The 57,671-nt window shown below is 36.4% G+C and carries 53 protein-coding genes, 17 tRNA genes and 5 pseudogenes (2 of these 75 cut by a window edge); 62 read left to right on the forward strand and 13 right to left on the reverse strand.

Annotated elements, in window-relative coordinates; translation table 11 throughout:
* The 17 genes and pseudogenes from L8T27_RS24360 to L8T27_RS24440 all read left to right on the forward strand — a co-directional run.
* Positions 1-971, forward strand: partial view of a PTS transporter subunit IIBC gene (locus tag L8T27_RS24360; RefSeq protein WP_237943482.1) — the 3' portion only. 676 nt of this gene lie to the left of the window's left edge; only the last 971 of its 1,647 coding nucleotides appear in the window; its start codon lies off the left edge, out of view; its stop codon occupies positions 969-971.
* Positions 972-975: 4 nt separating this feature from the next.
* Entirely contained in the window at positions 976-1,782 is an 807-nt protein-coding gene (locus L8T27_RS24365; protein ID WP_237943484.1) for an endonuclease/exonuclease/phosphatase family protein, read from the forward strand.
* A gap of 337 nt (positions 1,783-2,119) precedes the next feature.
* Positions 2,120-2,601 (forward strand): annotated as a pseudogene (locus tag L8T27_RS24370) (HXXEE domain-containing protein).
* A gap of 548 nt (positions 2,602-3,149) precedes the next feature.
* Positions 3,150-4,715: a phytoene desaturase family protein gene (locus L8T27_RS24375; protein ID WP_237943486.1), complete on the forward strand. Its 1,566-nt coding sequence runs from the start codon at positions 3,150-3,152 to the stop codon at positions 4,713-4,715.
* Positions 4,702-5,580 carry a phytoene/squalene synthase family protein gene (locus L8T27_RS24380; protein ID WP_237943488.1) on the forward strand — a complete coding sequence of 293 codons (879 nt, stop codon included), beginning with the start codon at positions 4,702-4,704 and terminating at the stop codon, positions 5,578-5,580. Before L8T27_RS24375 ends, L8T27_RS24380 begins: the two co-directional genes overlap by 14 nt.
* 35 nt (positions 5,581-5,615) lie before the next feature.
* Entirely contained in the window at positions 5,616-6,677 is a 1,062-nt protein-coding gene (gene fni / locus L8T27_RS24385) for a type 2 isopentenyl-diphosphate Delta-isomerase (protein ID WP_237943491.1), read from the forward strand.
* A gap of 292 nt (positions 6,678-6,969) precedes the next feature.
* On the forward strand, positions 6,970-7,704 hold the full coding sequence (locus L8T27_RS24390; RefSeq protein WP_237943493.1) for a carotenoid biosynthesis protein: 735 nt from the start codon (positions 6,970-6,972) through the stop codon (positions 7,702-7,704).
* Complete coding sequence (locus tag L8T27_RS24395; protein ID WP_237943495.1) at positions 7,701-8,363, forward strand: lysophospholipid acyltransferase family protein; 663 nt, start codon at positions 7,701-7,703, stop codon at positions 8,361-8,363. Before L8T27_RS24390 ends, L8T27_RS24395 begins: the two co-directional genes overlap by 4 nt.
* Positions 8,364-8,377: 14 nt before the next feature.
* Entirely contained in the window at positions 8,378-9,484 is a 1,107-nt protein-coding gene (locus tag L8T27_RS24400; RefSeq protein WP_237943497.1) for a glycosyltransferase family 2 protein, read from the forward strand.
* Positions 9,481-10,953, forward strand: a complete 1,473-nt coding sequence (locus L8T27_RS24405; RefSeq protein WP_237943499.1) for a phytoene desaturase family protein — start codon at positions 9,481-9,483, stop codon at positions 10,951-10,953. Before L8T27_RS24400 ends, L8T27_RS24405 begins: the two co-directional genes overlap by 4 nt.
* Before the next feature lie 171 nt (positions 10,954-11,124).
* The gene (locus L8T27_RS24410) at positions 11,125-11,535 is read left to right on the forward strand and encodes a DUF1801 domain-containing protein (protein ID WP_237943501.1); all 411 of its coding nucleotides are present in this window, start codon (positions 11,125-11,127) and stop codon (positions 11,533-11,535) included.
* Positions 11,536-11,764: 229 nt separating this feature from the next.
* Positions 11,765-12,808: pseudogene (locus tag L8T27_RS24415) on the forward strand (helix-turn-helix domain-containing protein).
* A 1,024-nt stretch (positions 12,809-13,832) separates the two neighbouring features.
* Complete coding sequence (locus L8T27_RS24420) at positions 13,833-14,180, forward strand: PadR family transcriptional regulator (RefSeq protein ID WP_233318054.1); 348 nt, start codon at positions 13,833-13,835, stop codon at positions 14,178-14,180.
* Complete coding sequence (locus L8T27_RS24425) at positions 14,167-15,165, forward strand: HAAS signaling domain-containing protein (protein ID WP_237943503.1); 999 nt, start codon at positions 14,167-14,169, stop codon at positions 15,163-15,165. The genes L8T27_RS24420 and L8T27_RS24425 overlap by 14 nt, the downstream gene beginning before the upstream one ends.
* Positions 15,166-15,708: 543 nt before the next feature.
* Positions 15,709-15,915, forward strand: a complete 207-nt coding sequence (locus L8T27_RS24430; RefSeq protein WP_282581449.1) for a helix-turn-helix transcriptional regulator — start codon at positions 15,709-15,711, stop codon at positions 15,913-15,915.
* Complete coding sequence (locus L8T27_RS24435; RefSeq protein ID WP_237943507.1) at positions 15,912-16,301, forward strand: hypothetical protein; 390 nt, start codon at positions 15,912-15,914, stop codon at positions 16,299-16,301. Before L8T27_RS24430 ends, L8T27_RS24435 begins: the two co-directional genes overlap by 4 nt.
* 253 nt (positions 16,302-16,554) lie before the next feature.
* Positions 16,555-16,767: an ATPase gene (locus tag L8T27_RS24440; protein ID WP_233318044.1), complete on the forward strand. Its 213-nt coding sequence runs from the start codon at positions 16,555-16,557 to the stop codon at positions 16,765-16,767.
* Positions 16,768-17,081: 314 nt separating this feature from the next.
* On the opposite strand, the gene L8T27_RS24445 is transcribed toward L8T27_RS24440, so the two are convergent.
* Positions 17,082-18,320 carry an IS110 family RNA-guided transposase gene (locus tag L8T27_RS24445; RefSeq protein WP_237943046.1) on the reverse strand — a complete coding sequence of 413 codons (1,239 nt, stop codon included), beginning with the start codon at positions 18,318-18,320 and terminating at the stop codon, positions 17,082-17,084.
* Positions 18,321-19,196: 876 nt separating this feature from the next.
* Between L8T27_RS24445 and L8T27_RS24450 the strand changes: the two genes are divergently transcribed.
* Positions 19,197-19,829: a trimeric intracellular cation channel family protein gene (locus L8T27_RS24450; RefSeq protein ID WP_233318041.1), complete on the forward strand. Its 633-nt coding sequence runs from the start codon at positions 19,197-19,199 to the stop codon at positions 19,827-19,829.
* A 411-nt stretch (positions 19,830-20,240) separates the two neighbouring features.
* On the opposite strand, the gene pdxR is transcribed toward L8T27_RS24450, so the two are convergent.
* Positions 20,241-21,638, reverse strand: a complete 1,398-nt coding sequence (gene pdxR / locus L8T27_RS24455; RefSeq protein ID WP_237943508.1) for a MocR-like pyridoxine biosynthesis transcription factor PdxR — start codon at positions 21,636-21,638, stop codon at positions 20,241-20,243.
* A gap of 139 nt (positions 21,639-21,777) precedes the next feature.
* Here pdxR and L8T27_RS24460 point away from each other — a divergent pair, with 139 nt between their 5' ends.
* The 26 genes from L8T27_RS24460 (at position 21,778) to L8T27_RS24585 (ending at position 31,984) form a co-directional block, all read left to right on the forward strand.
* Positions 21,778-22,305 (forward strand): ECF transporter S component, encoded by a 528-nt coding sequence (locus L8T27_RS24460; protein WP_233318035.1) that lies wholly within the window; start codon positions 21,778-21,780, stop codon positions 22,303-22,305.
* Positions 22,306-22,572: 267 nt separating this feature from the next.
* Positions 22,573-22,647, forward strand: a tRNA-Glu gene (locus L8T27_RS24465).
* Between the two features lie 6 nt (positions 22,648-22,653).
* Positions 22,654-22,729, forward strand: a tRNA-Val gene (locus L8T27_RS24470).
* A 7-nt stretch (positions 22,730-22,736) separates the two neighbouring features.
* Positions 22,737-22,812, forward strand: a tRNA-Thr gene (locus L8T27_RS24475).
* A gap of 16 nt (positions 22,813-22,828) precedes the next feature.
* Positions 22,829-22,904, forward strand: a tRNA-Lys gene (locus tag L8T27_RS24480).
* Positions 22,905-22,909: 5 nt separating this feature from the next.
* Positions 22,910-22,994 (forward strand) — tRNA-Leu (locus tag L8T27_RS24485).
* A gap of 18 nt (positions 22,995-23,012) precedes the next feature.
* Positions 23,013-23,087, forward strand: a tRNA-Gly gene (locus L8T27_RS24490).
* 15 nt (positions 23,088-23,102) lie between these two features.
* Positions 23,103-23,191, forward strand: a tRNA-Leu gene (locus L8T27_RS24495).
* 18 nt (positions 23,192-23,209) lie between these two features.
* Positions 23,210-23,286, forward strand: a tRNA-Arg gene (locus tag L8T27_RS24500).
* A gap of 3 nt (positions 23,287-23,289) precedes the next feature.
* Positions 23,290-23,366 (forward strand) — tRNA-Pro (locus L8T27_RS24505).
* A 19-nt stretch (positions 23,367-23,385) separates the two neighbouring features.
* Positions 23,386-23,461, forward strand: a tRNA-Ala gene (locus tag L8T27_RS24510).
* 4 nt (positions 23,462-23,465) lie between these two features.
* Positions 23,466-23,558 (forward strand) — tRNA-Ser (locus L8T27_RS24515).
* Between the two features lie 22 nt (positions 23,559-23,580).
* Positions 23,581-23,654, forward strand: a tRNA-Met gene (locus L8T27_RS24520).
* 3 nt (positions 23,655-23,657) lie between these two features.
* Positions 23,658-23,734, forward strand: a tRNA-Asp gene (locus L8T27_RS24525).
* 3 nt (positions 23,735-23,737) lie between these two features.
* A tRNA-Trp gene (locus L8T27_RS24530) sits at positions 23,738-23,811 on the forward strand.
* Between the two features lie 80 nt (positions 23,812-23,891).
* Positions 23,892-23,965, forward strand: a tRNA-Gly gene (locus L8T27_RS24535).
* Between the two features lie 4 nt (positions 23,966-23,969).
* Positions 23,970-24,046: transfer RNA gene (locus tag L8T27_RS24540), tRNA-Ile, on the forward strand.
* A gap of 20 nt (positions 24,047-24,066) precedes the next feature.
* Positions 24,067-24,141, forward strand: a tRNA-Asn gene (locus tag L8T27_RS24545).
* A 539-nt stretch (positions 24,142-24,680) separates the two neighbouring features.
* Positions 24,681-26,423 carry a sensor histidine kinase gene (locus tag L8T27_RS24550; RefSeq protein WP_237943510.1) on the forward strand — a complete coding sequence of 581 codons (1,743 nt, stop codon included), beginning with the start codon at positions 24,681-24,683 and terminating at the stop codon, positions 26,421-26,423.
* Between the two features lie 77 nt (positions 26,424-26,500).
* Positions 26,501-27,172, forward strand: a complete 672-nt coding sequence (locus L8T27_RS24555) for a response regulator transcription factor (RefSeq protein ID WP_233318029.1) — start codon at positions 26,501-26,503, stop codon at positions 27,170-27,172.
* 17 nt (positions 27,173-27,189) lie between these two features.
* Entirely contained in the window at positions 27,190-27,336 is a 147-nt protein-coding gene (locus L8T27_RS24560; RefSeq protein WP_233318026.1) for a teichoic acid D-Ala incorporation-associated protein DltX, read from the forward strand.
* A gap of 17 nt (positions 27,337-27,353) precedes the next feature.
* Positions 27,354-28,856 (forward strand): D-alanine--poly(phosphoribitol) ligase subunit DltA, encoded by a 1,503-nt coding sequence (gene dltA, locus L8T27_RS24565; protein WP_237943512.1) that lies wholly within the window; start codon positions 27,354-27,356, stop codon positions 28,854-28,856.
* Entirely contained in the window at positions 28,853-30,010 is a 1,158-nt protein-coding gene (gene dltB / locus L8T27_RS24570) for a D-alanyl-lipoteichoic acid biosynthesis protein DltB (protein ID WP_237943514.1), read from the forward strand. Before dltA ends, dltB begins: the two co-directional genes overlap by 4 nt.
* Before the next feature lie 14 nt (positions 30,011-30,024).
* Positions 30,025-30,261 carry a D-alanine--poly(phosphoribitol) ligase subunit DltC gene (gene dltC / locus L8T27_RS24575; protein ID WP_237943517.1) on the forward strand — a complete coding sequence of 79 codons (237 nt, stop codon included), beginning with the start codon at positions 30,025-30,027 and terminating at the stop codon, positions 30,259-30,261.
* Complete coding sequence (gene dltD, locus L8T27_RS24580; RefSeq protein WP_237943519.1) at positions 30,261-31,421, forward strand: D-alanyl-lipoteichoic acid biosynthesis protein DltD; 1,161 nt, start codon at positions 30,261-30,263, stop codon at positions 31,419-31,421. Before dltC ends, dltD begins: the two co-directional genes overlap by 1 nt.
* 386 nt (positions 31,422-31,807) lie before the next feature.
* The gene (locus L8T27_RS24585; protein WP_237943520.1) at positions 31,808-31,984 is read left to right on the forward strand and encodes an IS110 family transposase; all 177 of its coding nucleotides are present in this window, start codon (positions 31,808-31,810) and stop codon (positions 31,982-31,984) included.
* Positions 31,985-32,046: 62 nt separating this feature from the next.
* Here the strand turns inward: L8T27_RS24585 and L8T27_RS24590 are convergent.
* Together L8T27_RS24590 and L8T27_RS24595 are read right to left on the reverse strand one after the other, a co-directional pair.
* A pseudogene (locus L8T27_RS24590) lies at positions 32,047-32,298 on the reverse strand (M24 family metallopeptidase); the annotation flags it as partial.
* A 268-nt stretch (positions 32,299-32,566) separates the two neighbouring features.
* The gene (locus L8T27_RS24595; RefSeq protein WP_237943522.1) at positions 32,567-32,950 is read right to left on the reverse strand and encodes a RidA family protein; all 384 of its coding nucleotides are present in this window, start codon (positions 32,948-32,950) and stop codon (positions 32,567-32,569) included.
* Positions 32,951-33,055: 105 nt separating this feature from the next.
* Here L8T27_RS24595 and L8T27_RS24600 point away from each other — a divergent pair, with 105 nt between their 5' ends.
* On the forward strand, positions 33,056-33,394 hold the full coding sequence (locus tag L8T27_RS24600; protein WP_237943524.1) for a winged helix-turn-helix transcriptional regulator: 339 nt from the start codon (positions 33,056-33,058) through the stop codon (positions 33,392-33,394).
* A 227-nt stretch (positions 33,395-33,621) separates the two neighbouring features.
* Here the strand turns inward: L8T27_RS24600 and L8T27_RS24605 are convergent, their stop codons facing one another.
* A complete protein-coding gene (locus L8T27_RS24605; protein WP_237943526.1) occupies positions 33,622-33,978 on the reverse strand; it encodes a winged helix-turn-helix transcriptional regulator in 357 nt (118 codons plus the stop codon).
* 164 nt (positions 33,979-34,142) lie between these two features.
* Between L8T27_RS24605 and L8T27_RS24610 the strand changes: the two genes are divergently transcribed.
* On the forward strand, positions 34,143-34,892 hold the full coding sequence (locus L8T27_RS24610) for an SDR family NAD(P)-dependent oxidoreductase (RefSeq protein ID WP_237943529.1): 750 nt from the start codon (positions 34,143-34,145) through the stop codon (positions 34,890-34,892).
* A 344-nt stretch (positions 34,893-35,236) separates the two neighbouring features.
* On the opposite strand, the gene L8T27_RS24615 is transcribed toward L8T27_RS24610, so the two are convergent.
* From L8T27_RS24615 to L8T27_RS24635, 5 genes and pseudogenes are all read right to left on the reverse strand, one after another.
* The gene (locus L8T27_RS24615) at positions 35,237-36,475 is read right to left on the reverse strand and encodes an IS110 family RNA-guided transposase (RefSeq protein WP_237943046.1); all 1,239 of its coding nucleotides are present in this window, start codon (positions 36,473-36,475) and stop codon (positions 35,237-35,239) included.
* A gap of 376 nt (positions 36,476-36,851) precedes the next feature.
* Positions 36,852-37,289 (reverse strand): EVE domain-containing protein, encoded by a 438-nt coding sequence (locus L8T27_RS24620; protein WP_233317998.1) that lies wholly within the window; start codon positions 37,287-37,289, stop codon positions 36,852-36,854.
* A gap of 5 nt (positions 37,290-37,294) precedes the next feature.
* On the reverse strand, positions 37,295-37,687 hold the full coding sequence (locus L8T27_RS24625) for a rhodanese-like domain-containing protein (protein WP_233317995.1): 393 nt from the start codon (positions 37,685-37,687) through the stop codon (positions 37,295-37,297).
* 18 nt (positions 37,688-37,705) lie between these two features.
* Positions 37,706-38,125 carry a MarR family winged helix-turn-helix transcriptional regulator gene (locus L8T27_RS24630; RefSeq protein ID WP_233317993.1) on the reverse strand — a complete coding sequence of 140 codons (420 nt, stop codon included), beginning with the start codon at positions 38,123-38,125 and terminating at the stop codon, positions 37,706-37,708.
* Positions 38,126-38,498: 373 nt separating this feature from the next.
* Positions 38,499-38,711 (reverse strand): annotated as a pseudogene (locus L8T27_RS24635) (IS110 family transposase); the annotation flags it as partial.
* 339 nt (positions 38,712-39,050) lie between these two features.
* Between L8T27_RS24635 and L8T27_RS24640 the strand changes: the two are divergent.
* Both L8T27_RS24640 and L8T27_RS29000 read left to right on the forward strand, forming a co-directional pair.
* Positions 39,051-39,410 carry an NTTRR-F1 domain gene (locus L8T27_RS24640; RefSeq protein ID WP_237943531.1) on the forward strand — a complete coding sequence of 120 codons (360 nt, stop codon included), beginning with the start codon at positions 39,051-39,053 and terminating at the stop codon, positions 39,408-39,410.
* A 353-nt stretch (positions 39,411-39,763) separates the two neighbouring features.
* On the forward strand, positions 39,764-39,904 hold the full coding sequence (locus L8T27_RS29000; protein WP_411411868.1) for a hypothetical protein: 141 nt from the start codon (positions 39,764-39,766) through the stop codon (positions 39,902-39,904).
* A gap of 27 nt (positions 39,905-39,931) precedes the next feature.
* Here the strand turns inward: L8T27_RS29000 and L8T27_RS24645 are convergent.
* Positions 39,932-40,594: pseudogene (locus L8T27_RS24645) on the reverse strand (sodium:solute symporter family transporter); the annotation flags it as partial.
* A gap of 372 nt (positions 40,595-40,966) precedes the next feature.
* Between L8T27_RS24645 and L8T27_RS24650 the strand changes: the two are divergent.
* The 7 genes from L8T27_RS24650 to L8T27_RS24680 all read left to right on the forward strand — a co-directional run bounded on the left by L8T27_RS24650 (position 40,967) and on the right by L8T27_RS24680 (position 47,136).
* The gene (locus L8T27_RS24650) at positions 40,967-41,821 is read left to right on the forward strand and encodes an ABC transporter ATP-binding protein (protein WP_349238814.1); all 855 of its coding nucleotides are present in this window, start codon (positions 40,967-40,969) and stop codon (positions 41,819-41,821) included.
* On the forward strand, positions 41,814-42,467 hold the full coding sequence (locus L8T27_RS24655; RefSeq protein WP_233317985.1) for an ABC-2 transporter permease: 654 nt from the start codon (positions 41,814-41,816) through the stop codon (positions 42,465-42,467). Before L8T27_RS24650 ends, L8T27_RS24655 begins: the two co-directional genes overlap by 8 nt.
* Positions 42,467-42,832, forward strand: a complete 366-nt coding sequence (locus tag L8T27_RS24660) for a GntR family transcriptional regulator (protein ID WP_233317983.1) — start codon at positions 42,467-42,469, stop codon at positions 42,830-42,832. The genes L8T27_RS24655 and L8T27_RS24660 overlap by 1 nt, the downstream gene beginning before the upstream one ends.
* 646 nt (positions 42,833-43,478) lie before the next feature.
* Positions 43,479-44,174 (forward strand): FAD-dependent monooxygenase, encoded by a 696-nt coding sequence (locus tag L8T27_RS24665; RefSeq protein WP_237943537.1) that lies wholly within the window; start codon positions 43,479-43,481, stop codon positions 44,172-44,174.
* Positions 44,175-44,183: 9 nt separating this feature from the next.
* Positions 44,184-44,642 (forward strand): FAD-dependent monooxygenase, encoded by a 459-nt coding sequence (locus L8T27_RS28840; protein WP_282581450.1) that lies wholly within the window; start codon positions 44,184-44,186, stop codon positions 44,640-44,642.
* A 551-nt stretch (positions 44,643-45,193) separates the two neighbouring features.
* Positions 45,194-45,739 carry a DUF3841 domain-containing protein gene (locus L8T27_RS24675; RefSeq protein WP_233317978.1) on the forward strand — a complete coding sequence of 182 codons (546 nt, stop codon included), beginning with the start codon at positions 45,194-45,196 and terminating at the stop codon, positions 45,737-45,739.
* A 923-nt stretch (positions 45,740-46,662) separates the two neighbouring features.
* Positions 46,663-47,136, forward strand: a complete 474-nt coding sequence (locus tag L8T27_RS24680; RefSeq protein WP_237943542.1) for a DinB family protein — start codon at positions 46,663-46,665, stop codon at positions 47,134-47,136.
* A gap of 229 nt (positions 47,137-47,365) precedes the next feature.
* Here the strand turns inward: L8T27_RS24680 and L8T27_RS24685 are convergent, their stop codons facing one another.
* Positions 47,366-48,364 (reverse strand): DUF3231 family protein, encoded by a 999-nt coding sequence (locus tag L8T27_RS24685; RefSeq protein WP_237943544.1) that lies wholly within the window; start codon positions 48,362-48,364, stop codon positions 47,366-47,368.
* Positions 48,365-48,720: 356 nt separating this feature from the next.
* Complete coding sequence (locus L8T27_RS24690; protein WP_233317971.1) at positions 48,721-49,695, reverse strand: NAD(P)H-dependent flavin oxidoreductase; 975 nt, start codon at positions 49,693-49,695, stop codon at positions 48,721-48,723.
* A gap of 255 nt (positions 49,696-49,950) precedes the next feature.
* Between L8T27_RS24690 and L8T27_RS24695 the strand changes: the two genes are divergently transcribed.
* The 7 genes from L8T27_RS24695 to L8T27_RS24725 form a co-directional block, all read left to right on the forward strand.
* Positions 49,951-50,793 carry a MerR family transcriptional regulator gene (locus tag L8T27_RS24695; RefSeq protein WP_233317968.1) on the forward strand — a complete coding sequence of 281 codons (843 nt, stop codon included), beginning with the start codon at positions 49,951-49,953 and terminating at the stop codon, positions 50,791-50,793.
* Positions 50,794-50,991: 198 nt separating this feature from the next.
* Positions 50,992-51,453 carry an ester cyclase gene (locus L8T27_RS24700; RefSeq protein WP_237943546.1) on the forward strand — a complete coding sequence of 154 codons (462 nt, stop codon included), beginning with the start codon at positions 50,992-50,994 and terminating at the stop codon, positions 51,451-51,453.
* Positions 51,454-51,738: 285 nt separating this feature from the next.
* Positions 51,739-52,593 (forward strand): MurR/RpiR family transcriptional regulator, encoded by an 855-nt coding sequence (locus L8T27_RS24705; RefSeq protein ID WP_237943548.1) that lies wholly within the window; start codon positions 51,739-51,741, stop codon positions 52,591-52,593.
* Positions 52,594-52,795: 202 nt separating this feature from the next.
* Entirely contained in the window at positions 52,796-54,661 is a 1,866-nt protein-coding gene (locus L8T27_RS24710) for a beta-glucoside-specific PTS transporter subunit IIABC (RefSeq protein ID WP_237943550.1), read from the forward strand.
* 65 nt (positions 54,662-54,726) lie between these two features.
* The gene (locus L8T27_RS24715; protein WP_237943552.1) at positions 54,727-56,181 is read left to right on the forward strand and encodes a glycoside hydrolase family 1 protein; all 1,455 of its coding nucleotides are present in this window, start codon (positions 54,727-54,729) and stop codon (positions 56,179-56,181) included.
* A complete protein-coding gene (locus tag L8T27_RS24720) occupies positions 56,178-57,044 on the forward strand; it encodes an arginase family protein (protein WP_237943554.1) in 867 nt (288 codons plus the stop codon). Before L8T27_RS24715 ends, L8T27_RS24720 begins: the two co-directional genes overlap by 4 nt.
* A 106-nt stretch (positions 57,045-57,150) precedes the next feature.
* On the forward strand, positions 57,151-57,671 hold the 5' portion of the coding sequence (locus tag L8T27_RS24725; RefSeq protein ID WP_481858878.1) for a YczE/YyaS/YitT family protein. It continues 88 nt past the right edge of the window; 521 of the gene's 609 nt are visible here — the first part of the coding sequence; it begins with the start codon at positions 57,151-57,153; its stop codon lies off the right edge, out of view.

Consider the following 57,671-nt stretch of genomic DNA (forward strand, 5'->3'; position numbering starts at 1 on the left):
TTTATGGTGCATTAGAACGTTTACTATTACCATTTGGTCTACATCATATGTTAACTGTTCCAATGAACTATACGGAACTTGGAGGAACATATCAAATCTTAACAGGTTCTAGTGTTGGACAAACAGTAGCCGGACAAGATCCTCTATGGCTAGCGTGGATTGCTGACTTAAATAATTTTCTTGCAGCTGGTGATGTAGAAAGTTATAAACAGTTATTAAATGAGATAACACCTGCACGTTTTAAAGTAGGACAGATGATACTATCATGTGCTGCTTTGATAGGTATTGCATTGGCGATGTATCGCAATGTAGATAAGGATAAGCAAAAAAAATATAAATCTATGTTCTTGTCAGCTGGATTGGCTGTATTTTTAACTGGTGTCACTGAACCAATCGAGTTTATGTTCATGTTTGCTGCTCCAATTTTGTATATAGCATATGCAATTATGACTGGTTTAGCTTTTGCAATTGTTGATATTATTGATATACGAGTTCACGCCTTTGGAGTAATTGAACTATTAACTCGGTCACCAATGATTATTAAAGCAGGCTTATGGTTAGATTTAGTTAATTTTGTAATCGCCTGTGCAGTGTTTTTCGGATTAAACTTCTTCGTAGCTTCGTTTTTGATTAAAAAATTCAATTTCCCAACTCCTGGACGTGCTGGCAATTATATCGAGGAGGAAAATGGAGAGTCGAACCAAGAAGGGAAAACTTCCAACACAAATGATAATTCACTTGCAACGACGATTATTGGGTTATTAGGCGGCAGAGATAATATTGAAGATGTTGATGCTTGTATGACGAGATTGCGTGTAACGGTAAAGGATACAAATGCCGTTTCTACAGAACAGCAATGGAAGCAAAATGGCGCGTTAGGCCTAATAGTAAAAGATAAAGGGGTACAAGCAATTTATGGTCCTAAAGCAGATGTCTTAAAATCAGACATTCAAGACCGCTTAGGAATGTAAGATTATGAAACTATTAACTTTAAACTGCCACTCTTGGTTAGAAGAAAATCAGCTGGATAAAATAAAATACCTTGCTAAAACAATTAAAGAAAAATCATATGATGTCATTGCTCTTCAAGAGGTGAGTCAATCAATTAGCGAAATACTTATAAAGGAAAATATTAAAAAAGATAATTATGGACTTGTTTTACTAGATGAACTTTATAAGCTTGGAGTAACAGATTATCAATTAGTTTGGGATTTTTCTCATATCGGATTTGATGTATATGAGGAAGGACTAGCTATTCTTACAAAGCATCCAATTATAGAAAAATACTCATTTTTTGTAACAAATAGTAGGGATACAAATTACTGGAAAACAAGAAAGATTGTCGGTGCAAAAATATCCTACGATAATCAACCTATCTCTTTTTATTCTTGTCATCTAGGCTGGTGGCATGATGAAGAAGAGCCATTTATAAATCAAGTTGATTCTCTTTTGAATTGTATTCCAAAGGAAGATAGGTTCTACTTAATGGGGGATTTTAATAATAATGCATCTATTAAAGATGGAGGCTATGATTATTTAATAAGCCAAGGTCTTTATGATACGTACCACCTTGCTGAAGAAAAAGATAATGGCATAACTGTTAAAGGTAATATAGATGGATGGGACAAAAATAGTCAAGATATTCGAATTGATTTAATACTAACAGGACAACTAGAGCCGATTAATTATTCAGGTGTTATTTTTAATGGAAAAACAAAAAGGATTATTTCGGACCATTTTGGAGTCGAAATAGAAGTGGATTACCATAAACAAAGCGGCTGATTGAAAGTCATTGGTTTAAAGTAGAAACACAGCTTCCATTATTTTGCTGGGTATTATAGTTGCTTTTTTGTTACCTTTAAGTAGCCTAATCAAATAAAGAAAGAAGAGGAAAATACAAATATTACAATAACATTAAATTAAACATAACTTCCAGCTGCAGACTTGCAGCTGTTTTTTTAGTCTATGGCATTCCTTACTATAGGGTTATTGTGTCTTATAGTTAAATCGCTTTGTTTAACAACCATGTAACATTGTAGTATCAGAAAATATATGCTTAGTGTAACTTATTTGAAAAATAGACGTATACAAATAAGTACTTTGGAAGGGGGAAAGGTAGGTGTCTTATTTAGTCATATTTTTTTGTATGGCAATCACACTACATAATATGGAGGAAGCAATTTGGTTACCTAGGTGGTCACAACATTCTTCGCAGTTTCAAAAGCCAGTTACTCCAGGTGAATTTCAATTTGCTGTTATTGTAGTTACAGTTTTGGCATACTTATCTGCATTTAGTTAACTATATAGACCAGAATCAAATTTAACAAAATGGATTTTCATAGGTTTTTTAGGTTCTATGATTTTCAATGCAATATTTCCACATTTAATTGCAACGGTTTTGATGAAAAAATATGCACCCGGTCTACTAACTGGCTTATTGCTTAACATTCCAATAAATTCATTTGTTATTTATCAAATGTTTGCCGAGAATTTATTGTTTGGAAAGAGTTAATAATTTCTACTATAGTTGTAGGAATTATTTTATTAGCACTTATTCCGGTATTATTTAAGATTGGTGGAAGAATATCTCCTAATTCATAGGTTCATTTGGAGTAAAGAGACTTTGAGGATGTGCTTCAGGATCTTTCGGATATTATAAATTTTAGTAGATAGGAGTCAGCAAACCAATCAAATGTAAGAAACGAAAAAAAATAAACAAAAAAGGTTTCAACCGATTGGGAGGAGGGTAGTAAGTAAAAATGCACCTATATAATGTATTAGACAGGTGCACTGAAGGATGGATAAATACTTATCCCAATTTTTTATGCTTTTTAAAAGTAAGGAAGTAATCTTATGTTTATTTATTAATCTTTACTTGAATCGTTGGTTGGTTTGGATAGCTGTATGTTGACAAGGAACACGTATCTATTGATAATAAAGTTGTTTGAATATCACCTTATCGCTTGATAAGGTGATATATTTAGCAGTCATTTATCAACTGATAAGTGGGTATTTGTACATCCTCCTTATCAGTTGATAAGCAGCTTGTTTAGTTATTCACCTCATCAATTGATAACCAAGGGTTCATCAAGTTTTTAATCTTTAAAAACAAATTTTAAAAAAGATACAATAGGGGGCAGTTTTCTACAATGAAGAAAAAAGTGGCTATTATTGGTGCAGGTGTTGCAGGATTAGCAAGTGCTATCCGTTTGCAGCATGCTGGCTATCAAGTGGAAATATATGAAAAAGAGACTATTGCGGGAGGGAAAATGCACCGCATCGAAAAGGATGGCTTTCAATTTGACCTAGGACCATCGATTGTGATGATGCCGGAGTTATACAGAGAAATCTTTGAACTGGTCGGACGTAATCCAGATGATTATATTCCGATGGAAAGATTAGATCCTATGTATTCTGTTTTCTTTGGAAGTGGAAAGAAAGGGTACCATGAGATTTCTTCTGACTTAGTGGAATTAATGAAAACATTTGAACATGTAAGTGAAAAAGATGCAGAAGGCTTTTTAAAATACTTGCAGTTGATTTATGAGCGTTTTATGGTTGCGAAAAATCATTTTCTGCAGCGTCCTTTCCGAAATAAAAGGGACTTCTATAATCCGGCAACTTTGTATCAAGCATTAAAGCTAAAGACCTTTGATAGTGCCGACAATTTTATCAGTAAATATGTTCAGAATGAACAGTTAAAGCAAATGATTAGTTTTCAAACTTTATATATCGGCGTTTCTCCATATAACGGCCCGTCTCTATATTCGATGATTCCAATGATTGAGTTTTTCTATGGAGTTTGGTTTATAAAAGGCGGCATGTATACAATGGCTAAGTCAATGGAGCGCTTATTTCTTGAGCTTGGTGGCAAGGTTTTTTATCAATCCTCTGTCGATGAAATTATGATTGAAGATCAAGAGGCAAAAGGCATTAAGGTGAATGGTAAAGAAATTCTGGCAGACAAAGTTATTTGTAATGCTGATTTTCCCTATGCTGTGAAACATTTCGTGAAAGATATCAAAGCAAAAGGAAAATATACAGATAAAAAGATTGATAGTATGGACTATTCTTGTTCTTGCTTCATCTTGTACTTAGGCATGAATAAGAAATATGAGCAATTAAAAACTGCACACAGCTTTTTCTTTGGAGACGACTTAAAGAAGAACTTAGACGATATTTTCTCTGGAGAAAAACTGGAGAATCCTTCTTTCTATGTATACAATGCTTCCAAACTAGATCCAACATTGGCTCCAGAAGGGAAGGATGGACTATATATTCTTGTCCCAGTATCTGATTTGTCTACAGCTAAATACGAATGGTCAGATGAAACAATATCGTATTATCGTTCTCAGGTCTTTCAAACGCTTAGTCAAGTCGAGGGGCTAGAAGGAATTGAAGAGGATATTGTCTCCGAAACCTATATGACGCCAATAGATTTTGCCGAAAAGTTTAACGCTTATAACGGAGCTTGCTTTGGATTACGGCCTACGTTAGCCCAAAGTAACCATTTAAGACCACAAAGCAAGGCAAAAAATTGCGAAAACCTATATTTTACAGGAAGCAGCACACATCCAGGAGCTGGGGTTCCAATTGTATTATTATCAGCAAAAATTGCTACAGAGGAATTAATGTTAGATGATTCTGTTTCCACGGAAGCAACGCAAACACAAGCATTTCAGTCAGCAGGAGGGGTTGCAAATGAGGGAAGCTAAAACCGTTGATTTGCTTCAAAACGACTATTTATACTGTGAGAATGTTATTAAACAGCATTCGGCAAGTTTTTACCAAGCATTTAAAAAATTACCAAAAGACAAGGCTAATGCTGTGTATGCCATCTATGCATTTTGCCGCAATGCAGATGACAGTGTTGATGAAACTAGAGACAAATCTACCCAGTTAAAGAATTGGCAGGACTTGTACCATCAACTTCAGCTTTTTGAAAAGGGAGAGGAAATTTCATCCCCTCTTTGGAGGGCATTACGAGATGTTTTTACCCGTTATGAGATGGATATTAAACCTTTCTACGAGCAATTAGAGGGACAGAGAATGGACATTAACTTTAAGCAGCCTTCTACGTTAGCCGAGTTAGAAAGGTATTGTTATTATGTAGCAGGAACGGTTGGTTTAATGCTCCTCCCTATTCTTGCAACGGAAAACCATCAGCATTTGCATGGCTATGCTGTTGAGCTAGGGGTAGCTATGCAATTGACTAATATTCTTCGAGATGTTGGGGAGGATTATCGGAATAACCGCATTTATTTACCAAAAGACCTGCTTCAGATGGAAAATTACAAGCAGCAGGATTTGGAATCTAGCAACATTAACTCCTCATTTATAAGCGTATGGGAGAAAATAGCGAACCGTTCGGAAGAGCTTTATGAGTTATTTCAAGTGGGGATTGATTATTTTGATAAAGACAGTCAATTACATGTTCTCCTTTCAGCACTTATTTATAAAGAAATATTAAAAGTAGTCAGGGAAAGCGGATATGACTGCTTTCAAAAACGAAACTATGTTTCACAAGAAAATATGTATCGATTGAAGCAAGTGGTGGAGGGATTAACAGTGAGTTTGTAACTCATTAATTAGAAGATTTGGGAGCTGTATAGTTTATGGACACAATTAGACAAAATCGAAAAGCAGATCATATTAACATAGCATTAACATCACCATTTACTTTAAGTTCCGATTTTGATGAACTGTCATTCATTCACCGCTCCTTGCCGGAAGTGGGAATGGATGATATTCAGCTCCAGACCAATATCGGTCCTTTAACGCTTGACTATCCAATCTTTATTAATGCGATGACAGGAGGCAGTGAGAAATCAGGAGTGATTAATGCTTCTCTTGCAGAAGCTGCCAGTGAAACAGGAATTGCGATGGCAGTTGGTTCCCAGCATGCTGCCATCCGAGAGGAAGAGCTTGCTCATACATTTAAAGTGGTGCGGAAAAAAAACCCGAACGGTCTTGTATTTGCAAATATTGGTGCAGATGCGCCGCTGGATTATGCATTAAAAGCCATTGAAATGCTAGAGGCTGATGCCCTGCAAGTTCATTTGAATGTACCGCAGGAACTGGTTATGCCAGAAGGAGAGCGTACTTTCACTAGTTTACTTGCTAAACTGGAAAAATTATCAGCTAAACTGCATGTCCCTGTTATCGTCAAGGAAACCGGATTCGGGATGAGCACAGAAACGCTCATGCAGCTACAGAATGCTGGTATTCAATATGTTGATCTAGGAGGAAAAGGCGGCACTAATTTCATTCATATTGAAAATGAGCGCAGAAGTAAACGGGATTTTGAGTATTTAAAAGATTGGGGCCAATCGACTGTCGTGTCGTTGTTAGAAGCACAGTCAGAATTAGATGAGCTGACGATTATCGCTTCAGGAGGAATACGTAACCCCCTTGACGCAGTAAAATCCTTCTCTTTAGGAGCTTCCGCCGCTGGGATTGCCGGACCATTTTTAAAGATTCTTCACGACCAAGGAGTTGCTGGACTAATAATGGAGCTCGAGGTGTGGAAGGAACATTTAAGAATGCTGCTTCTTCTCCAAGGAGCAAAATCTATTCCAAATCTCAAGCAATGTCCCATTATAGCTGGCGGCAAGGTTAGGGAATGGTGCGAAGCAAGAGGTATTGACTGGCAAAGACTTGCGAGAAGGAAGCCGTGAATAGCAATTTATTTTAGGTAATAGGCATTTCTATCGGGAACCTAAACTATAACCGTCTCTACTGAAAAACTAATGTCATCTTTAGGCTTTTAAGGTTGCTAGGAAAATCAAAACCTAACAATTAATGGCTAAATAGAATGCTGCGTTCAGGAGACAATGTAGCCGTTGGAAATGTGCAAGTGCTTATAAAAATGTAATTAGTCTTCAAGCAGGAATATTCATTTCTATATTTGTCTCGTCTTTGTATATAGATAATGTAAATATTCGCTTAAATAATGAGAAGGAGAGTTCTATGAGTTTTGGCAATGTTCTATTTCGTTTTTTTATATTTTGGTATATTTGCGGAGTGATTCTTCTCACTTTTGATCTGCTGCCTGCTTGGCTTGAATGGGCGAACGCTGTTTTTCTAATTTTAAGCGGCCTTTTGGCAATAGTTTATTTCTCTAAAAAGTTTGGAAAAAAAGCTGGATCTTTGATTAGTGTGGTTATTTTCCTGTTTTCCTATCTTGCAGAATTCATAGGATCATCTTATGGAATTTTATTTGGGGATTATTATTATACCAATCGGTTTGCTCCCAATCTATTTGACGTGCCAATAGCGATTGGTTTTGCATGGCTAATGGTAATGGGAACCTCTCATGCATTGGCTTGTGCTATCACAGAAAAGAAATGGCTTCAGCCGATTATCGGTGCCTGTGTTGCTGTAATTATCGATCTAATTATTGATCCTGTCGCATTTAAACTAAAACAATATTGGATATGGGAGGAGGATGGAGTGTACTATGACATTCCATTCAGCAACTTTTTAGGATGGTTTATTGTGGCACTTGTTCTTCATGTATTTATCTTATTTTTCTCACCAAACAAAAATATTTTCTGGGAAAAACGGATGTTTTTACTATTTGCCCTTACAATAACCATGTTTGTTTTGCTTGCAGCAACCGGTGAACTTCTTTTTGCAGGCATCCTGACAGCCTGCCTGGCAGGACTGACACTATATGCTGCTATAAGAAGGAAACGAACATGATTGAAGCTAAAAAAGACGTTGTTTTTAATAAACTGTTTTCTATTTTTCATAAGAGAATGCTTGCCTTCTCCTTTGATAAAATCTATTGGCAAGAATCTAGTAAACTGCCGGCCTTCCCTTGCATTTTTGTCTGCAACCACTCTTCCTGGTGGGATGGGCTCATCTACTATCAGCTGACGAAGACTGTTATTCAGCAGGATATGTATATTATGATGCATGAACAGGGACTGAAGCAGTTTCCATACTTTAAAAAACTTGGAGCCTTCTCAATTGACCGCTCCAGCCCAAAAGAAATTTTAAAAACAATGAGGTATGCTGAGGTGTTGCTGAAACAAGGAAAAAGTGTATGGCTTTTTCCTCAGGGTGATGAGTACCACCTGGAAAAACGCCCGCTGCAATTTCAGCCAGGAACTTTATATCTGCAGGAAAAGCTTCCCGAAATACCCATTATACCTGTCTGCTTCTACTATTCTTTTGCACACAAACGAAAGCCTGAAGCATGGATAAAAGCAGGAAATCCATTGTATAGCAATGACCTGCCGGGAGATTCGAGGTTTGAAAAAACCTTATTACTTGAAAAGAAATGCACTGACGCGTTGGATGGCTTGAAAAACGATGTGATCAGCGAAAAAACGAAGCATTTCGTAAACTTACTGTAAGGAGCAATGTCTAGATGGTTCTATTTTTAATCACCAGTCTCTTCCTATTTTTCCTATGGACATTGTGGAATATGAGCGGACTCCCAGGTCTTCCTGCTCCTAATATAAATAAAAACTTTCAGCCGCTTGTGTCAGTTTTAGTTCCGTTAAGAAACGAAGCACGGAACGTGGATGGACTAATCAGCAGCCTTAAGTCATTAACATACCCTCATCTGGAAATCCTTCTTCTGGATGACGGCTCAACAGATGAGACTTTGTCCTTGCTGCAGGAAAAAACGTTAGGTGACAGCCGTTTTAAGATTTTAAGAGGGAGAGAACTTCCAGCAGGGTGGGCTGGCAAGGTGCATGCCTGTCATCAGCTGCAGGAAAAAGCAAAAGGAGAGTATTTCCTTTTCATTGATGCAGATGTCCGTCTAAAATCGGGAGTGATTGAAAAAGCACTGACACTGGTAAAGAAAGAAAATGCCAAGCTGTTAACAGGGTTTCCCTCCTTTGAAGTTCCAGGAATTTTGAGCAAGCTTCTGATTCCGATGATGCATTTTGTTGTGCTATTCCACCTCCCGATTCATCTTGCGAATAAGGGCAAGATGCCTGCCGCAACGGCTGCCAATGGAGTATTCATGTTTTTTGAAAGAAGGGCCTATCTAGAAATAGGCGGCCACGCTTCAGTCCAGACTTCTATAGTGGAAGATGTTCATCTGGCAAGACAAATGAAGAGATCAGGAGGCAAAGTCTGCTTGGGCAATATAAGTAATGACGTTTCATGCCGGATGTACGAACGGAATAGTGAGGTATGGGAAGGTTTTATAAAGAATATTTTTTCAGGCCTTGGCCGTTCTGTTATGATGGTGATGCTCTTAAGCGTATTTTATGGCTTTTTTTATGTGCTGCCTGGGGTTTTATTGGTATACGGGCTATGGATGTTCCAGCCGCTCTATGTGTTTCCTTATCTCCTGATTGTCCTGCAGCGCATGTTAGTGGACTGGAAAGCAAATCAGCATTTACTTCTATCATTTTTCATGCCGTTGTCGGCAGCAGCACTGGTTATTATCATGAATGCTTCTATGTGGAGATGGATCAGGAAAAAGCCTTATAGCTGGAAAGGGAGACAGTATTCATGAAGAAAAAGGTGTTAATCATTGGCGGCGGACTGGCAGGATTGTCAGCAGCCATAACGCTAGCCAACAAAGGATTTGATGTAGAACTGTTCGAAAAGAATAAGCATTTCGGAGGTAAATTAATGCCTGTAGCATTAGGGGATTATACTTTTGATTTCGGACCAAATACCATCACCATGCCAGAGGTATTCCGGAAAGTGATTGAACAGACAGGTGACAAGGCTGAAGACTATTTCCATATGATTAAGCTTGAATATCATACGAGAAATGTGTTTTCTGATGGAACGTCCTTTGATCTTTCGAGCAGCAGGGAATATATGATGCAGCAGTTGAATCAGATGGATCCTGCACATAAATATGATGATTTTTTAAAAGAGGTTACAAGATTATTTAAGTTATCTGAGAAACACTTCCTGCCAAAAACATTTCAATCATGGCAGGATTATTTGTCGCCATCACTTGGGGCAGCTCTCTTGCAGGTGAGGCCGCTGCAAAGCCTCAACAGCTTTTTCCGGCAGTATTTTTCACATCCTCATGTGCTTCAGGCTTTTAATCGATATTCGACTTACATTGGCTCGTCTCCCTATAAGACTCCTGCCACATTTGCCATGATTGCCTATCTGGAAATGATTGGCGGAGTTTATTATGTCGAGGGAGGTAATGTGAAAATTGCCGAAGCCTATGTAAAAATAGCAAAAAAACTGGGTGCTAAGCTACACGCCGACTCACCTGTGAAAAAAGTCATTGTAAAAAACAAAAAAGCAATAGGCATAGAGCTGGAGGATGGGGAGAAAATACATGGGGATTATTTTATTATGAATGCAGATTTACTCAAAGCTTATCCCGAGCTGGTTAGCGAAAGCGACCGTCCCTCCTTTCCGAACTCAAAGGCAGCAGGGCTATCACCCTCCACATCAGCTTTTTTAGTCCTTGCAGGTGTTAACAAACGGTTTTCAGAGCTGAGGCATCACAATGTCTATTTTTCCGATAACTATGAACAGGAATTCATTGATCTATTCAAACACAAGCAGTACAGCAGTGAGCCTACCATTTACATCAGCAATTCTTCCTATACAGAGCCTGACCGTTCGCCAGGGGGAAGCAATCTGTTTATACTGGCAAATGCTCCAGCCCTTCCTGCTGATGGAAAACTGCAGGTGAATCCGGAAATGTATAAAGAGCTAATTTATCAAAAACTCTCAACCTTTGGACTTGCGCTGAAGGATAATATCGTAGAAGAGAAAGTTTATACACCTTCCGATATCGCTGCTCAATTCGGCTCATTCCGCGGGGCGCTTTATGGTCTATCTTCCAATCGAAAAAAAGATGCCTTTTTACGTCCCAAAAACGTGAGCAAGGATATCGCCAATCTCTTTTTCGCTGGAGGAAGCACACATCCTGGCGGCGGGTCGCCAATCGTGACATTGAGCGGTATGAATACGGCCAATTTAATTATTAAGGCAGAAAAATAGCTGGAAAAAAGCTAGAGAAGCACGTCATTGTTTCTCTAGCTTTTCTTCATCTTATAAAAAGTTTTTAGGGAAACATCTTTTTGCATGAAATGGGGCTTGTTTTCTAGAATGTAATAATGATGACAATAATGTAAGTAAGTATGTACACAGAGAAGAGGAGAGAACCCAGATATGTATGAACCGAAGATGAAAGAAACGGACAACAGTGTCATTGGATTTATAGAAGGTTTGGAAAATGAGAAAAAGAAGGCAGATGCCTATCAGTTATTAAAAATTTTTGAAGAGGTAACTGGCTATGATGCAAAAATGTGGGGTCCAAGTATTATAGGCTTTGGCAGCTATCATTATAAGTATGCATCAGGACATGAAGGAGATGCGCCTTTAGTCGGTTTTTCTCCAAGGAAGGTAAAAATTAGTCTTTATTTGGCCTATGAAAGTGATGAAAGGGAAAAATTATTAGAAAGCTTTGGTAAACACACGAAGAGTAAGGCTTGTATTTATGTGAATAAATTAGCTGATATTGATACAAATGTGTTAAAGGAACTAATTAAATATACATTAGAAACATATCAGAACGACTAAAGTTATTGCCATAGTTCCAGGCTTTATGCCCTATTAACTTTTTATAATAGAAGGAATGTATAAATTAAGCGATTTATATAAAAGAAGGTATAATACAAGCTTTTTTACGTAAAAAGGATAGGAGATAAGATGAACACAAGAAATATCAAAAAATAGAAATTAATACCTCTTATTATGTATATAGGAGTGAGACAATATGAATGAACAGGTACAGCTTATGATTGATTAGATTGAAGCTAATTTAAAAAATCAATTTTCCTTAGATGAACTTTCAAATTATATAGGATAATCCCCTTACTTTTGTTCATTTAAATTTCACCAGATAACTGGAATAAGTATAAGACGTTATATTCTTCTTAGAAGATTGTATTTATCTACGCAAGACCTGGCGAAAAATTAAAAAATTATCAATGTTACAATGGATTATGATTACTCTTCACAAGAAGTGTATAGCAGAGCATTTAAAACTATTCTTGGTATCAATCCTAGAGAATACCAGATTAACAAGTTTCCTGTTCAATCAGTTGTTAAACTCACTCTTGATAAGAATGGGGAGTGGTTTAATATGAATATTTCTAAAAAAATGGAGGTTGAAAAGCTACTGCATGAGCAGAGTGATCTCTTTGATAAAGATGTAATACATATATTGAATGGGCAAGTTATGTATGAGGAGTTTAAAGATAACAAACTAATGGGAAATGCTGATTATGCTCCATTTAATGAAGCAATGTGTATGAACGAAACTACTGAACGTATTTTTGAGAAAGAGTTTATATATACTCGCGCTACTGGCCATCATGAACTAGTAGAAGGATATATGGAAAAAGTTATAGTTCCTTTAGATAATCTTTTTAATAAAGATTATAAATGTATCGTATTGTGGTTTGGAGAAGACATGTTTTGCCAAATGAATCTGCTAACTATACTTTCGTATCTGGACCAGTCAGGCTACAAGGGAAAAGTGTTCTTAAATAGTTTCAGAGAGGATGAGTTTAAAGTTAATCAAACGGAAATTAAATTAGGCTGTTATGATTCGGTATATAAAGAAGTGTTGGTTAATCATACTAAACCATCTCATGAACTAGTCCCGGTTATGTATCAAGCAATAAACATGTATTTAGAAATGCTAAGAGAAGATAATGAGGTGGTGAAATTTATCAAAAAAAATAAAGATATATCAACAAATGAACTAATCCAGAAGTTGTTTAATCTTTTCCCAACAATAGGTTACGGAGATACACAATATAAAGAGATAATTAGTAAAATTAGATGAGGCTCAGTAGCAATAACACAATCCCAATAGTGTGAACTAATTCTATATTTTTAAGGGGCTTTCTCTATTAAAAGGAAAGTCCCTTTATTTGTTTCGTTTTCTTTTAGACAAAATGACTAACCTTTAATTGTAATAGACAATAATATATAGTTTTCTACATTAATTGTATTCTTTACCATTTGTACAACTAATACGACTTTTGTCCATCTTAATAGGTTGACCTTTTTACATAAAATATTTTTTTGAAATTTTTTTCAATTATACAGTTTCTGATTACTTCAAAACATTAATTAAAAACTTAGAAAGAGCTTAAAGTGTTTTAATATAGAGTTGGATTTGGAGAACAATTGAATGAAATAATATCATTTAATGCAACGGAATAATTATTCCATCTGCCGCCAAAAAACCTGTAGCCATAAGCTCTTGTTTCTGCGACAGTCGTTAAAAAAAACCAGAAATTATCTCCGTTTCTAAGATACATATACGTGAAACGATACAAACAATGTTGAAGACCCCAGGGATTTTGAGTATTGGGAAGAATTTGTTGCATATATCCCATAATTTAAGGTTCACTCCTTATTGAAATTAGACATATAACCAGTTTATGCTCCATGATAAATCTGGGTTGGGTATATACCCTGTGAGTTTAAGAAAAAGGTTGATATGAGGTATGAATTAAAACATATATTAATTAATTGTTGCTTTCTAATGTGTTAATTTGAAATGATTATGCCTTTTTAGTATGTTTGTTCTGGAACTACATGACAGCGTTAATGAAAGAATAATAATTTAATTATCTTTGAAAGGCTAAACACTCAGCTTTAGCCTTTTTATTATTTTTTTAGCTATATACAACTTCGTATTCCTTATTCCATCGTTTGCGTACCATACTTGCCATTCTCTATTTTTTACTAAATTTTTTAAACTTATCCACTCTGCTTTTGTGTCTAAAATAGTGTATGACGCATAGTATAAGATAATTACTGTATAACATCTAGCAAAGAAAGAAAAATGAGGTGGGTGAATGAGTAATTTATTGAATTCATTAACGACAGAGCTAAGGAGAGGTACGTTGACATTAGCTGTTTTAAGTCAATTAAGAACCCCCCAGTACGGATATTCACTTGTTCAGATATTGGAGGGGTCAGGTATTTCCATTGATCAAAGTACCTTATATCCATTGCTTCGCCGATTAGAAAAACAGGAGTTGGTGTCGAGTAGTTGGGATACAGCGGAGAGTAGACCCCGTAAATACTATGTTTTAAGTGAATATGGGTTAGAGATATTTTTGCAGTTAGAAAAGGAATGGATTAAGGATTCAAAGGAGCTTTATAGGTTATTAAGGGGAGAGGAAGATAATGAATTTAATTGAGGTTTATATTCAGGAGGTTACTCGAAGGCTGCCGGAAAAGAATCGTGAGGATATTGCCCTTGAGTTACGGTCAACGATAGAGGATATGCTTTCTGATGATTACTGTGAGGAAGATGTAAAGAAGGTTCTTGAAAAACTAGGGAGTCCGGTCACATTGGCCAGCCGTTATCGGGATCGGCCAATGTACCTGATTGGACCGCGTTATTTTGATGTATATGTGACCTTATTAAAAATGATTTTGCCGATTGCCATTGTTATTTCATTAATCTCGGTTATTGCAGAATATTTTGTTGATTACAATGGACAGGGAGCAGTCATTAATGTGGCTCTGGATATTACGGGGTTTGGCATATGGAGAATGATTGAAGTAGGAATCCAAACATTTTTTTGGTTAACTCTTGTTTTTGCTGTTATCGAAAGAACAGATAAAGGAAAAGATGAACAGCCACTAACTGCAAGCCTAAAAAAATGGACACCTGATGATTTAAAAAACATCGCTTATATTCCTAAGAAAAAATCCATTTCAATGTTTGAGGTATTTGGTAGTTTAATGTGGACGGCCATTTGGGCAACTATTTATTTTTACGCAGACCATCTTGTTGGTATCTATAGAGGAGGAGGAAACCGTCTTGAATTCATCACACCAGCGTTTAATCAAGAGGTCTTGCTCCAGTATTGGCCAATTGTTCTTATCGTAATTTGTTTGGAAATCATATTGGCTATTTATAAATTAATCAAGAGTCTATGGACCAAAGGAATGGCCATCTCTAATGCGATACTCCAGTTGATTTCAACCATTGTTTTCATCGTGATTTTCATTAATCCCGATTTAATCGCACAGAATTTTATTACTGATATGACTGATTTATTGGAGATAACATCTAACCAATTGATATCATGGATTATTAGCGGCAGCATTTTCTTCTTTATAGTATCTGCGGCAATCAGTGTATTTGATGGATTCCGCAAGGCAAGAATTCATTAATTCGTATTGCCTTAATTAGAGTAAACAGGGAGTTAAATTGAATAGCCATCAGGCTGCAGAAGCAGCTTTTTTTTTGTTTCTGAAGAAAAAATGGAAGTGAATAATGGGGATTAATTAGAGTGAATGTCAGATCTTCTGCTGATTAAGCTATCGGATGCGTTAGTTAAAGAACAGGGATAAGTACTTAGGTTTTTATTTATTATGCGCGTCTCTTGAGATATTACTTTAAAATGGTATCCAGCTAGCAGAGGAAAGTCGAATGAAATCTTAATTCAGTAATGAGACTGTCAAAACCCTTGATATATATGGGGTTAGACGGTTTTTTCTTTATCATGTAATAAATCTAAGAAGAATTAATGCTTATTTTACTGTGTGCAACTGCGTATTTAAGTAAACAGTGTTTGTTTATTGAGAAAGGTTTGTTGAATTAGCAATTGAAAATTAATAATATATGTAAAAGATGTTTGACACTGTGAGTGTCTTTTTTTATAATTTATGTGTCAAATACTTTTGACACATATTGAGCTAAAAGGTGAAGTATCATTGGAAAATCAAATAAAAAAATATCGTGAACAAAAAAATCTTTCGCAGGGAAAATTAGCAGAATTATGTAATGTTAGTAGACAGACAATCAATGCAATTGAAAATAACAAATATGATCCGAGTTTACAATTAGCATTTGATATCGCAAAAAGTCTAGGGGTATTAGTTGATACATTATTTTTGAATGAAGGGGGAAAAGGAGAATGAAAACAAGAACAATCGGTACAATAATATTTGGGTTAGCTTCAATAGTCGTAGTAGGATTCACAATTTATAAGATATCGATAGGAAAAGAGACTGGTTTAAATGAAGTTATTACAATTGGAGCTTTGTTGATAGGTTTCTTTTCAACTATGACTTGGGGGACGAAGGAAGAGAAAGACGGTATATTGCAAGATGAAGAGCTTGGGCAAAGAATTACAGAGAAAAGCTCCAAGATAAGTTATTTTTTGCTCACGTTATTTATATTTGCTGCTGTGTTTATAGACAACATACTAAATGAAACCTTGAATATTCTGCTATTATTATTATTAGGATTATCAATGATAACTCTTCCTTTTATAGAATATCTATATTCTAGGAAATACCAATAAAAAGGATAACCAAAAGTTTTAAAAAAAGACAGTTAGCAACTTGCGATTATCTTTTAAAGGGAGAAACTTGGCAGTATTTCTGTAAAAGCAGTACTTTCTTGTGGTACAAACAGGGCAGGATATTCCTATAAGGTAGCTATAATTTATGAAACTAAATTAGCCGATAAACGTATAATGATAGTATTAAATCAAAATGTAATTGAAAAAATGAATATATAATTTGAATTAATTATTATAGTTGGAGGTGGAGTTTGTGAGTAAATACTTTTGGGTTCCCTTTACTGCAGGATTTGCAACAGTGGTACTTCTATATATTGTTGGAACTATTACTGAAATAGATATTCTTATGTTTAGAGTTTCACTCTCATATACTGAAATCTCTTTCTTCCCAATTATTGTTGGAATTTTGGTTGGGTTAATAAGTAAACAAATTATAAGATATAAATCTAAAGTAAACACTTTATAACCACTTAGGTTCCTATCAGGTTTTTTATTATCCCCATTCATACAATTGATAAAGTAATAAGACACTATTAACAAAACTGCAGCTCATACTTGCAGGTCTTTTTATTTTCTCTAAAACCTTTCTTTAAAACTTGAAACTAAGTAGAATTGACGAGTTTATGAATAAATTTAGTTAAGCTAAACCAGCTAATAGTTTGTCAACATTTTTCAATAAAAAGATAAATAATCTCGTGGTATACTAAAAATGCACATGCCAAATAACCTACCGCTATATTTTAATTGGAAGGTTTTGTTGTATTTAGTTAGATATAGTTATTAATCTATATCTTGGAAAGTTGTTCGTTTTTTTAATAAGGCAAAGATCCAGTGTAAGAGCTTGTTTACACATGCAATAACGGCTACCCTAAAGGGTTTTCCTTCTTCTCGTTTCTTATCATAAAACTCTCTTAGTTTTCGATTGCGTGGAATAATCTCGTCGGTTGTCTTCTTTTTACGACTATCCCTTATACCACTTTGAACAGCCATATATAAGGCGTGGCGAAGTCTACATGAGCCACGTTTCGTTATTCGATTCACCGATGCGGTAAACCTCCCAGATGAGTACACACTAGGATCTATCCCAGCGAATGCAACAAGTTTCTTGGCATCATTAAATCGATCTATTTCTCCAATTTCGGATATAATCGTGGCAGCGATTTTTTCTCCGATTCCAGGGATAGATTGAAGAATATAATACTCTTCAATTTCTTTAGCGAGAGCATTTATTTCATCTGCAATCTTGGATAGATGCTCTTGGTATTGAAGAACTATCTTAATTAAAATTTCTAGATTGAAAATATGACTCTCATAGAGATTGTTTTGAAATGGATTACGTAGGGCAGCCTCTATTAACATTTGTGCCTTTTCCTCTGCCCAGGACACCGAACGATTCTTACATAATGAAGCTATTTTATCAGTTAATTCTTTTTCACTGACACTTAATACCGCCTTAGAAGTAGGGAATTCTAGTAAAGTAAGCAAAGATACTTTTGAGTATAAACTTCCGAAAACTCCTCGATACTCAGGGAATACCTGATCAATTAAGGAATGTAACTGTATTTTTGTTTTCGCTGAAATTTCTGCAATACTCTCTTGTTGCCTTGTTAGATTTCGAAGGTTTAAGAGTTGAATTCCTCGCTTCTTGTAAGGCTGTAGTTCTTCCTTATAATACAGTTCACAAAGATGATAAGCATCGATTGCATCTGTTTTAACTTTGCGTAGGCTTGAACTCTTGGCTCTATGTGAAATAAGAGGATTGACGAGAATATATACATATTTTTGTTCCTCTAAAAACTGAATAACTGGGGTGTGATAATGCCCAGTTGACTCTAATACAACCGAAGGTTGAGTACCCAAAGCTGCTTTTTCAACATCTTGAAGAAAATCTAATAACCTACCTAAACCCTCTAGATTATGTGTAATACTAAAACTCTTCCGATATGGTTTACCTTTATCTAAAAATGCTTGAACATGGCTTTCTCCTTTTGAAACATCCAGACCAATCACTGGATTCATACTAATTTCTCCTCCTTAAAAAGCATATTAGTCGGTAACCCCTAAACTCCTTGTAATATCATAGGTTCGCTTGTTAAACGGGTTCATTGTCCCAACCAGCCTGAAACATGTTTATACAAGTAGGGGGTGAACAGTTTAGCTGACGGGATTTATTCCCACGGGGGCGCCGTTCTACCCCGACTACCGTAATCATAAAACTAAAAAAAAAATGGTCAACCAGAAAAATCTGGCTAACCATATATTACGAACAGGAGCGATAGTTTAAGAACAGGGATAATTATATATAGTCTAATTTATATGCAGATTCTTTGAGTTTTACCATGTTATCTAGATGCCACGAGGGAAATGTCCAATAGAGCTCAAGATTCTTAATTGCTGCCATTAGGAACGCTCCCTAAAAATCAATGGACATGTTACCAAGAAGGGGTACCTATACAGCCAATAAGAAAGTGTTTAAATTTGGTGGTGAATACGTCTAACCCTTCGATATATAAGGGATCAGGCGTATTTTTATTATATTCAATTTTCATTCAAATAAGGATTAACGAGTTAACGCTCATTTACTGCGTGTTCAAAAGGTATAATAGTTTGATTATTTCCCTGTCTTTTCGCCACGGGCAAGTATTCTAGGAACACGATTGTACTGAAAAGATAACCTTTTTTGTTGAAGGAAATGTAATGCGAAAAGACAATCTAGGATGGTTGCTTCAAAGCGAAATAATAATTAAAGATAAATGTTTGATTGGCTTAGGTAGAGAGTTTAAGAGATTTATAATGGCCCAATGAACAAAAAATAAATTTAGGTTGTATAAATGCATAGTCAGAATTTATAATTATATGGGTTATTAAAGAAATAAAGATAGGAGCAAAAGAGTTATGTCCTGGGACATTTGGAATTATCTCGGCACTATCGCATTTGCGATTAGTGGGGCGCTTATTGCCTCGGAAGAAGATTATGACCTGATCGGATACTATGCATTAGGCTTTATAACTGCTTTTGGAGGCGGAGCTATACGGAATTTATTGATAGGGGTGCCAGTTTCGGCATTATGGGAACAAAACACATTATTTCTACTAACATTCCTATTGATTACGGTCATATATTTTATACCTATTCAAAAAATTGTTAGTTGGAAGCATTGGTATTATTCATTTGGTCTAACAGATGCGGTTGGATTAGTGGCTTTCGCCATTCAAGGTGCTCTTTACGCGAAAAATTCAGGATTACCTGCAAGTGCTAGTATTGCTTCTGCTTTATTAACCGGTGTAGGTGGAGGTATCATTCGAGATGCCTTAGCGAAAAGACAGCCATTTGTTTTTAAATATGAACTATATGCTTTTTGGACTATCATTACGGGGGCTTTAATAGGTCTTAATTTTATTAATGGGACTATCGAAACTTACGTATTATTTATAGTAATTGTTGTCTTAAGGATGTTGTCTTTAAAATATAAATGGCATATTCCAAGGCCAAAAAGACAAGCATCTAATACTGAAAAAGCAATTTAATCATAGTGAAATTTTCTTCGAGCAGGGCACACCAGATAAAAAAGAAGTCTGGGATAAGCATTGTTGCAGGAACTTTTTATTGAAATAACTCCTAGTGAGTGGCTGTTTTATTTAAACAGGAATAACAGTGAAGATTTGTGAAATGAATGATTTAGTTTTATAAGGTTTAAATCATGCTGCCGCAACGGTAGCTTTTTTTTATGTGAAAAAAGGGTTATTAAAAAGATCAAAATTGATAAAATCGCTCCGTCAAAAATTAAAGCCTCGAAAAAGACTTTTGAACACCCAAAAGGGGGATTTGTTATCTCAGAACTACAGTTAGGAAGAGGGTAACTAAATAAAAAAACTGTCAAAACCACATAGTCATAAAAATACCGGAAAGCTCTTCCGGCATTTTATGACTGCCTTTAATTATTTTGCTATTCCCCAACACTGCATTAATTGGTGAATACTGTCCTCGATTTTTTCTAGTGGAATACCGCCAAATCCTAACAAAAATGTTGGATACTTATATTCTATTGGTTTTAACAGATAATCAGTTACCGGGTAAATGGCGATGGAGCTTTCTGCCGCAATTGTTTTTAACTCCTTTTCACTTTTCTGCAGGGGAAGGGAAATTAAAATATGCATCCCAGCCTGATCTCCGGTGATAATGACTTCAGGATAATCTGTTTTAAAGATATGGGTCAGTTTATCAAGCTTTTTATGGTAAATTTTCCGCATACGGTTTAGGTGTTTTGAAAAATAACCGTCTTTCATGAAGCTGGCTACTATATGCTGGTCAAATCTCGGAACTGTTGCTGAATAATAACTGAAAGTTTCTTTATATTTTTTTAGCAATGTTGAAGGCAAAACAAAATAAGCCACTCGTAATGAAGGCATTAATGACTTGGTAAACGTACTCAGATAAATCACCTTATCGTTTTTGTCCATTCCTTGCAATGCGGGAATCGGTTTTCCAGTGTAACGAAATTCACTGTCGTAATCATCTTCAATGATGTAGCGATTTTCAACTTTTGCTGCCCAATGCAATAACTGTGTTCTTCTCGTGGCGGAAAGAACTGCACCTGTCGGAAATTGGTGCGAAGGTGTGATGTAAACCACATTTGCGTTTGTTTTTTTTAGTTCATCTACAATTAATCCATCTTCATCAACTGGAATCGGAATTGCTTTGTTTTGCAGATGAATTCTTGGGATTGCTGAATAGCCAGGATTTTCGAGGGCGAAGTTTGAATCATTTTCAAGCAGCCTTAAAATCATAGGAAGAAGTTGTTCCGTCCCAGAACCAATCACTATTTGCTCCGGTTTACACACAATCCCCCTTGATTGATAAAGATATTTTGCTATTTCAGTCCGTAACGCGTATTCTCCTTGGGGTTCTCCAATCTGCAGCAGCTCCTTGGAAGGAAGATCATATAGATTTTTTGCATATTTTCTCCACTGTGAAAAAGGAAAGGAATCTGTATCAATTTTTCCTGGGTGAAAGTCAAACTGGATAATTTTTTCCTCAGTATCCTCCACTGGCAGCTCGACCTGCTCTGTTCCGATATAAGGTAATTCATTAATATCCTCTACAAAAAAACCAACCCGCGGTTTTGAGACAATAAAGCCCTCTGCAATCAGCTGAGCATATGCAACTTCTACGGTTGTTTGACTGATATTTAAAAATTCGGCCAACTTTTTTTTAGATGGCAGCTTCGTTCCAACTTCAATTTGTTGGCTCAAAATGGCGGTTTTAATTCCAATATAAAGCTGTTCATACAAGGGTTTTGTTGCATGTTTATTCAATTCAAACATAAGCATATCCATTCAAGAATCCTCCTCTCTGACCATGTTATATTTTAAAAAAGTGGCACTTTTTATATTGTCAGATTTCATTATACTAGTAATCATTAAAGAAGTGGAGATTCTTTTGAACACACACTCCGAAATAACGAGGGGGATTTACATGTTTACGACAGAACATAATAAAACGAGAACTCTGGTTCTTAATGCACTTTTTATTACCTTAACTTTCCTAGCTACTATGTTTATCAACATTAGGCTGCCACTGATGGGTAACGGGGGCCTCATTCATTTAGGTAACGTGCCGCTTTTGATTGCTGCCTTTGTATTTGGTAAAAAATCAGGCGCAATAGTGGGAGCCTTCGGAATGGCTCTGTTCGATATTGTTTCAGGCTGGACATTATGGGCTCCGTTTACATTTGTTATCGTTGGTGCAATGGGATATGTAGCTGGCCTTATTGCTGAAAAGATGCCTGGCAAAAAGGTATACGTACACGTACTGGCAGTGGCTGTTGCCCTTATTATCAAAGTTGTCGGCTACTATTTTACAGAAGTTATCCTTTATAGCAACTGGATTCAGCCGTTCGGCTCTATCCCAGGTAACATCATGCAGCTCGTTATTGCCGGCATCATCGTCGTGCCTCTAGCAAATGGGTTTAAGCAAAGAATTGGGCGTTCTAAATCAATCTAGTTTTGATGACCGGCTCTGTCCGGTCTTTTTGTTCGAATACTTTTGTAGCGTGAAGTTTTTAATGAAGCGGGAGTTACCTTAATATCAGTAAAAGTGGTGGCTAAGACCCAATTTAAAATGTCTAATCCACATGGAGGGTTAGCCACTTATATAAATTTATTTAAAAAAACTATAAAAAATATGTTGACGAATATAATATAGTTTTTATATAATAACTTTTGTCGCCAAATAAGAAGTTTACTTGGCTACTAGAATTAATGGTAAACTGGCCCATTGGTCAAGCGGTTAAGACACCGCCCTTTCACGGCGGTAACACGGGTTCGAATCCCGTATGGGTCACCAATATTTGGAGGATTAGCTCAGCTGGGAGAGCATCTGCCTTACAAGCAGAGGGTCGGCGGTTCGATCCCGTCATCCTCCACCATATAAATGCCGATGTAGCTCAATTGGTAGAGCAACTGACTTGTAATCAGTAGGTTGGGGGTTCAAGTCCTCTCGTCGGCACCATCTTTTAAAATGAGATGAGTCATTAGCTCAGTTGGTAGAGCATCTGACTTTTAATCAGAGGGTCGCAGGTTCGAATCCTGCATGACTCACCATTTACGCGGGTGTGGCGGAATTGGCAGACGCACTAGACTTAGGATCTAGCGCCGCAAGGCGTGGGGGTTCGACTCCCTTCACCCGCACCATTTAATTTCATACTCTAAGCGGAAGTAGTTCAGTGGTAGAACACCACCTTGCCAAGGTGGGGGTCGCGAGTTCGAACCTCGTCTTCCGCTCCAATTTTTAAAAACAATGCCGGGGTGGCGGAACTGGCAGACGCACAGGACTTAAAATCCTGCGGTAGGTGACTACCGTACCGGTTCGATTCCGGTCCTCGGCACCATTGTTTTTCGAAAATTTAGCGCCCGTAGCTCAATTGGATAGAGCGTCTGACTACGGATCAGAAGGTTATGGGTTCGACTCCTTTCGGGCGCGCCATATCGGGAAGTAGCTCAGCTTGGTAGAGCACTTGGTTTGGGACCAAGGGGTCGCAGGTTCGAATCCTGTCTTCCCGACCATTAATATCCCAAAAATAACGGGGCCTTAGCTCAGCTGGGAGAGCGCCTGCCTTGCACGCAGGAGGTCAGCGGTTCGATCCCGCTAGGCTCCACCAATACGGAGGAATACCCAAGTCCGGCTGAAGGGATCGGTCTTGAAAACCGACAGGCGGGTCAAACCGCGCAGGGGTTCGAATCCCCTTTCCTCCTCCATTAGTTAAATAAATAATATTATCGCGGGGTGGAGCAGTCTGGTAGCTCGTCGGGCTCATAACCCGAAGGTCGCAGGTTCAAATCCTGTCCCCGCAATCTGGTCCGGTAGTTCAGTTGGTTAGAATGCCTGCCTGTCACGCAGGAGGTCGCGGGTTCGAGTCCCGTCCGGACCGCCATTTAGGAGTATAGTTTAAAGGTAGAACAGAGGTCTCCAAAACCTCCGGTGTGGGTTCAATTCCTACTACTCCTGCCAATAATAATATTATGGCAGGTGCTTAACAGTTCGAATGAACCAGTTTAGCCATATTTTAAATCTTTTTTAAAACCTATTATGCGGGTGTAGTTTAATGGTAAAACCTCAGCCTTCCAAGCTGATGTCGTGAGTTCGATTCTCATCACCCGCTCCAATATGGGCCTATAGCTCAGCTGGTTAGAGCGCACGCCTGATAAGCGTGAGGTCGATGGTTCGAGTCCATTTAGGCCCACCATATAATACATACGTTTTTGTTCCGCAGTAGCTCAGTGGTAGAGCAATCGGCTGTTAACCGATCGGTCGTAGGTTCGAGTCCTACCTGCGGAGCCATTTTTTTACCTTAAAATACTGAATATTCAAACATATTAATGTGTACCTATAGTTGTTTTGATAGAACTACGGATTTTTAAGTCAATATAAGTGTTTAAATCCATTAATCGTTATTTGTTAGGCTTATGTCTAGTTAGCTAAACCGAAAATATTCCTTTAATAATATAATAGAGAAGTTTAGTGAGCATTAATCGATGAAAAGATTAATGCTCCTTTTATTGTGGAATTAACTGAAGCATCTAGTAGAAAAAATGTGAAAAAGGTTAACTTTGTGTAAGGACATTAATCAGTGCAGGCAGGCATCTAATTACTAGATGTTTTTTTAGTTTAAGTAAGTAGTTGATGTTAACAAGGCTGTCTAGAACATACATCTATTTTGCCAATGATACCTTCATTTCTGATGGAAATGCTCAAGTAAAAAAAGGTTCCACAACTTCAAAAAGATGGTTACTATATGAAGTGGTGTTTGTGGACACACAAAAAACATACGAATAGCTTAAGTTATTAATAAACAGTCGTATGAAATAAAGGAGTAGAACATGAGAAAACGCGGTATTACCGTTAAATTATTTGCTGTAACAGCTTTATTCTTTTTGGTGTTTTACGCCATGATTATGATATTTCAATTGTCATTATTTGATCGTTTCTATCAGCATCATAAAACGAAAGAAGCAGCAAATCGCATACATCAATTAGCAGAAGGTTATGAGGAAAACTCCTGGAGCGAAGCGGAACTGACAAAACAGACTTTATCTTACATGAGGAAGTCCAAAAGTCCGTTGACGATTGTGGACGAAGAAGGTTTTCAGTTAGTTCAGGATCCGTTTAATATTATGCTGGAAACAGGAGATGGAAATGTAGTAGAAGTATCGCTGTCCTTACTAGTCTCGTCTTACGGACAACAGTTACAAGCATTGAATATCAAAGAGGGAGATACATTGATTGTTCGAGGAGAACCAGATGCTAAGGTTCCTACGGTCATTTATCCATCTGTTATTACAAAGAATTCGTCAAGTGCAGGGGAAGATCCAATCGAGAATGAAGTGGCTATTGAAGGAAAGGTAAAAAGCATTTCGCTGCCTAAGGGTGTAATGATTAATAGAGGACTAGGAATACTCTATGATGCGTTGTTGGAATGGTTCCCGCTTGAGGAGGAACAGTTAAAGCAGCTTACTGAAGGGGAAAGTCTGCAGTTGGATTGGGTGGAATCATGGAGTGGAAAACATAATTTAGTACTAATTGAGCCAATTAAGAAAGATGGAGAAATGCAATTTATGTTCTCTGTCACATCTATTCAGGAAATTAAAGATACCAATGAAGCACTTCGAATATTTTATATATATATCGGCATTATTGGCTTTATTCTCATCATTTTGTTGTCGCTATTCTATTCCCGTCTTGTCAGCAGACCATTGATTAAATTGAATGAAATGGCAAAAAAAATGGTGCATCTAGACTTCTCATCGGCGAAGCCGATTAAGCAGAAGGATGAGCTTGGGAGCCTTTCGAACAATATGCTTGTTATGGCACAGAATTTAGATGTTGCATTAAATGACTTGAAACAAGCTAATGGAAAGCTAAAACGTGATATGGAAAGACGTGTGCAGATGGAAAAGGAGCAGCGCGAGTTCTTCGAGCATGCGTCCCATGAACTGAAGACGCCGCTCAGCATTGTCAAAAGCTTCGCTGAGGGGCTGCAGGATGGTGTTAGTCCGGATAAGCATGACCACTATGTAGAAGTGATCATTGAGGAGTCAGAAAAGATGGAAGTGCTTATTAAAGATATGCTCGATTTGGCTAAGTTGGAGAACGGTGCGATTAAACTAAGAAAAACATCTTTTTTGCTTAGTGAAATGATTGAGGTATTGGCCTCTAAATTATTCTGTATTGCACAAGAGAAAAATGTTGTCATTGAAATCATGCCGAAGAATGAACAGCATATTTTGGCGGATTATGAGTGGATGGAACGAGTAATGCAAAATCTTCTTATTAATGCGGTTCGGCACAGTGAGCCTAATTCTGTTATTGTGATTCGAATTGAATTGGATCAGGAAAATGGCGGTTGTGTGTTCAAAATTGAGAATAAAGGCCAGCAAATACCAAGTGAGCATCTGGATAATATTTGGAAAAGGTTCTATAGGACTGAATCTTCGCGAAGCCGAATGACAGGTGGTACAGGCTTAGGGTTGGCGATTGTCCAGCAAATACTTAACTTGCATGGATTTCATTATGGTGCGGAAAACATGCCAGACGGTGTACGTTTCTATGTTCATTTCAAATAATGGTAATAATTTCTTATTAGGACACATGAAAGACATATAACCTTGTTAATATCTATAAATTGGAAGGAAGATTCACGATGGGGAAGAAAGTATTGCTTGTCGAGGATGAAGTGAGAATTCGAGAAGTTGTAGCTGATTACTTCAAAAAGGACGGTTGGGAAGTGTATGAAACGGATAATGGCAGCAGTGCGATAGATTGGTTTGATGCCATTTATCCGGATTTAGTCATTCTCGATATCATGATGCCGCAAATGGATGGATTTGCTGTCACCAAGCAGGTACGAATGAGTTCTGGTGTACCGATTATTCTGCTGACAGCGAAATCCAGTGACGATGATAAAATTCATGGCTTTGAACTTGGGGCCGATGATTATGTTACGAAGCCATTCAGCCCAAAAGTATTAGTAGCACGTGCTAATTCTTTAATGAAACGGGCAAACGAACATTACTTGCCGACTGGTCATATGCTAAGCTTCGGTGAAGCAATCGTTAATACGAAGTCCCATCAGCTTCAGCTCGGGGGCCAACAGGTCGAATTGACGCCAAAAGAATATGAATTATTGGTGTTCTTGCTTCAGCATAAAAATAATGTCCTTTCACGGGAAACAATTTTGAATCACGTATGGGGATTTGACTTCGATGGTGATAGTCGAGTTGTGGATACACATATAAAAAAGCTAAGAGCTAAATTAAGCTTTGAATCACATCATATCCGGACTGTTATTGGAACCGGCTATAAATTTGAATAAAAGAAAGGAGAGAGAAGATGAATAAGCTTAAACAGCTGTATATGCACACTGGCGTCCGGTTTGCTTTACATACTTGTTTTTATTTGGCTATCCTCGTTACCTTGTTTTTGATGTACGGCTTCCATACGGCCAATACTGGCAACTATATTTATAATGATTTCTAAATGGAGAAGATAATAAAATGAAACTTTTAACTCGTATTGCACAGCATGCGGAAAGAAAACCGGAGCATATTGCATATCGTACAGAGGATCAGGTGCTGACCTATGGGATGCTTTGGGACAAATCGAGGAGACTAGCAAGCTTATTACATGCCATTCAGCTCGAGCGGCAGACGCCAATTGTTGTGTATGGCCATATGGCAACTGATATGCCGGTAGCGTTCCTTTCCTGTGTGCAGGCTGGATACCCTTATATACCGGTAGATACATCCATTCCAATGGAACGGGTGCGTCTTATCGTCGAAAAATCTGGTGCTGGATTAGTAATTAATACAACAGATAGCAAGCTGGATTTTGATAGTGTTGCAGTTTTACATATGCTAAACCTGGAATTGGAACAAGAAGAGCTTATTGGCGATGAGTACTGGGTCCATCTTGAAGAAGTTTTTTACACCATTTATACTTCCGGCAGTACAGGAAATCCGAAAGGTGTTCAAATAACTGCAGCAAATCTGCAATCTTTTACCGATTGGATGACAGGTGACTTTCCATTAGATGAAGGAAAAGTATTCTTGAATCAGGCGCCTTTTTCATTCGATTTGTCTGTGATGGACTTTTATCCAGCGTTACAGAGCGGAGGCTCCATTCATGCGCTAGAGAAAGATGTAAGCAATAAGCCGAAGCTTTTGTTTGAGAACTTGAGCCGCTCTGCCTTGCAAGTGTGGACATCGACACCATCCTTCGTGCAAATGTGTTTTCCAAATCCAGATTTTAATGACAAGATGCTTCCAGAGCTTGAAGTATTTCTTTTCTGTGGAGAAGTACTGCCGCTAGCTGTGGCCAAGGAGCTGAAAGCACGTTTCCCAAAAGCAAGGATTTTTAATACCTATGGGCCAACAGAAGCAACAGTGGCTGTGACGTCTATCGAGATTACAGAAGAATTGCTTGCGAAAGAGAAGGCTCTGCCAGTTGGCTACCCAAAATCTGATATGCGTATTTTCGTTGTGGATGAATTGGATAATCCGTTGCCAGAAGGGGAAAAAGGGGAGCTTATTCTTGCTGGGCCAAGTGTGTCAAAAGGCTATCTAGGTGAGCCGCTACTGACAGAAAATGCATTCGGCATGATTAACGGAATGAATGCCTATCGTACCGGAGATGCCGGCATTATTCAAGACGGGTTGGTGTACTGCCAAGGCAGAATGGATTTTCAGATCAAGCTTCATGGCTACCGGATGGAGCTGGAAGAGATTGAGTTCCACCTTAATCAGTCTGATTTTATTAAGGCTGCGATTATTATTCCTTATGCACCAAACGAAGAAATTGAATACTTGATTGCGGCAGTTGTGCCGGCGTACCATGATTTTGATAAGGAATACAAACTGACAGCTGCAATCCGCAAAGATATTGCTCTGCGCTTGCCAGCATATATGATTCCGCGTAAGTTCTCGTATCATACTTCTATTCCAATGACGATAAATGGAAAAGCAGACCGCAAGAAAATGAAGGAAGAGGTATTCGCATGACCCCGTATAGCTCGTTCCTTTTCTTTATTATTCTAGGTATCTTGCTTCTGCCGACAATGATACTCGGCATAATGGGCAAGCGCCTGCGTTATTATAATGTTTTTGTCTCAATTGTTGTATTGGCTATTATATTTTCAGGAGGGAACGCGGGCTTTTTCTCATTAGTAGTCTTCACCATCCTTCAAGTTATATTGGTCAAAGGCTATATTTCGTATCGACAGACAAAGAATAGCAGCCTCGTATTCTATGTAATAAGTTTTTTATCCATCCTGCCATTAATTTTAACCAAGATTTTACCGATTTTGGCAGTGGATAATTGGGCTAGTTTTCTAGGTATCTCTTATCTGACATTCCGAGCTGTCCAAATTATTATTGAAACAAGAGATGGTTTGATTAAGCAGCAGCTCTCGATTTTTAAGCTTGTTAATTTTATGCTGTTTTACCCGACAATTTCCTCGGGTCCTATTGACCGCTTCCGCAGATTCCAGAAGGATGAAGAAAAGCACTGGAAACCGGAGGAGTACAATGAGCTGCTATATAAAGGGATCAACAAAATCTTCCTTGGGTTTTTGTATAAATTTATAATCGGCTATTGCATTAATACGTACTTCATTATGAATCTAGATTATATAGCAGATGGTAAGTTTTCATATCACCTGTTGTACATGTACAGCTATAGCTTGTACCTATTCTTCGACTTTGCCGGCTATACGGCATTTGCAGTCGGAGTCAGTTATATAATGGGTATCCGGTCACCGGAGAACTTTAATAAACCATTTATCAGCCGCAACATCAAGGATTTCTGGAACCGATGGCATATGTCACTGTCGTTCTGGTTCCGTGATTATGTGTTCATGCGCTTTGTCTTCCTCATAAGGAAGAAAAAATGGATACAAAACAAAATGCTCGTTTCTAATTTAGGTTATATCCTGCTGTTCCTGCTGATGGGAGCATGGCATGGATTAGAAATTCAGTACATCATTTATGGAGCATATCATGCCATGATGATGACCGGATTTAATTTCTTCGAGACTTGGAATAAAAAACATAAACGCTGGCCAACAGGAAAAGCAATGACAATGGTGTCTATCATCATCACTTTCCATGTCGTTTGCTTCGGTTTTTATCTGTTTTCCGGCAAACCATTTCAATAAAAGGGGATATATAAATGAATTTTAAAGAAGAAGTACTACAAGTTATTGCAGAAGTTTGTCAAGATGATGTTGTGAAAGAAGAGCTTGATTTAGATTTATTCGATTCAGGACTAATTGATTCTTTTGGAACAGTAGAATTACTAGTTAAATTCCAGGATCAGCTTGATATTAATGTACCAATTACGGAGTTCGACCGAGATACATGGAATACACCAAATGCTATCGTTGACCGTCTGAATGAGTTGAAATAATGAAGAAAAAGTATTTGTTTGGACCAATCATTCTTGCATTGGTCCTGTTTGCCGGGGTGGTATTCGTACCCGTATCATGGCTGGCTAAGTTAGTTCCTGCTGATCGCTTGGAGGAATCGGCTATCAGTCTGGAGCCAAATATGTTTCAAGGAACCTATTTACAAAGTGAAATGCTCAAACATTCAAAGTATGTTCCGATTTATGGTTCTTCAGAATTATCGCGCTGGGATCCATTCCATCCATCAAATTATTTCGAAACGAACGCAGCTCCCTTCACACCTTATTTAGTAGGAAAAGGCGGAATGACCTCTATTATTCATGACTTAAACTTTGCAACACATGCCGCTCAATTGAAGAACAAGCAAATGGTCATCATCGTATCACCGCAATGGTTTGTAAAGCATGGTACAGACGAGCAGCATTTTGCACCAAACTATTCCTCCCTGCAAGCATACCAGCTTCCTTACAATAAGGAAGTGGACGAGCAGGTGAAACGAAAATTGATGCAACGCCTGATGACGTATAATGCAGTCAAGAATGATACCATTCTTTATCAGCTTTATGACGCTTATTTGAATGATAAAAAGACTAAGTTTAATATTTTATCCGTTCCTGCAAAGACCTATCTATCCGTACTGAAGAAAAAGGATTTGTACTTCACACTTCTGAATGATTCAACCACTAATAGGCATCAATCAGATGAAGTCAAGGACAAGACATGGGAAGAGTTGCAAACACAAGCTGATTCTTATGGAGAAGAACGAACACAGCAGTCCGAATTTTATATTGATGACAAAGTATATAATCATAAGAAGCACTCCATCAAGGAAATGAAAGGAAAGAATAAAGGCCGTTCCTATGCAGAATCACCAGAATACGATGATTTCCAGCTGATGCTTGATATACTCAAGCAATCTGGCGCCGAACCGCTTTTTGTCATTATCCCGGTTAATGGCACTTACTATGATTACACAGGCTTTCCCGAAAAAGGCCGGCAAGACTATTACACTCGTATAAAGACACAAATAAATGGTAGCGGGTTTACTTACGCCGATTACTCTGACTATGAATACGAACCTTATTTTATGCGTGACACAATTCATATCGGCTGGAAAGGCTGGGTATATTTAGATGAGGATATGCAGAAATTCCTTGAATAGCAGGAAGGGACGATTCACCTAATGGTGGGTCGTTTTTTTGCTATGAACAGTCTCGATTTTGCTAATAAGTAAAATTTACTACCAATAAATATTAAAAAATATCATAAGAAAATTATCCATAGAATTATCACTTTACTCACAAAAACATCCCATTATTGATATTCCATTATATTCTTAAAGCTGCCAAGTGGTAGATTTTTTATTTATTGTTAATAAAATGGCGGCATATCTTATTAAATGAAGATAAACTTTCTTGTGTCGCAAACGTGGCAGCATTCCTGTAATAAGTGAAAATGCGATTTGAATGAAAAAAGACCTCTTGATAAGATAAATATGTCCAAAGCTGGCGCGCTAAAAGAACAAAACATCTACTCGGAGGTCTCACTATGAATTATAACCAAAATCATAAAATAGCTCAAATTACACCTAAGACTTTAGTAATTGGAATTGATATCGCGAAACATCATCATGTAGCTAGAGCACAGGATGATCGTGGAATGGAGCTAGGTTCCACTTGCTTTTTTGATAATACACAAGAAGGATTTAAGACATTTATTAATTAGATAGTCAAATAAAAGAGTCATGCGGAATATAGTCTGTCATTACTGGGATGGAGCCTACAGGCCATTATTGTTTTCCCTGGTATACCATGTGCTACTTCATCGTTAACAGAAATACATGTATACCCAGGAAAATCATACATATATTGGGCCCTGAAATGGCCCTGTGCCCTTGGAGTAATTTTCCTGCCATGTCATCAAGCTCTTTTGTCGTAATACCAGGAACGGTACTTTTAATTAATTCCTCTCTAATTAGACTAACAATTTTTCCAATTTATTTTAAACCCTTTAATATCTTGTTCATTTTTAACAATCATCTAATGTCTCCTAGTTTGGTTATCTCGAATATTTATTGTGCTTATATGATAATAAGCGGTAAATAGATACCACCTTACTCTTGTGTCGCTATGAGGATATGGCGTAATTGAGGCAGGTTTATGACATAAGCAAGTATCATTACAGATAACAATATTATCTGTAATGATACTTGCTTTTAATTAATTCAAAATCATTACAGATTTAATTGTTATAATATGACCTAAATAGGGTTGACATAATTTACTTTGTGTTTAAAATGTAACTTGCTTATTCAGTGTGTGCGACAGCCTTGACTTCAATCAATTGCTCTGGGAATGCCAGGTAAGTCACGCCGATGAGGCTGCCAGCTGGTCTGTGTTGTTCTAGATATTCCTTGAACAGACTGATGACAGGCTCGGAGTGCTCTTGCGGATTTGTTAGAAAGATTTCCACATAAGCGAGGTTGGACTTCGTGACACCAAATTCCTCCAATACTCGATCGAGGTTCTCAAATGTTTGTCGCGTCTGAGCTTCAATATTCTCCTTGCCAATGAACATACCATCCTTATCGTGGGAAAATTGACCAGAAATATAGATAGTACTGTTGACGCTGTATCCTTGTGTAATGCCGTGATCCCATAGGTCGTGATTGTAGGTTTTAATATTAGTCATTTTTTCTCTCCTTTATTTCAAAGTAAGGTAAGTATAAAATGAAAACAAAGAAAAAAATAGTACGCACTATTTAGATAGCTACTACCAGAAAGGATAGTGTCAAATATGAGTATGGCTGATTTTAAAGAAAAGGTAAATATCCAAGAGACACCTTTCGGATATACATTGTCTGTTGTTGGAGGGAAATGGAAAATGTTAATTCTGTATCTCCTTTCGGAAAATCAACCCGTTCGCTTTAATGAGATGAAAAGAAGATTAGGTACTATCACCTTTAAAACATTGAGTTCACAACTGAAAGATTTGGAAGCAGATGGGATGGTTAGACGAAAAGAATATCCTCAAATCCCTCCTAAAGTGGAATACAGTCTTACACATAAAGGAGAAACGCTATTACCTGTTTTAGAACAGTTATGTGAATGGGGAGAAAAAAACCGTGATAATTAACTTCTTTTGTATAGTTAATGGGAACCCATTTGGAAACAGAGTGAGACTAATTGAGTATCTTACATTTTAGAACAGAAAACAGTTACCTAATTGGGTAGCTGTTTTCTGTTCTAAAAGTCGTACCAGCAACCCTGTAGTCGAGACAATCTTCTTCGAATTATTATGCCCTCATCCCAGTGCAACATAAAACACCCTAACATATAAGGTGTTAAAAGTTGTATTCCTTATTATGAAGCCTCTTCTGGTGGTACGATTTCGAATTCACCTTCTGCATACTCTTGCTCTGCATAATGGCCTCCCCATTGACAGAGCTCCTGCAAGATAGGTTTAAGAGATTCTCCAAGTTCAGTGGATGAATATTCAACCTTCGGCGGTACTTGATTATACATCTTTCTGCTCACGAGTCCACTGGCTTCAAGCTCTCTAAGTGTTTGAATCAGCATTTTCTGAGTTATATTTGGGACAATGCGCTTTAATTCACTTGTTCTCTTTGGTCCATTCATTAAAAAGTATAATACAAGACCTTTCCACTTTCCGCCAATAACTTCCTTTGTCACTTCAAAACCACAACTGAATTTTTTCATGTCTAAACCTCTCCATTCCACATTAATTACTTTTTAGTTACTATATCACAAAAAAGTGGGTACTTCCGATAATGTGCTTACTGAAGGATACTATATCTTGTAAGTTGTTCTTCAAGTACTTAAAGGTATTAGACTTAAAATAAAATTCTTAAGGAGTGTTAAGTATGGGTAAATTTGAGGGTAAAATAGCGCTTGTAACGGGCGGAACAAGTGGGATTGGTCTTGCTACTGCACAAAAGTTTGTAGACGAAGGTGCATATGTTTATATAACAGGACGCAGACAAAACGAACTTGATAAAGCTGTTAACCAAATTGGCAAGAACGTAACCGGTGTTCAAGGGGATATTTCTAAGCTTGAAGACTTAGACAAACTATATGACATTATAAAGCAGGAAAAAGGTAAGTTGGACATTCTGTTTGCTAATGCAGGCACCGGCAACTTCCTTCCATTAGGCGAAATTACGGAAGAGCAGGTTGATAGAACGTTCGACATTAACGTTAAAGGAACCATCTTTACTGTTCAAAAAGCATTATCGCTTTTCCCGAACAAAAAAGGTTCTATTATTGTAACGGGCTCTACTGCTGGATCAATTGGAAACCCAGCGTTTAGTGTATATGGAGCATCTAAAGCAGCATTAAGAGCATTAGTTCGCAACTGGATTCTTGACCTAAAAGGTACTGAAATCCGTGTAAATGTGGTTAGTCCAGGAGGTATTCTTACACCTGCATACGATGAGCTTTTTGGTGATGCACTTGAAGAAGTAATGGAAAATAGTAGAAATACTGTTCCAGCTGGAAAAGTTGGGACACCTGAAGAAGTAGCAAACGCTGTATCTTTCCTTGCTTCAGAAGACGAAAGCAGTTACTTGACGGGTGTTGAATTGTTCGTAGATGGTGGGCTAGCACAGGTTTAATTTAACGTCGCAGAAATTACAAATAGTCCCGGAAAAAGGTTAATGGGGCTTTACTTGAAGAAGTCAAATAAAAAAGTCGTTTTCCTCTAAGGACTGGGAATTCGACTTTTTTACGTTTGAATTTGCTTAACGTTGTAAATCCGCATTTTTCTGACGATCCCCTAAATGGTGTAAAAAGGATAAGTTTTTTAAGAAATGTACTTAAGCTAAACCAGCTAATAGTTTGTCAACATTTTTCAATAAAAAGATAAATAATCTCGTGGTATACTAAAAATGCACATGCCAAATAACCTACCGCTATATTTTAATTGGAAGGTTTTGTTGTATTTAGTTAGATATAGTTATTAATCTATATCTTGGAAAGTTGTTCGTTTTTTTAATAAGGCAAAGATCCAGTGTAAGAGCTTGTTTACACATGCAATAACGGCTACCCTAAAGGGTTTTCCTTCTTCTCGTTTCTTATCATAAAACTCTCTTAGTTTTCGATTGCGTGGAATAATCTCGTCGGTTGTCTTCTTTTTACGACTATCCCTTATACCACTTTGAACAGCCATATATAAGGCGTGGCGAAGTCTACATGAGCCACGTTTCGTTATTCGATTCACCGATGCGGTAAACCTCCCAGATGAGTACACACTAGGATCTATCCCAGCGAATGCAACAAGTTTCTTGGCATCATTAAATCGATCTATTTCTCCAATTTCGGATATAATCGTGGCAGCGATTTTTTCTCCGATTCCAGGGATAGATTGAAGAATATAATACTCTTCAATTTCTTTAGCGAGAGCATTTATTTCATCTGCAATCTTGGATAGATGCTCTTGGTATTGAAGAACTATCTTAATTAAAATTTCTAGATTGAAAATATGACTCTCATAGAGATTGTTTTGAAATGGATTACGTAGGGCAGCCTCTATTAACATTTGTGCCTTTTCCTCTGCCCAGGACACCGAACGATTCTTACATAATGAAGCTATTTTATCAGTTAATTCTTTTTCACTGACACTTAATACCGCCTTAGAAGTAGGGAATTCTAGTAAAGTAAGCAAAGATACTTTTGAGTATAAACTTCCGAAAACTCCTCGATACTCAGGGAATACCTGATCAATTAAGGAATGTAACTGTATTTTTGTTTTCGCTGAAATTTCTGCAATACTCTCTTGTTGCCTTGTTAGATTTCGAAGGTTTAAGAGTTGAATTCCTCGCTTCTTGTAAGGCTGTAGTTCTTCCTTATAATACAGTTCACAAAGATGATAAGCATCGATTGCATCTGTTTTAACTTTGCGTAGGCTTGAACTCTTGGCTCTATGTGAAATAAGAGGATTGACGAGAATATATACATATTTTTGTTCCTCTAAAAACTGAATAACTGGGGTGTGATAATGCCCAGTTGACTCTAATACAACCGAAGGTTGAGTACCCAAAGCTGCTTTTTCAACATCTTGAAGAAAATCTAATAACCTACCTAAACCCTCTAGATTATGTGTAATACTAAAACTCTTCCGATATGGTTTACCTTTATCTAAAAATGCTTGAACATGGCTTTCTCCTTTTGAAACATCCAGACCAATCACTGGATTCATACTAATTTCTCCTCCTTAAAAAGCATATTAGTCGGTAACCCCTAAACTCCTTGTAATATCATAGGTTCGCTTGTTAAACGGGTTCATTGTCCCAACCAGCCTGAAACATGTTTATACAAGTAGGGGGTGAACAGTTTAGCTGACGGGATTTATTCCCACGGGGGCGCCGTTCTACCCCGACTACCGTAATCATAAAACTAAAAAAAAAATGGTCAACCAGAAAAATCTGGCTAACCATATATTACGATCGGGGGTATTAATGCTCTATTAACTATAGCGCTAACGGGGCAGCATTCCTGTAATAAATGAAAACTTGTCTATGGAAAAACATGGAAGGGTAGCTAAATAATCAATGTAAAAAGGAGGTTAGAATGTTCTAATCTCCTTTTCTATTAACCATTTTTTCTGCTATTAGTTTAAAATCTTTTTCGCTTATTTCTATATGACCATATCGAAAGGAATAACCCCAGTATTTTGTATTTTTAATAAATGACAGTTTTGAAATTAGTGGTTTAATGGGTGTTTCAATGCTAGGAATAAAATCAATATTTCTTCGGAAAGGTACAAAATCATTTCCCATATTCACCTGAAAAACATCTTCATCAATAATTTTTCCTATAGCAGTAAATTTTTGATGAGGAGCACTTTCTTTATAATTAACCTTGGGAGAGTAATAAATTATCCAATCACCAGTGCTCATCTTTCTTAAAGGCGCTTGTTTGCCATGACAAAGCTGAGCGAATCCACCTTGGACTGCATTTAAAACATGATCACGAGAAGCAACACCAATCCAGTACCTTTTTTCATGATGCATTAGAGTTAGCATCCACAATTATCAGATGGATTAACATTTAGAGGAGCATCTGAGACAGGAAAATTCATTTCTTTCCACGCAGCTATCCCACCAGACAACTCTTTTACTTTGTAACCACGCTCTAACAAAAATACTGCTACTTTAGCTGCTGTATTACACCAGACATCCCAACAGTATACAATAATTTCTTTATTTTTAGGAATTTCATGTATTCGCTCTTGCAACTCTTGTTGAGGAATAATATTAGCATTTTTTATTGTTAGACTTCTTACATGTTCAGGACCGTTTCTTACATCAATTAAGAAGTATCTTTCTGGATCGACTTGTGCCGATCTTAAATAATCCATAGGACTAACAGTTGCTTCCAGACGTGCTTTAAAATAATCGAGTGCATTCATAAATAAATTCCTCCAGTTTTATAGTTGGTTCCAAATTTTCACAAGAAATTCCTTAAGCAATTGTTTTTCTTGATTGTTTAAAGGGGTGAGTACTTCTAATTCCGTTTCCATTAGAAATTCCCAACGTGAATCTAAAACTTGAGTCCCTTTTGATGTGATTAAAAGACTATAGGATCTTCTATCATTAGGATTTCTAGTTCTCTCTACAAATCCTAAAGTTTCTAGGTGATCGATATGGCTAACCATTGTCGTCCGATCAATTTGTAGATTTTCGGAAATATCCTTTTGTGAAGAATAAGGGTTTCCGCTAATAAATAAAAGGACTCCATATTGTCTAGCATTAATTTTATAAGGGGTCAGTCCTTCAGCAAATTTAGTTTCCATTTGTTGAAGAACTTTTCCTAGTAAAAAGCCATAAGATTGATTCCATTTTTCCAAGTGTAATATTCACCTCCTGGATTAATCAGTTTTACTAATAATCAGCATAACTGATTAATTGTTAAAATTCAAGTACTTACGTTCGTATATAAAATAAATAGTCAGTTAAAGTTTTCCTTTTATCAAATAAAGTTTTTAAGATAAGGTATTTTAACTAGGGGGGACGACTTCTGATTCTCTTTTTTATGTCAATAAATGACGAAAAAATATAAATTTGTTAACGATTTCACTAAGACAAAACCAGCCAATAGTTTGTCAACATCTTTTAATAAAAACTTAAAATCTATAATGGTATACTAAAAATATGCATGCCAAATAACCTTCCTGTATCCTTAGTTTGGAAGGTTTTTCATAGTCTTGATTGGTTTGGTTACTATGCAATATCTTGGAAAGTGGTTCTGTTCTTTAATAGGGCAAATATCCAGTGTAAAAGTTTATTTGCACACGCAATTACAGCTACTTTAAAAAGTTTACCTTCACTACGTTTCTTATCGTAAAATTCTCTTAATCTCTTGTTTCTAGGGATTATTTCATCAGTAGTTTTCTTTTTACGTGAGTCTCGTATTCCAGATCTCACGGCCATGTACTAACTTATGGGAACAATAATGAGATCTTTTTTCACGTATTATATTCTATATATTTAGTATTTAAACCAAAAAGGTGTACATTTTAGTACATCTTTTTGGAGAGAAAATAGATGAGTTTACAGGATATAATATGTACATTTAAGTATGTTGAACTGATTATTTCATCCATTTTAATAACTTTAAAAACCACTGATATTTACAGTGGTTTTTTATTTATGTCTTAACTGACTTCAAAAATGTGCTATTAACTAGAACATTATATAGAGTAGTGCTCAGACAATTTAATTAAAAACTCATATTATATTCGTATACAAAATACTTCCGAAAGGAGTAGATAGATGAGTTTATTAAATTTAATCACTAATAGTGGATTTGAAACAGGAAATTTAAATGGTTGGGTTTTCCCTGAAAATTCCACTGTTACAAATCAGTATTCTCATTCGGGAACATATTCTGCTTTGCTTGAACAGGGAATTGAACCGGCCTATATTGGAAAATTTGTCCCTGCCGGAACGGGGGAGAATTTAGAACTTATTGTATCTTTAGCTAAGGATAGTAATTTACAGTCTCCTGCAGTGTTAATTCAAGTTTTCTTTTTTGGACAAAATTTTGAGCTTATAGGAACTGGTTTATCGACCTATCTTCCAGCAAACAGGCTACCAAATGCACAAACAGCGATTGGCAAGAAGTATATTTAACAACTAGTACAGCACCTGCGGGTACTACTCAAGCATATTTGCTTATAAACTAAATACCGTTAGCAGCTGCTTCTAATATTTTAATTGATGATGTAGCGCTGCTAACTGCCACTGGAATAATAGGACCAACGGGTCCAGCGGGACCAACAGGAGCAACAGCACTTAATGATACTTTAAAAGAATTGCAGAATTCTAACCTAACAATTGCAAAATCAATTAATAACGAAAATAAAGAAAACAAACAATAAATACTTATTTTTGTTACTGGTATTGTTGTATTGGCACTAATAACTCTAAGTATCATCATCAGCCGAATGATTGTTCGTCCTATTAAAGAGGTTAAAGGCTTACTTATGGAAGCTGAAAATGGTGATTTTAGTGTTAAAGGTAATTATGCATCTAAGGATGAAATTGGCGATCTCAAAAGGAACTGCATCCTCGCTTGTTCCTATTGCGTTCAGCTTTTCTGGACTGCTTGTGGAGATTGTCTTTAATCCTCCGAGTATGTCCCCGTTTCCAAGAACAAAAAGTCCTATGATAGGAATTAACGTACATATGGCAATGAGACCAATGCCGATTAGACTGTCAGATACAGCGATTGCCTTCATTCCTCCAAATACTGCAAACAATGCTCCAATGATTCCTATAACCCAAACCATAGTCCATACTGACTGAGTGTAGGATAAACCAGTTAAGTTAGGAAGATCAAACAGTTTTAACACTCCGAGTGCTCCAGAATAAAGGGTTGAGGGAATTGTTACCAAAACATAGCCAAGCATAAACAGTACTACCACCATTTTGCGCACATCTTCATCAAAACGGTCTCTCAAAAACTGTGATAATGTAGTAAAAGCAACTCCTAAATAACGCGGCAACAGGATGAGTGCCATGATAATGATGGCCATAACAGAGGTGACTTCCCAAGCCATACTGGTCATGTTTCCTCCGTATGCTTGTCCGTTAAGTCCTACCATTTGTTCGGCTGACAAGTTATTTAAGATGAGAGCGCTTGCAATAAATCCACCAGACATTCCTCTGCCTGCAAGAAAGTAACCCTCAGTTGTGTCATTAATACCTCTTGATTTCCGATAATGTATAAACTCCGATAATTGCAATAAAAAAACACTCGATAATAAAGTGAACCAAATGCTGCTGTTTCCTTCCATTCCATCAATTCCTTTCATCCAAATCCTAAGTAGGTTAACTACTCGCTTAGTTCTGCAAGCAAAGAGAAGATACTCAACATAGTAAGGTGAAAGGCGAAAGATGTTACCAGATCTATATTCAACGTTAGCGATAGCCCTTTATATATACTTGTATTAATAAAGGCTATTCTTTATTTGATATTAAAGTTTAAAGACAAAGGTTTCTTTGCATTTATGTAATAGCACTGTATTTTGGTTCCTTAGTTAAATAAACTGTTTTAATGACCACCTGTAGGGTGGTTATTTCTTTTTAGAAGTGAGCAATCTCATGGTAGGTATTGACAGAATCATTTATATTAGATATATTGTGTATACACGATAATCACAATTTAATGAGGAGGGATGTATAGAGTGCTTGCATTGGACATTCGAAACGTAAATAAGAGTTACCAAAACTTTCAACTTAAAAACGTATCATTCCAACTGGAGAAAGGCTATATTATGGGTTTTATCGGTGCTAACGGCGCAGGGAAGACCACGACGATACAATCAATTTTGAATATGACCCACATGGATAGCGGGGAAATTCACATATTGGGGAAAAATATGGTTGAGTACGAACTTGAGTTGAAGCAGGAAATTGGATATGCCATGGGCGGCGTAGACTTTTATACCCGAAGCAAAGTAAAGGCCTTGACTGATGTAATTAAGAGGTTCTATGCCAATTGGGATAATGAAACGTACAGCAATTACCTTCGGAAATTCAAGTTGGATGAAAACAAAAGGATTGCCGAACTATCGATGGGAATGAAGGTGAAATACAGTATTGCCATTGCCTTATCCCATGGGGCAAAACTTCTTATTCTTGACGAACCGACCAGCGGGCTTGACCCGGTTGCAAGGGACGAATTGTTGGATATCTTCCAAGGACTCGTCGCTGACGGAGAAATTAGTATTTTGTTCTCGACCCATATTACTACAGATTTAGAGAAATGCGCTGATTTTATAACCTTCATTGAAAATGGGCAAATCGTCCGCAGTGGTGAGAAGGAAGAGTTTAAAGAGTCTTATCTTATTCTAAATGGTGCCACAACTCAACTGCACCAAGTGAAGGACAGATTGATCTCCTATAAGATAAATTCATTTGGATTTACGGGTTTGATTCTTGCAAAAGACTACGATTTCTCATGGAACATGAAGGCAGTAACACCGAGCCTTGAGGAGATTATGGTTTATTTTGCGAAGAAGGAGGTTGTGTATGTATAATCTGGTGATGAAAGATGTTAGATTGGCTGTCCCACCCTTTTTTTTCCTGTTTCCTTTCTTGTTTGGTGCTTTAATGCTCATTCCGGGTTGGATTTACTTTATTGTCCTGCTATATTTCTGCTGGATTACGATTCCGAATGTGTTCAACCAATTTAAAGCGCAAAACGATTTGATGTTTACGTCCGTGTTACCCGTTGCCAAAAAAGATATGGTAAAGGCAAGGATAATCGTTATCGTCGGCTTAGAGCTGTTGCATATTGTGACTGCGGCGATTTTCGGTTCCGTTTCCCTGATTTTATATCCAAATGTAACCTATTATTTCTTCCCACCAAATATGGGTTTCTGGGGCTTAAACCTTATCATGCTTGCAATTTTTAACATCATCTTTATCCCGATGTTTTATAAGACGGCTTATAGATTTGGCTTTGCGCTGTGCGCAGCTGTTACGGCCGCCATGCTTTTCGCCGGAATCTCGCAATGGCTTGGCATTCAAAATCCTATATTGAATGGTATTTTCTATGGAACCGATGCACAAGAAATGACGCTTCAAACATTCATTTTAATTGCTGGAATTTTGGTCTTTGCGTTGCTCTCCTTCATCGCCTATCGGCTTGCGGTCAAACGATTCCTTCGAGTGGAAATTTAATGAACATCGCAATCTCGAACGCATCTGACAAACCAATTTATCAGCAGCTTTATGAGCAAATTAGCTCCCAGATTCTAAAAGGAGAGTTGGAAAACGGCTATTGTCTCCCACCGATCCGACAAGCAGCTAAGGAGCTTACCATCAGTGTGATTACCGTTAAAAAGGCTTGGGAAGAACTAGAAAGATGCGGGTTGATCCATACCATAAAGGGAAAGGGTTGTTTTGTCGCCGAACTATCCAATGATATAAAAATGCAAATTCGTAATGAAATGATTCTTAATCAAATGGTTCTCGATACCTCCTACTACAAATCCTTCGGCCTTACCTTGGATGAGGTGTTGGAGATGATAAAGAAGGTATATTAGGGAAGAGGGGGGAGCTGTAGCAACAGCTCCCCCCGTTTTTTGTGATATGCACAATGCATTGAACCTACCATAAGTAGAATAAGCGAGTGTGATATATATTTAAAGAATGACGGAGATTAAACGATAAGTTTTATAACAGGGATCTTCAACTATATTTTTTTTGAAGTAGACACGAATAAAAGACTAATTAAAAGATTAGATAGGAGAGGTGATTAATTGGAACTCTTTGATATATAAATACTTTCTTTAAAGGCATAAATTAGGCAGGATACCTTAAATGGCAAAGAGAATAACTCCATTTTACCGAATAAAAGAAAATTGAGTATTTTTCTTTTGAAAATAGCATAGAAGTAATTGTTTAGAGTTATAAGAGGTTAAAGAAAAGCAATACAAGAACATTTCTAAGTTTAGGAGAAATTATTTCATTACAAGCTTTATAGGGATTAGTTGATGGAATCTTAAAAGAATACCCAGAGATGGTTGATAATCTGTCGGTTATACTGGTGCAACAAGTAATTTCGGTTATTTTTAATGAAAGGTGAATTATCAGTAGAAATCCACAAACATGGTTATTGAACACTATTTTTACACCTTATAAAGAACTTGCTAGTAGGTTAATTAAAATGAAGATGAGAGCGGTGATACCATGAAAGCAATTATCATAGGCGCAGGCATAGGAGGACTTAGCACAGCTATTGCTCTTCGGAAAATAGGGATTGACGTGAACGTTTTTGAAAGCAAGGATGAAGTACGTTTCTCAGGTGCAGGTCTTGCAATTAGCGCGAATGCTGTCCGGGCATTGCAGGAGTTAGGTGTAGGTGACCAGGTTGTTCGGGAAGGGAAGGTATTGGAGGAACTTCGTATCCTAACACCCACTGGGAAAGTCCTGCAACGGAAGGAGACAGCGTTAATAAGCCCCAAGTATGGAATTGACAATGTGGCGATTGAGCGTGGAAAGCTCCTGGAATTGCTAATGAGAGCTTTAGGTCAAGAGCAACTTGTCCATACTGGAAAGACTTGTAGGCGTTTTGAACAAAATGCTTTTGGGGTGACAGTAGAGTTTGAAGACGGTTCATCGGAGGAAGGAGATTTGCTAATCGCTGCGGACGGCATTCACTCCACCATTCGTGAGACACTGCTACCTAATGCAAAACCACGGTATGCAGGATATACCTGTTGGAGGGCGGTTGTCCAGACAGGTCCAAATTTGAAGGAATATGACTCGAAATTATTTACAGAAACTTGGGGTCGTAAGGGACGCTTCGGCTTGGTTCCTTTGCCGGACAACCGAATCTATTGGTTTGCATGTGTTAATGCCAAAGTAGATGAACCTCAATTTTAAACTTTTACTGTGCAGAATTTACTCAAGATTTTTGAAGGCTACCACGAGCCAATCCCTGGCATACTGGCGCAATCGTCTGTTCACCAATTTCTCCACCATGATATTTATGATTTGCCACCAATCGAGCGCTTTGCATTTGGAAACATTGTTCTGCTCGGTGACTCGGCTCATGCCATGACGCCCAATATGGGGCAAGGGGCCGGACAGTCTATTGAAGATGCAGTTATTCTCGCAGGACACTTAAAACGGAGTGCTACAATTAAAGAGGCATTGAAAAGATATGAAGACGAACGAATTGGGCGGACCAGTCTAATTGCAAAAATGTCAAACCGAATTGGAAGGGTTGCACAGTTGAATAACCGCGTTTCAGTATCTCTTCGAGATTCACTATTTCCTCATATACCAGCCAAGGTTATGGAGAAACAGTTGAAATATCTGTATGATGTGAAGTTCGAAGGGTTGCTGTAAATAACTTGAATTTAAATTAGCTGTAAACGGGACTGCAGGGCTCATGAAGAACAAGTCTAATCTAAATTCCCTAAAGAGCTTATGATGATGGTTATATGATATCCATTGGAACAAGTTGCTGAAGCTCACCGCTACATGGAAAAGGGGCACGAAAAGGGTATGTCATTATAACTTTGGCGTTAGATTGAGGAATTGTGTTAATGGGGTCAGGAAACACATATAACTTCTCTTCTTAAACTAACAGGGACGTTAGTTTAACTAGAATTATAATAGACCGGATAATTTTGAATCTAATTTTTTCCTCCTAATACGAAAGGAATAACTACGCTTAATCAACCCAATCATTAATTAGGATAAAAAGTCAGCCCATAAAATATTAGTACGAATTAAAAAAACAATTATGATTAAAAAATTCCTTTCTTTTTTAGTACGAGTTTGCAGTGGAAATTTACCTAATCATTGATAGTAATAGACACAGAACAAGCATTAAAGCTAAAATAATGAAACGTAGAAAAATAATGATGGGAAAAGAGATGTAAGGTTGGTGTAATATGAAAGTTTATACAGTACAACGGTTAGAAACATATTACCGAATGAGGGAACAAGGATATTTAATCGGTGATGAGAAGTTCGTTTGGGAAGACTTTAAGAAACCTTACCAATGGATGATGAAGCAAATGGAAAAGAAGATTGAAGGATACAACGGAAAGGACTACCCTATTTGGGTTTGGAAGAGAAAAGTTAATAGAAATGAACATGCTTTGCTTAGTAAAGGGATAAAAGGAGTAATACTTACTTTAGAAATACCTGAAGATAAAATTTTATGGTCTGACTTTGATCATTGGCATTTTGTACTTAATAATGGTCCAATTACAGAGTCAGAGGACGAATGGGAAAGATATTTAGAGGATGAGGAGAGTTATCCTACTGAAGATTCGTGGGAAAAAATTTTTGACTTTAATCTATTGAGAAGTCTCGATAATGACTGGAATGGTAAATTCAATGAAGACTGGATTCAAGGTGTTACACCAAAGATTACTATGAGTATGGTCAAAAAAGTAACAAGATTTATTGCTAAAGGTAGTAAACATTATTAATCCCTTTCTTATTAAAAGTCTTTCTCTCTGTGGATAAAGGTAAAATGCAAATATTTTGGAACAAACTTGGCAGCATTTCTGTATTAAAGGAAAATTTGTAAAATAATATATTTAGGCTATAGTTGAATTAGAGGAAAATCCTATATATCCAAAATTAATCTGACACGCCCCTATAGATTATATTTAATATTATTATCGCCTTGTGCCAGATAAAAAAGTAAAAGTATATTCGTATTTCAAGAAGCTTAATTGCTACCAGATAAATTTAGCAACAAAACGACCAAAAAGGTAAAAAATTACTTGCATAATAATAGTATGTAGTTTAATTAACAGACAAGAGAAGAAGTATAAACAAGAAATATAAAATCTGTAAGTCTCGTTAAATTCTTATTAACGCTTAATAATTTTGGTTGAAAAAGAGTCTAATCCCTTGGTATATAAAGGATTAGACTCTTTTTTATTATATTCAATTTTATTCTAAGAAGGATTAACGTTTATTTTAGAGGATAACGCTCATTTCTACGTGAAACTGCGTATTTAAGAGAATCATCCCACAAAGCTATTATTGATTTAAACTAACTGATAATCTCCATTCGTTTGTTTAAAAAATAAACCTTCATTTTTGTAGAACTGATAATTCTATGTATCTCTATATTAATTTAAGTTGCGAACTATGTACAGGAGACAAAGGCTAACAGGGAATTTAGTTTAACAAGGTAACTTAGATGTAATTTTAACTTGTTGAGTTTTTTACGATAGGAGGTTCATCTTTCTTAAAAAATAGATAATTTCAGTTCGTGAAAATGGGGTAGCATCAAACGTAAAAAAGTATTTTTAATAGGTTAAACATGTAGCCAACAGGATTAATGTATACCTTTCTTGAATAAATTAAAATAGGTGAAAAAAGGGGGATATATATTAATATGAACGTTTACAGCAATGGTGTTATCAAACAAATGGAATTGGCTGTTAACTCTATAATTAAGTTAATAGACACTATAAGTGAGGAAGAACTGAATATAAGGCCGACTGCTGGTAAATGGTCAATTGGTGAGCTACTTTCACATATATCTGTTTTATGCAAAGCAGATTTTTTAATCGGTGCTGGTGCTTCAGAAGAGGAATTAGACCATTTCTATGTAGATTCTGAACCAGAAGCTACTAAATTAGCAATAAAGGAAGCCCTTATTAACAATTTTAATTATTTAAAGGAAGGCGTAACATCATTTCGGGAAGAGGAGTTGTTACGTGAAACCACTTCTTTTTTTGGAGTAAAACATTCTAGATACGAATGGCTGTTGGATACACAGGCTCATCTATTTCATCACCGTGCACAGTTACACTCATTAATCGTACATGTATTGAAGCGTGAGCCGAACGTCCAATTATTTGAGTAAGGAACGATTGCTATCGGGTGTTATAATTTGAGATACTTGCGGAAATTCTCTCAATAAGGATAAACAAATAGTCCTAAGGGGAGCATTAAACAGAGCAGTGTTAACACTTTTTTTGGCTTTAATTTACAGTATTCATGGAATAAATTGTCCAAATGTCGCATTCTGGGCAGTTTAGTGAAAGAATAATTAATAAACTCTTGCCCTACCAATATGGAAGGGCAAGAGTTTGTTAATTCTTTTTAGCAATTTCGTTCCTATTAGGTGCAAGTGGTGGTTGTTCTAACCATTTATTTTTCACCATAAGATCAAACCAATTTTTGGTAACTAAAAGATTTTGTAGAATAGTCTTCTCATAAGTGGCTACAAGATCTGTTCTCATGGCTGAAGCCAAGCCAGCGCCATGATAATTTTGGGCAGCTTGAAATAAAAAACCCATATGGAAAAGCATTAACTTATCTGAAAATGGTGAGTCAGTAGAGGTAGTAACTTCTGTTTCCAATGATTTTGGAACGGGTAAATTATCCACTTGAAGTATTTTTGCTAATGCTTTTATTTGGCCATCTGCTGTCTTTTCTGACTCAGTTAGAAATTTTCTTACTTCTTTAGATTCTGCTACCTGTGAGAATGCAATGGAAAGAGTTTTAGCCATTATACTTTTCTTAAGGTTCAAGGAAAGACTTACAATTTCTGTAGCGGCAAGCATTCTACCTTTTCCCAAAAAACCATCACTAAAATCTTTACTGCTAATAAAAGTTGGGTGTTCGTACGAATAGTATAGTGGATCCCTTTGAAATAAACCTTTCTCAAGCAATAACTCAATTGTTTTATGATACATTTTATTTCCTGCAGTACTACATGAATCGTAAAAAGTTCTCAAATCTTTTCTGACTGAAATACATAGTGCTGTGTTATGCCCTAAAGTTCCATGTATAGTCATGATGTGTAAATAATTTAGGCAAAATGCATCTGAAAACAATTTCTGTTTTCCAAGATATAAGTCAGTTTCATTAAATCCAATGGGAACAGGAAATCCTTCTTTAACGAAGAAATTACCAATTTCGTTTTTTTGTTGGCCAAATGTCTTAATAGCGATATTAAATAGTTCCTTTATTGCTTTATCTTCTATAATGGAAAACATATACTTATTAATAATATTTGTGGCTGTTCCATTTATATACTCTGCCCTTAAGGAACCTATTTCAGAAGAAGTAAGGGCTGATTTTTCCATAAAAATTCACCTCCATCATAATATTTCCAAATGTATTCAGAATATGCTCTGTACTAAAGCCCAAAAAATTAAAGATTCCTAAATATTTGTGGAAAATTGGAGGGATGGCTGCTAGGCAATAGTCTTTTTTAGAAATGCAACCAGCTTATTTGTGCTTCAAGCGGTAAGGTAATCAAGTATTTTAGGGGACACTTTTTCTTATGTGATAACCAGGCAAGCATTTCGTATATATAAGACGTAAGTTAGTGTTCAATAAAAAATCTTAAAAAACTGGTAAAAACCGATGATATATCCTAAGGATTTTACCAGTTCCAGCTTTTACTTGAAGATAATATGATTGTGGTTCCTAAATGCCTTTACTTAATAAAGTCAGCCATTAATTCCTTGACTATATCTTCGCATGTCTTTACATCCTTAATGAGATCAATAGCGGTATTTACAGAAACAATCCCCGCATCCATTTTCCCTTCTAGCATTCCAGTGCGAATGCCACCGTCTTCACTTATTTTTTTATTCACTAGATCAGAAGGTAACCCATTTTTGTACAAATTCTCGTATTCTTGAGCTGCTTCATTAGGTATGGAACGTTGGTTGGCAGAAACTGAAAGAAGGTCAGTACCTTTTGAATGAATAATTTGTTGCTTTGTTGTATCTGAAGCAGGGCATTCATTGGAAACAATAAATCGAGTACCCACATAAACGCCTACAGCTCCAAGAGCAAAAGCTGCTCTCACACCACGGATATCATTAATTCCACCTGTAGCAATTACGGGTATATCAACTGAATCTACAATAGTTGGAACAATGGAAAATGTTCCAATTGCTTGTTGCGGAATAACACCACCTTCATCATAACCTGTAGCTATAATGATATCAGCGCCTGCTTCTTCGGCAATTCTTGCAGCTTCAGTTGTAGGAGTTAATTCACGATGGATTATTACACCTCCTTGATTCTTGATCTCTTTAAATACTTGACGATTTACATTTCCAACTGTTACAAAATATTTAACACCCTCATCAAAAGCTACATGGAGAGTAGTTCGAACATAAAATCCGTTATCGTCCATTCCTTCTTCAGGTAGGATAATATTTACCGCAAATGGTTTATCCGTTAGTGATTTAATTTTTCGTATTTCATTACGGATTCTTTCCTCCTTGTTAATTTGTCTAGCTCCATCTTTCTTTGGTCCAGCGTTGGGACCTAATACTCCCATTCCTCCTGCATTCGAAACAGCAGCAACCATGTTTGCGTTTGTAATCCAGTTCATGGCAGCTTGCACGATAGGATATTTTATACCGAGTATCTTACATACTCTATTGTTATTCATCATTATCACTCTACTTCCTTTATAAAAATATTTGATCTGTATCAGAGTATAAACTCTATAGTAAGAATAGAGTCAATAATTATTTGTTGAATATGCAAAAAATCATATGAAAAGGATATGGGGAATGACGAGAGTGAAAAGAAACAAATTATTGACTTTCTAAATGGTTGTATTTATATTACAAAAAAGAACAAAATGAAAAGTAGCTATAGAATTAAGTTGATTTGCTTCTAAAGAGGATAGAAAGGGAATTTTAAAATGAACGAACATTTTTCAATCGGGGAAACTGCGAAGCTGAACAATATTTCTATTCAAACATTGCGGTACTATGATAGGCTAGGAATTTTTAAACCGGATTATACTGATCCGAGTAATGGATATAGATACTATCATATTAGTCAATTCTTTTATCTTGATATTATAAAATATTTAAAAAGCATACAAACTCCATTAGAAGAAATTAAACAGATTATCCTAAATACACCGCAAGATATGCGAAACTTTCTACAACAGCAAGAGACTGTAATTGAAAATGAGTTTAAAAAATTGCAAGATGCAAAATGCATATTAGAGAAGAAAAAACGTCAACTAAACGAACAGTTAGAAATTTGCGGGAAAGAAAGAGGAAAAGTCTATTACCGTACGATAAAAGAAGAACGGGTTTTAATTATGCCTACAGTTTCACTCACTCCTTATAATGGTCGTCCAGGTCTTTATGTTAGAAAGTTGGCTAACGTATTAGAAGAGAAGGGATGTATCATAGATAATCAGTATGGATATATCTTTCCTTTGAAATCATATAAAGATACTCCCATTAACTATGAGTTTATTTATACATCAGTATCAGAAGAAAGTCTAAATATAGAAGCACCAATGACCCTAGATACAATTACCTCAGGAGATTATGTTTGTATTGCATTTGATAGAACAGAGAATAATAATGAGTACAATCATTATTATCAAATGCTCTATCATTATATTGAATCTAATAATATTCAAACCGAGGGGAAGGTTTATGAAGTTTCTCTTCCTACAAATTATAGTTCATTAAAAGAAGAGGCATTTCTTATTGAATTGAGAGTAAAAAGAATACATCAGTAAAAAAGGTCCTACTGTATGGTAGGAGCTTTTTTTATTTTTTTGGTGGATGTAATAGAAGGGAAGAGGTGAGATTGCTATACATAACGTATGCTGTATTGGGATACATAAAATACAGTTGACCCTATTCCTACTATAGGGTTTATGATTTGGTTCGTAGAGCGCTACTAGAAATAGAAAAGACACTTAGGAGGTCCTATTTTGAATATACTAGAGAATAATAAAGAAATTGTTAGAAAATTTATTACTGAGGCTTTACCAACTAACGATGTAGATTACGTTCGTCAAGTTGTATCAAAGGATGCTGTTACCCATAGAGCTGGCTTTGCCGCACTTTATGAAGCTACAGGTGATGCAATTCCGAAAAAAGGAAACTTCTTAGAGTGGATGACAGAAGGTTGGGCTGTACTGCACGGTGCATTGAGTGAGCAAAAGGTGGAAATGAACTCCATTGTTGCAGAAGGAAATAAAGTCATTGCACAATTCCATTATTATGTAACTCATAAAGATACATTCGTTGGAATGCCTGCTACTTATAAAAGAATAGAGTGGGATGAGGTGGGTATCTTTGAATTTAATGAAGATGGACAAATAACTGATATGTGGTATATGTGTGAAGAAATCAAATTGGCAATGGAAATAGGCTTTAAGCTAGAAAAATAATAGTTGTCCATAAATATTAGTAACTGTTATTGCTAATCTATTATTTACAAAATGTGTTTGTAGTAAAATTTTATTTTCTGCCAAAAAACCTGCTAAGCAACTCTTGGCAGGTTTTTTGGCAGTGTTACTTTGTTTTTCTATTGTTAAAAACTGTAATATTGGCTTTAGTATTGCAGATTATGTTGTGCTTACTATCTTTAGCTCTAGTGAATATGAATTTCTACCAATCGGTCCCTTGATGTAAAATGAGATAAAGTGAATAATCTGTCTGGGAGTGAAAAAGGAATGCTTATTGAACAATTGGAAAATAAAATAGAATTTACTTCTTCTGAAATACAAATAGCGAATTATATTCTTGAACACGCCTTAGAATCGGTTGAATTAACTGCTGAAGAACTTGGTAAGAGATCGTATACCAGCAAGGCCACTGTTCTTCGGTTTTGTAAAAAGTTAGGAATTTCTAGCTATAATGAATTCCGTCGAAAACTAGAACTTGAAATAGTTGAAAAGGAAAGACTAATTCAAATTCTAGAAAAGGAACCTTTTAATAAAAACAGTTCGGTTAAGGAGATAGTAAATATTGTTCCTTCTGTGTATGACAAATCAATTACTAACACTAAAATGATGTTAAATTATAACTCATTAAATAGAGTTATCAATCAATTAAAAAAAGCAGATAAAATAGATATTTATGGTCAGGGAATAACGTATAGTTGCGCAACAGCTGCTATGTTTAAGTTTCTTTCTATCGGTATTGAGTGTTCAGCACAAACAGGTATTAATGAACATTACATAATGGCTACTAAAAAATATAAAAATAGGGTGGCGATAATTGTATCTTTTACAGGCGGGAATCCTGCCATGATTAAAACTGCAAAATATCTTAAGGGAGTAGGAACCTATATTATTGGAATCGGCGGTGCTGAGTCCGATAACTTGAAAAAGGAATGTAATGAATATATAGAGATAAATTCAAAACAGCTTATCATGAGTATGGAGGTGCTGACACCATTCATTTCCATTACTTACATCTTTGATCTTTTGTTCTCTGCACTTTTAATCTCTGATTTTGACAACAATTTAGAATATGCCTTAGACGTTATTGATTATGAAAAGAGAAAAGAAAAAGATAACTTTTAAAAGTCATTTGATTTAGTCAAATGACTTTTTATTATGGACCAGGAGTGTCAAAGGAGATGTTTTAAATAGAGCTTTTTATGAACTATGGGACCGATATCCATTAAATCTAATGTATTCTGAATTATTTTTCGATATTATCTAACTAATATAAAAGCGCTTTTATAAAGATCTTTCCCAAACTGGTTAACGGGGGTTATTAACAATGAATGATAAGCAACTAGCAGAGGAGATTCTCAGATTTAGCGGTGGTGAAAGTAATATTAAAGGAGTTACTCATTGCGTTACTCGTTTACGTTTATCGGTAAATGACACAAACGTAATTAAAGTGAATGATATACAAATATTGCCTGGTGTGTTGGGTGTCAACATAGTCGGAAATCAACTTCAAGTAATCCTTGGAGGAAAAGTTTATGCAATATATGATGCTTTTCTTCCGCTTGTAAACGCATCAAGTTCTAATGGTGAAGGCAAGAGGGGCAATAAAGAAAGTCTAATTAGTCGGTTTTTAGATACACTTTCTGGTATTTTCACACCTATTATTCCCGCAATTATTGGAGCAGGCTTACTTAAAGGAATAATGATATTTTTAATGTTCTATAATATTGTATCTACTGAAAGTGATATCTATAAATTTTTAAATATTTTTTCAGATTCAGCATTCTATTTTATCCCACTATTATTGGCCTTCAGCACAGCAACAAGATTCAAGTGTAATCCTTATGTTGCTGTCGCGATTGCAGGTATTTTAGTTCATCCTAGCTTAATAACTATGATGAATGAATCTAGTTCACTGAAGTTTATTGGAATTCCTATTACTAATGCAAGTTATGCAAGTAGTGTACTGCCAATAATTTTAGGTGTTTGGCTTATGTCTTATGTAGAAAGATGGTTAACAAATGTTATTCCTAAAATTTTAAAAACAATATTAGTTCCTTTATTGACTGTGCTTATTGTTGCACCAATTATTTTAGTTGTATTAGGTCCGATTGGAACAATAGTTGGAAATTCAATAGGTCAAGGATTTATTGATTTTTACTTAAACTTTGGCATACTTGCTGGGGCTGTATTAGGAGCTGTTTATCCATTCCTTGTTATCTTAGGTATGCATGTCGGGTTTACACCAGTTATGGTTCAATCACTATCAAAGTTTGGTGTGGATTATATGATGGCACTTTTTGTTGCAGCTAATTCTGCTCAAGCAGGAGCAACTTTTGCCGTATACACAAAAACCAAAAATAAAGGATTCAAGGCTTTAGCAGGTACTGCTGCTTTAAATGCATTTATAGGAATTACAGAACCAGCATTATTTGGCGTGACGACCAAGCTGAAGAGACCTTTAATTGCTGTATCAATAGGTGGTGCTTTAGGAGGAGCAATTGCTGGTGCATTCCATGTTCAAGCATCTGGTATGGGAACAGGTCCTATTGCAGGTATCCCGTTATTTTTAGGTCCAACCTTTATCTATTTTGTAATAAGTAGTCTTGTCTCCTTGGTGGTGGCCTTTATTCTTACATTAGTAATTGGTTTTGATGATATCCCTGAAGAAAGTACAACGACAAATACTAAAAAGAGTGAAAATCATACATTTGCTGTAACAGAAACCGAAGAGAAGCAGAAGATTTTTAGTCCATTATCAGGAAGCGTCATACCACTTGATCAAGTAAATGATAAAGTCTTTTCACAAAAGATGATGGGGGATGGTATTGCGATTCGTCCAAATATCGGAAAAGCAGTTGCACCTTTTGATGGGGTTGTTGAAATGGTGTTTGATACTAAACATGCGATTGGCTTAAAAAGTAATAATGGTTGTGAACTGCTAATACATGTCGGCTTAGATACTGTTGAATTAAAAGGTGAATTCTTTATATCACATGTAACTAATGGTCAAGAGGTTAAAGCCGGTGATTTACTGTTGGAGTTTGATATAGAGCAAATCCAAAAAACTGGCTATGATACTACAACACCAGTGATTATTACAAATAGTAGCGCCTTTGAGTTTGTAACAGGTTCAAACAAAACAGAATCAAATTCAGGTGATGTACTTTTTGAGGTAGTTGCTGCACACTGAAATGTTTATTTACCTTATTGAACAAACATTTACAACTTAGACAAAAAGAAAGAGGGTAAAAAGAAATGGTAAAAGAATTAAAAGCAGGATTCCCTAAGGATTTTCTCTGGGGAGGAGCTTTAGCAGCTAGTCAATGTGAAGGAGCATCATTAGAAGATGGGAAAAAGTGGACAACAGGTGACGCAATGCCGTATGGGGTATTTGGTGATGTTGTCATCCCTCCCCCTGAAAATTATTTAAAAAAGGAAGCTATCGATTTCTATCATCGTTATAAAGAAGATATAACGTTATTTGGCGAAATGGGTTTTAAGATTTTAAGAATCTCGATTTCATGGGCACGGATTTTTCCTAATGGCGATGAAACAGAACCAAATGAGAAGGGTTTAAAATTCTACGATGATCTTATTGATGAACTCCATAAACATGGAATAGAAGTTATGGTTACACTCGTCCACTTTGAAATACCGCTGTATTTAGCAACTGAATATGGCGGTTGGACCAATCGGAAGATGATTGATTTTTATCAGCACTTTGTAGAAACAGTTTATACTCGTTACAAAGATAAGGTAAAGTATTGGCTTACTTTTAATGAAATAAACGTAATCTTAGATGCACCTTTTAACGGGGGAGGAATTCAAGGAAAGCCAGAAGAAATTGATAAATCTATTCTTTATCAAGCTATTCATCACCAGTTTGTAGCAAGTGCTTTAGCTACAAAAATTGGTCATGAAATTAATCCGAAATTTAAAATTGGTTGTATGGTTGCTAACAGTCCATACTATCCTTTAACACCAAATCCAGATGATATACAAGAAGCATTAAATCGTGACCGGGAAACATTATTCTTTGCTGATGTACATGCCCGTGGACAATATCCTGGATATATGAAACGTTATTTTAAGGAAAATAACATCCACATTGAAGTAACTAAAGAAGATGAAGAATTAATGAAGCAGCATACTGTCGACTATATTTCTTTCAGTTACTACATGAGTTATTGTGCGACTGCTGATCCAGAATTAAATATTCAGGAACTTGGAAATGTGAAAAGTACGGTGAAAAATCCATACCTTAAAGCAAGCGACTGGGGATGGCAGATTGATCCGAAAGGCCTAAGATATGCGTTAAATCAATTCTACGATCGCTATCAGCTACCATTATTTATTGTCGAAAATGGTTTAGGTGCAGTTGATGAACTAGTTCCTGATGAGAAAGGAAGTTACACAGTAATTGACGATTACCGTATAAATTACTTGAAAGAGCATCTTCAGCAAGTATCTGAAGCAATTAAAGATGGTGTTGAGCTACTAGGATATACAAGCTGGGGGCCAATAGATATTGTAAGTAATACTGTTTCTGAAATGAAGAAACGATATGGTTTTATTTATGTAGATAAACACAATGATTGCAGCGGGACGCTTGAACGTTACAAGAAGAAAAGTTTTGATTGGTATAAAAATGTAATTGAGTCTAATGGTGAGTCTTTATTTGAAGGTTTAGAAAGGGTGGATAAAAAATGAGTAAAAAAACAATAAGAATTTTATTACCACAATGGCAAGGTGGTAATGACCCGAGATATGCTTTTGGAGCTGAATTATTAGCACATATTGCACCTAAAAGTAAAACAAGCGAGACTTTTGAAGTGGCAGTAGACAAAGACTTCGGAAAAAAATTAGAAGTTGAAAATGGCGTTATTGGAGAGCAAGTATTATTTAAGCAAATGGAAGATACAGCAAGAATTCTAGACGAACAGCAACCTGATAGAGTTATTATTTTCGGAGGTGATTGTTCAATAGATCAAGTTCCTTTTGATTATCTAAATGGAAAATATACAGGGAAGCTGGGGGTATTATGGTTGGATGCGCATCCCGACGTTTCAACACCAAATGATTGGCCAAATGTTCATGCAATGGTATTAGGCAATTTGCTTGGAAAAGGAGCACCACGATTTGCATCGAAAGTAAAAAATCCAATCTTAACAACCCACGTAATGTATGCGGGATTAATAGAGAAGGATCTGGGTGATAAAGAAGAAAATACAGTAAAAGAGTTGAATTTACAATTTGCTGGTCCAGATGAGTTAAGGGACAGCAGTCAGCTAATTATTGATTGGATCGAAAAGAATCAAATTGAATATTTAGCTGTGCACTTCGATTTAGATGTTTTATCACCGACAGATTTCCGTTCTATTTTACCTGCTGAACCATATTTAGAAAATTTCGAGCCTGCCATCGGCGAGATGACGCTTGCACAAGTAGTTCGAATTTTAAAAGATGTTTCAACAAAAGCAGAAATTGTAGGTCTTGGAATTGCTGAACACTTGCCTTGGGATGCTATTAATCTTAGAAAGGCGCTATCTGAAATCTCTATCTTTAATGACTAAGCAACGGAAAAATCGACTAATACATTTAGTCGATTTTTTTAAAAACTATTCGGGGTAGACATAAAAAGAGGGACAAAATGAAAAATTTTTTTTAGTTAGAATTATGATGATGCTGATAGGTAATTTCTTGGTCGGCTTTGCTATTGCCTTATTTCGTATATCCAATCTTGGCACTGACCCATTTACAACGATGAATCTTGGTGTTAGTAGTTCCATTAATATGACGTTTGGAGTATATCAATTATTAATAAATATAATCCTCGTGGAGATTGCCTTCTGTTATGTTAAAAGCTATATCGGGATTGGAAAAATGGTGAGTATGATTGGTATAGGGTTTATCGCAGATTATTTTGTATCTATTTATACTTATATGTTGGGAAATGACCTAAATCTTACAATAAAATTATTAATATTATTAGTAGCTGTAATCATTATAGGTTTTGGTTTTTCCCTCTACATGGCATCCGATTTTGGGGTTGCACCATATGATACTATAGCACTGATCATTCTGAAGGTAAGTAATCATAAGATACCTTTTGCTATAGCAAGAGTTATCACAGATATAACATGTGTAGTTGTAGGTTTTTTATTTGGAGCACTCATTGGTATAAGTACAATAATTACAGC

Source organism: Niallia sp. Man26 (genome assembly GCF_022049065.2).
Lineage (GTDB): Bacteria > Bacillota > Bacilli > Bacillales > Cytobacillaceae > Niallia.

What these genes read in the sequence shown, in the direction of transcription:
- L8T27_RS24365 (WP_237943484.1), top strand. Translation starts at nt 976, where the DNA reads ATGAAACTATTAACTTTAAACTGCCACTCTTGGTTAGAAGAAAATCAG.
- L8T27_RS24375 (WP_237943486.1), top strand. Translation starts at nt 3,150, where the DNA reads ATGAAGAAAAAAGTGGCTATTATTGGTGCAGGTGTTGCAGGATTAGCA.
- L8T27_RS24380 (WP_237943488.1), top strand. Translation starts at nt 4,702, where the DNA reads ATGAGGGAAGCTAAAACCGTTGATTTGCTTCAAAACGACTATTTATAC.
- fni (WP_237943491.1), top strand. Translation starts at nt 5,616, where the DNA reads ATGGACACAATTAGACAAAATCGAAAAGCAGATCATATTAACATAGCA.
- L8T27_RS24390 (WP_237943493.1), top strand. Translation starts at nt 6,970, where the DNA reads ATGAGTTTTGGCAATGTTCTATTTCGTTTTTTTATATTTTGGTATATT.
- L8T27_RS24395 (WP_237943495.1), top strand. Translation starts at nt 7,701, where the DNA reads ATGATTGAAGCTAAAAAAGACGTTGTTTTTAATAAACTGTTTTCTATT.
- L8T27_RS24400 (WP_237943497.1), top strand. Translation starts at nt 8,378, where the DNA reads ATGGTTCTATTTTTAATCACCAGTCTCTTCCTATTTTTCCTATGGACA.
- L8T27_RS24405 (WP_237943499.1), top strand. Translation starts at nt 9,481, where the DNA reads ATGAAGAAAAAGGTGTTAATCATTGGCGGCGGACTGGCAGGATTGTCA.
- L8T27_RS24410 (WP_237943501.1), top strand. Translation starts at nt 11,125, where the DNA reads ATGTATGAACCGAAGATGAAAGAAACGGACAACAGTGTCATTGGATTT.
- L8T27_RS24420 (WP_233318054.1), top strand. Translation starts at nt 13,833, where the DNA reads ATGAGTAATTTATTGAATTCATTAACGACAGAGCTAAGGAGAGGTACG.
- L8T27_RS24425 (WP_237943503.1), top strand. Translation starts at nt 14,167, where the DNA reads ATGAATTTAATTGAGGTTTATATTCAGGAGGTTACTCGAAGGCTGCCG.
- L8T27_RS24435 (WP_237943507.1), top strand. Translation starts at nt 15,912, where the DNA reads ATGAAAACAAGAACAATCGGTACAATAATATTTGGGTTAGCTTCAATA.
- L8T27_RS24445 (WP_237943046.1), bottom strand. Translation starts at nt 18,320, where the DNA reads ATGAATCCAGTGATTGGTCTGGATGTTTCAAAAGGAGAAAGCCATGTT.
- L8T27_RS24450 (WP_233318041.1), top strand. Translation starts at nt 19,197, where the DNA reads ATGTCCTGGGACATTTGGAATTATCTCGGCACTATCGCATTTGCGATT.
- pdxR (WP_237943508.1), bottom strand. Translation starts at nt 21,638, where the DNA reads ATGGATATGCTTATGTTTGAATTGAATAAACATGCAACAAAACCCTTG.
- L8T27_RS24460 (WP_233318035.1), top strand. Translation starts at nt 21,778, where the DNA reads ATGTTTACGACAGAACATAATAAAACGAGAACTCTGGTTCTTAATGCA.
- L8T27_RS24550 (WP_237943510.1), top strand. Translation starts at nt 24,681, where the DNA reads ATGAGAAAACGCGGTATTACCGTTAAATTATTTGCTGTAACAGCTTTA.
- L8T27_RS24555 (WP_233318029.1), top strand. Translation starts at nt 26,501, where the DNA reads ATGGGGAAGAAAGTATTGCTTGTCGAGGATGAAGTGAGAATTCGAGAA.
- L8T27_RS24560 (WP_233318026.1), top strand. Translation starts at nt 27,190, where the DNA reads ATGAATAAGCTTAAACAGCTGTATATGCACACTGGCGTCCGGTTTGCT.
- dltA (WP_237943512.1), top strand. Translation starts at nt 27,354, where the DNA reads ATGAAACTTTTAACTCGTATTGCACAGCATGCGGAAAGAAAACCGGAG.
- dltB (WP_237943514.1), top strand. Translation starts at nt 28,853, where the DNA reads ATGACCCCGTATAGCTCGTTCCTTTTCTTTATTATTCTAGGTATCTTG.
- dltC (WP_237943517.1), top strand. Translation starts at nt 30,025, where the DNA reads ATGAATTTTAAAGAAGAAGTACTACAAGTTATTGCAGAAGTTTGTCAA.
- dltD (WP_237943519.1), top strand. Translation starts at nt 30,261, where the DNA reads ATGAAGAAAAAGTATTTGTTTGGACCAATCATTCTTGCATTGGTCCTG.
- L8T27_RS24585 (WP_237943520.1), top strand. Translation starts at nt 31,808, where the DNA reads ATGAATTATAACCAAAATCATAAAATAGCTCAAATTACACCTAAGACT.
- L8T27_RS24595 (WP_237943522.1), bottom strand. Translation starts at nt 32,950, where the DNA reads ATGACTAATATTAAAACCTACAATCACGACCTATGGGATCACGGCATT.
- L8T27_RS24600 (WP_237943524.1), top strand. Translation starts at nt 33,056, where the DNA reads ATGAGTATGGCTGATTTTAAAGAAAAGGTAAATATCCAAGAGACACCT.
- L8T27_RS24605 (WP_237943526.1), bottom strand. Translation starts at nt 33,978, where the DNA reads ATGAAAAAATTCAGTTGTGGTTTTGAAGTGACAAAGGAAGTTATTGGC.
- L8T27_RS24610 (WP_237943529.1), top strand. Translation starts at nt 34,143, where the DNA reads ATGGGTAAATTTGAGGGTAAAATAGCGCTTGTAACGGGCGGAACAAGT.
- L8T27_RS24615 (WP_237943046.1), bottom strand. Translation starts at nt 36,475, where the DNA reads ATGAATCCAGTGATTGGTCTGGATGTTTCAAAAGGAGAAAGCCATGTT.
- L8T27_RS24620 (WP_233317998.1), bottom strand. Translation starts at nt 37,289, where the DNA reads ATGCATCATGAAAAAAGGTACTGGATTGGTGTTGCTTCTCGTGATCAT.
- L8T27_RS24625 (WP_233317995.1), bottom strand. Translation starts at nt 37,687, where the DNA reads ATGAATGCACTCGATTATTTTAAAGCACGTCTGGAAGCAACTGTTAGT.
- L8T27_RS24640 (WP_237943531.1), top strand. Translation starts at nt 39,051, where the DNA reads ATGAGTTTATTAAATTTAATCACTAATAGTGGATTTGAAACAGGAAAT.
- L8T27_RS29000 (WP_411411868.1), top strand. Translation starts at nt 39,764, where the DNA reads ATGGAAGCTGAAAATGGTGATTTTAGTGTTAAAGGTAATTATGCATCT.
- L8T27_RS24655 (WP_233317985.1), top strand. Translation starts at nt 41,814, where the DNA reads ATGTATAATCTGGTGATGAAAGATGTTAGATTGGCTGTCCCACCCTTT.
- L8T27_RS24660 (WP_233317983.1), top strand. Translation starts at nt 42,467, where the DNA reads ATGAACATCGCAATCTCGAACGCATCTGACAAACCAATTTATCAGCAG.
- L8T27_RS24665 (WP_237943537.1), top strand. Translation starts at nt 43,479, where the DNA reads ATGAAAGCAATTATCATAGGCGCAGGCATAGGAGGACTTAGCACAGCT.
- L8T27_RS24675 (WP_233317978.1), top strand. Translation starts at nt 45,194, where the DNA reads ATGAAAGTTTATACAGTACAACGGTTAGAAACATATTACCGAATGAGG.
- L8T27_RS24680 (WP_237943542.1), top strand. Translation starts at nt 46,663, where the DNA reads ATGAACGTTTACAGCAATGGTGTTATCAAACAAATGGAATTGGCTGTT.
- L8T27_RS24685 (WP_237943544.1), bottom strand. Translation starts at nt 48,364, where the DNA reads ATGGAAAAATCAGCCCTTACTTCTTCTGAAATAGGTTCCTTAAGGGCA.
- L8T27_RS24690 (WP_233317971.1), bottom strand. Translation starts at nt 49,695, where the DNA reads ATGATGAATAACAATAGAGTATGTAAGATACTCGGTATAAAATATCCT.
- L8T27_RS24695 (WP_233317968.1), top strand. Translation starts at nt 49,951, where the DNA reads ATGAACGAACATTTTTCAATCGGGGAAACTGCGAAGCTGAACAATATT.
- L8T27_RS24705 (WP_237943548.1), top strand. Translation starts at nt 51,739, where the DNA reads ATGCTTATTGAACAATTGGAAAATAAAATAGAATTTACTTCTTCTGAA.
- L8T27_RS24710 (WP_237943550.1), top strand. Translation starts at nt 52,796, where the DNA reads ATGAATGATAAGCAACTAGCAGAGGAGATTCTCAGATTTAGCGGTGGT.
- L8T27_RS24715 (WP_237943552.1), top strand. Translation starts at nt 54,727, where the DNA reads ATGGTAAAAGAATTAAAAGCAGGATTCCCTAAGGATTTTCTCTGGGGA.
- L8T27_RS24720 (WP_237943554.1), top strand. Translation starts at nt 56,178, where the DNA reads ATGAGTAAAAAAACAATAAGAATTTTATTACCACAATGGCAAGGTGGT.